This is a genomic window from Burkholderia sp. B10 (assembly GCF_004368385.1).
Taxonomy (GTDB): domain Bacteria; phylum Pseudomonadota; class Gammaproteobacteria; order Burkholderiales; family Burkholderiaceae; genus Burkholderia; species Burkholderia vietnamiensis.
On record NZ_PQMX01000049.1, the window covers coordinates 1 to 48,143 of the forward strand.

The window sequence follows — 48,143 nt, forward strand, 5'->3', positions numbered from 1 at the left end:
GGATAGCGGGTGGCGAAGTGCGTGTGCGACGATGCCAAACGATGTGCGTGGTGGGCGGGCGATGCGAGCGGCAGGAAGCGCGAAGGGCGTGCAATGGTCGCCACGGACGTGTTTTATAAGCCCGATCGTCAACACGGTCTCGCGGACGACCTGTTACCCGTCGAGTTTGAACGGCGCTACGCGCTGAGCGGCCCATCTATGAAACTCTGGCCCGTTCAGCTCGCCATCTTGCGTTCGGGCAAATTGAATCCGCCATCTGCGCGGGCTGCCCCATGCGGGCCGTGGCGTCAATCTGCGCGCGTTCCGCAATCGAGTGCCCGCTGACGAATCAGGTTGCGCGGACTGATACGGGTTACGTGACCATATTCGCACGAGCCGGTGTTTTTTCTTCAACCCTCGGCAGGTCGAATCCAGACAAACCAGCCCATGCTTTTACGCTGCATTTCGCAAGACTCGACCGGGACCCGGCATTGGGCGCGATTCGTCTCGTTGAACGGGTATATGCGACAAAAATGCGTTGTCTGCAGTACAAATGTTCGGGGCGCGCTGATCGCCGTGTCCAGCAAGGCTCCGAGGCAATCGACGTAATCGGCGGGTTTCGTTCGGTTAAGCGGTTATCATAGCGACGTCAATCGTTGGCGCGCCCGACACTGTTCAGCGCAATAGCATCAGACGGAGACATGGCGTTTTACTGTCCGGCCGGTTCATAATTTCGCGCGATGGATCATCTGCTTCCGCATTACGAACGAGAACTTTCACTACTGCGCCGATCAGTTGCAATCTTTGCAACGCGCTATCCCAAAATTGCCGTTCGCCTCGGGATTTCCGGGGACCACTCCGAGGATCCCCACGTTGAACGGATGCTGCAGTCGTTCGCTCTCCTCGCCGCGGATATAGGCAGCCGGCTCGACGACAACTATCCGGAATTCGCCGAGGCGCTCCTCGGGATGCTGTATCCCCAGTTTCTTCGAACCATTCCCGCGTGCGCAATTGCCCAGTTCGATGTCTCAGACATGTTCGACAAGCTCACTGAGCCGTCGCTTATTGCCCGCGGCACGGAACTGGCGAGCAAAACGGACGACTGCCTGTTCCGAACCGTATATGACGTAACGTTAGCTCCCGTGCGAATCTCGGCGGCGCGCTACGCGTCTGCAACCGCAGTTCCCTCCAACGTCGTGCTGCCCACCGGCACAACCGGTCTGCTCTCCATCACCTTTGAGGCTGCGCGCCCCGACTTTCGCTTCGAAGCCGTTCCAAGCCCGTTGCGCATCCATGTCAACGGCCCTCGCGAAATCGTCGGTGCGGCAATGGATACGATGACGATGCGCACGGCGGCCGCCTTCGTCGAAAACGCCGAACGTCGCTGGTCAACGCTGGCCACACCGCCGCTCGGCGCCGCCGGCGACGATCAGGCCGAGAAGCTTGTCGACGAAGACGACGGCCCGCCCGCGCTGCGGCTACTGAGCGAATATTTTGCGTTTCCGAAGAAATTCGATTTCGTTGACCTCGATCTCGCCGCGCTCGCGCATACGGCGGGCTCCAGCCAGCAGCTCACTTTGCATCTCGCCATTTGCGGCGTTCATTCAGAGTCGTGGACGGCACAGCAACTAAAAAATCTGTCGGCGGACAATCTGAAGCTCTTTTGCACGCCGATCGTCAACCTGTTTCGGCTTACGTCGCTACCACTCAAGCGGAATCCGATCACGAACACGTATCCCGTGCAATCCCAGAATACGGACGTTGCGGGTGTTGAAGTTTGGTCTGTCGACTCGGTCCGTGCCACGACGGCTAGCTCCAGAGCGAGCATCATCCATCCGTTCGTGTCGCTCATGCACGGCAGTTCCGCCAAGCCGGCCGGCCCCTATTGGATTCTCGCGCACCATAACGCGGCCTCGCCATCGGGAAAGAAGGAAACTGCGGTCAGCTTGGTCGGCCCCGACGGCCGACCGGCAACCGACACCGGAATCGAACAAATAACGGCCGACGTTACCTGTTCGAATGGCAGTTTCCCGCACACGATGCGGGCCGGCGCCGAAAATGGTGATCTGGTGAACGAGCAGGGAACGATGGTTTCACGCATCGTTATGCTGGACGCCCCGACCGAAGTCGCGCGATTGTCGAGCCAAGGCGACGCGGCTTGGCGGCTCATCACGCAGTTTGCCCCACACTCGATCGAATTGACTCGCACCGGGCTTGCCGAGCTGAAACGCCTGCTCCGCCAATTCACTGCTCATTCAGCGGGGCACGCAAAACTGCTCGATGGACTGACGAACCTGAGCCATCGGGCCAAACAACTCTGGCTTCCAGGAAAACCGATGCCGAGCTTCGTACGCGGTCTGGAAGTGACGTTGACGATCGACGAACAAGCGTTTGCGGCCATCAGCTTGAACGCGTTCATCGGCGTGATGGACCACTTCTTCGCTGTGCATGCGCCGGCGACCAGCTTTGTTCAGCTTGTCGTGATGTCGGCGAACACTGGCGGCGAAATTCGACGTTGTGCGCCACGACCAGGCACAGTCATGCTCGCCTGATTTCTCTATCACCAAACCGTGAAGATCAAGTCACTCGGTAGCGCGTGCCGCTCAGGTAAGGCTCGAAATCAGGTGACACCCGCAGGTCGCCCGGTGACCGTGCCGGGCAATCGGAACACCGTTATCCGTCATTGATTCATCGCCCTCTTCGATCAAATTCGGTTTGACGTCTGGGTGTTGGGGGCAGGTTACCTCGTCCCCCTTGCGAGCAACGAAACGGCCGTCGAAACGCATCGTCGATGAACCCGTGATCACCTTGCCGCCGTGGTCTGTATCATCACCGACGCGGATGAAATTCATCATCGTAGAATACCTTACGAACGATAGCGAAAATAGTGAATACCATATTCGAGATCCGGATTCTCCGACCTCATCTGCTTCGACGAACGCACCAGATTAATCCTACGTACGTCGCTCCAGCCGTAGCACGAGAAAATGACTTCAGCCAATTTGGCAAAGCGCTTCATCTTCAGATAAGCGCGATAAAATAAGATCCAGAATATCAATAGAGAAAAGGCACCTGCCCCGCCGAGCACTATCACGAGAGTCGTCCTGTCGATACCACCTGCATCACGTGACAGCATGAAGCACATTAGGGCGTAGATCGGCACAAAAAACCACAGCATGATCTTCATCAGCCATCGATAAAGGGCAGTCCTGCCCCTCGTCGCATGCGGGTACACCGCAACCGTATCGTCCCCGACTCTCCGGACCGAATACGCAAAGTACCGGTCACGCGGCCTCGGTTCCGCAACAATTTCAACCTCGTCACCATCTGTCATCGGCATCTTCCAGAGCCATCCCTCGATCTGCTTGCCGTCGAGTTCAAATTCCACCCAGTCAGCTTCCTCCTCGGAATTCGCCGACGATTGGACCAATCCGATCGCAAATGCCCCCATGCCGGCCAACGCAGCACCTGCGGCCGTTGCCTGCATATAAGCATGCTCGGTATCATTCAAGACAAAGTCCTGCTGACGCCGTCGGCACTTCAACCTGCTGATCGTGCCTCGCAATACCTGAACTGGGTATTCACGCTCTAAGCTCATGCCATCTCCGTCATTGCCTTATCGAAGGCTTTTTCCTGCTCTACCATATCCGCGTACTTTTCGACACTGTGATCTTTCACACGAAGAATAGCCTCTTGCCCGGTGCCAAATGCACAGCGAGAACACCACGATTCCAACTCGTTCGGGGTCAGGACATCGGCAAGCGCTTGAAGTGCAAACACCGCAATCGTCGCCTCCCACGTAATCAGCATGCTTACCACTCGGAGCGATGCAACCATTGCCACCCGCGAGGCAACAGTCTCGACCGCCATGATGACCACTCTATTCCCTGAGCGGGCCGCCAACTTCTTGAATAACGGTGCAGCAGTACTGATGGCGTCGATGACGAAGGCCGTGCCGGAGGCGACGCCCAGCAACGTTTTGGCGACCAAAACCCACATTACGTCATACTGGCCACTCTTCAGCTTTTTTTGAGTTGCCCCATAGTCCAACCACGCTGCAGCAAATGCCCCAGCTCCGGACAAAAAGCCCCCCACCATCTTCCAACTCATCGTCCGAACAGCCTTCTTCAGCGTCCCGTAGTACGGAGTCATCGTGATTGTGATGATCGACGCACTGAGCGATGCGCCCGACTTGATCAATTTGGTGGTGGTATCTTCGTCCTTGGCCTCCGACAACAGATGCCAGAAGTTCACCAGCTCACATAGCGCAGCAACCACCGCAATACGACCCAGACGAAGCTCCTTCATCGCGTTCGCATCATTGTCGGCCTTCAACTTTTCCCACACTTCATACAGCTCGGTGGTTGGGTTCGGCCCCGCCTTTGTCGACGCCACTAACACGGTTCGCGCCGTACGAAAGCGTTGCAAAATTTCGCTTCGGCTCACTTTGTCATACAGCGCCTGCTTGCGGACGAGTGCCAGCGCATCCTCGACCGGTAAGCCCGCTCGCTGGAGAAACAGCGTCTGAACAATCTTCTCCCCGACAAAATCCCCCAACTTATTGATTCGGAGTTTGTCGAAAACACGGTCACCGATAGTCATGAGCAAAACGTCACGCCCTTGCTCTTTGTACATTGCCCCCAAGTATGAGATCTTCGCCGAGTTTGTTTCGAGCGCCAACTTTGAATATTTCTTATAGTAGTCAGTCAGTTTTCCAATATACTTCACCGCCGTTACGACATATTTGACACCATCGTCCTCTAATGGCTTATCCTTGTGCTCCAGCGCGCTCGCCAGCAATTTCCCAAGTTCCTCGCGGCCTGCGGGATGATTCATGGCGACCGCTCGCCACACTATGCTTTCCTTGTCCGTCGGCTTCCAACGCCCCACCAGATCATCGAGAATCGTAAGTCCTTTGGGTGTGGACCCCAACCCGTCGATTGCCATTGCTACCGCAACCTCGAACTCGAAGCTGTCACTAAGATCGTCGCAGTAATAGTCCTCAAGCGTGTCCACAAGAAGTTTTGCCCGCAACCATTTCCCGACATCGTCGCTACGCGTTTCCTGCAATTTAAACACCGCGTCTTGCAATTTCTTGTATGGCTTGCGGAAATCCTCGATGCGCTTGCGCTGAAGTCGAGCTTCGTATCGAGACCATTCGAACTTCTGCATTCCGTCCAGATTCCGATCATGGAAGCCGGGTTGCGCTTTCGCATATTCACGCGCTTCGTTCATGATTTCGTCGCGGTACTTGCCAAGGTAAGGCGCGCTTGAACTCGCGCTGCCCGCGCGGCTAAATCGGCCAATCTGGATAAGACGCGTCTGATAGCTTCCCGGGATGTTGTTGGCAGCCATCCAGTCGAGATCGTCATAATACGCATTGACCTCCTTGGCACGCGCAGCATCGGCGCCCGCCAGTGCTCTGGTGCGTTGCGCCGCCAAACCAGCTCGGGCTGTCGCCGAGCCGAGCGGAGTCATGGCATGCGCCTCTTTCGCCATGGCCTCCTGGTTCGCGAGACTCTGTTTCGTACGCGAATCGACGATACGTTTGGCCGTGTCGATGTCATTCAGGGCCATCACTTTCATGCCGACTTCCTGCTGCGATCCGTATCGGTCGAGCCAGGACACCGGGTCGTTGCGAAAGCCGTTCAGTTCGTGAACGTTGCCGACCGCATCCCACAAAGCGAACAACATTGGGGGATAGTTCGACGGAGTAGCCCGGCCTCCACCAGAATCCGTTTGTCCAACGTGGACCATCATTTTCACAAGCGACTGGCTCGCCGACAGTGGCGATGCCTGTCGGATGTTCAAAGGATAACGCGACACCTCACGGGCAAGCAGATCTTCTCGATAGCTACCATCGTCTGCAGTAAAGCGCTCCTTGTCGTCAAACGGGCGCAACTGTTTTGCGTCTAGGCCCGGCATGTACTCGAGTACATCGTTAACTGACGACTCAGTTGCAACGACCGCGTGACCTGTCCCATCCTTTCCGGTAGCGATCCATTTTGACGGCTCGATCCATTGCATGCGTTGTTCACGCAAGTCTGCGTAAATCTCGTATTTATCGAATGTTCGTGGATGCCATGCAAGTTGCGAGAATGCGATATAGACCTTGCCCGTACAGAGTTCGGGCTGCTCGATCGCGATGACATCCATCGGTACGGCTATGGCACACAATGCACAGTTCGGATGGGTCGTCGGAACGGACGGGAGCGGTCGCGACTGCTTCCATAACCGACCGTCTTCAGTCACCTTGTACACTTCCCAGTAATTAGGACCACGTGCACCTACTTCGTAGAAAAGATAGAGCCACCCGTCGCGCAAGGTCCGCAAACCATACTGATGCTCGGAGAGGCTAACATTGGTGACACGGTCGCCGACGATGCCGGCGGGCATCTTGGCCTTGATCGTGTTGGGCAAGACTGCGTACCGCACCGGCAAGATCGGCAACCCCGTCTTCTCACAGTTGGCACATTTCTGGTTATTTGCTGCCATACGCTCTCTTCGTATCGAATTCAGGCAATTTTGCCAACACCAATCAACGGGGCGACGAAGCGCTCAATCGCTCGTACCAAGCACCGTCTCTAATTTCTACAATGTCTTGTTCCGTCAATACACTAACTGCTGCCGTATAAAACTTGTCTGGCGCTCTAGCACCCAAAAGCTGCAGCACCTTCGGATGTAGGTCGAACTGCGGGTGCCATGCTAGAGCACTCTCGACAAATGCCACGCGATCGTCCCGGTCGAACAGTCCATAGTGCTCTGCACGCTCCGCGGCAGCGACTGCTGCAGCAATTTCGGAGGGTTCCGGTTGGCGATCAACCTTCATGGCATACAACGCAAGCGCTCTATTGACCGATCCGTGACGATGAATCTGCTGCCACTGCTCGGTCGTCAACGACAGATCGGCACGTGACCCGGCCAACACACTGTACGTGCGAGGTTTAGCGCTCGCGTCAAGCGCATGCCATACCTTTACGGGCCCTAGTAGCGTCTGCTGTTGTTCTTGGGAGAGCACTGGCCAGATCAGACTAAGGGCTCGCGTGTCGTAGAAGCGCAGCACACACGGCAGCCCTTCCTCGTTGTACTGCAAAACGTGGCGGCCCCAATGCTCCGCGACCTCGTCCAACGATGCGTCACTGGCGAGCCACCCACCGACGCGCTGCCCCAGTCCTTCGGCCATTGACATAGGACGACGGTCCTCGAAGGCAATCCTCACACTCTCCGCAAATGCTCCAGCCCCTTCCGGAGTATTAAGGTCCAACTCAACGAGATATGGCCGGTGATTGTCAGGAAACGCATCGTGCATCACCTCCACGATCGCACGCTTCAATTGGCGGAACCGCTGGGCTTCCTCGTCGTCATTCGTGAAATCTCGCTGACTCGGATCGACGACAAGATAGCAGTGCATCTCCGGCCGCTTGCTGAAGTATGTGCGCAAGCTGCTGACGGCCGCGTCTATCGCGATGACCTCCGGCGAGTCGTCCATACCGAGCGCGTCTGAGTTTTCCATATTCACTACTCCAGCACAACGCTCGAAGCGCTATCTGCGGCCGCCGAAGCCGTCTTCCAGGCACACCCCTTCGGCACGCTCGCAATCGGTGAAGGCAGGCGCATTGACGACGCCCCCGGCTTATCCCAGCTCGAACACTTCTCGAGAATCTGCCCGCTCGTCCCGTTCTCGATCAGATCAGGCGTTATCTTTATGTACGATCCACCCGCACCGATCCAGATCTCCTTCTCTGCCGAAATCACGACTCTCCCGTTCGAACTCGTGATCGTCACGTCGTTGAGCGCCGCGAGCTTCATCTCGTCGCTCTGCGCCTGAATTTCCACCTTGCCCTTCGCCGCAAACAACTTGATCCCTGCATTCTGCGCGAACAGGCTGATCTTCTCCATCACGCTCGCTATCAGCGATTTGCCGGCCGCCACGTGCGTGCTCTTGCCGCTCACGATATTGACTTGCTGGTTGGCCGTCAGTTGCGCTGAATCCTGAGTCGACAGCCCCAGACCCGCAGGACTCGCCATCAGCATGATCGGCGTCGAAAAGCCGTTCGCGTTACCCGTGCCGCCGCCACCGGTCCGGCCGCCGCTGCCAGCCCCACCGCTCACGCTATAGTGCGTCGCGTCGGTGAACTTCTTGAGTGCGTCCTGCCCTTCCTGCAAACTTTCAGCCTGATTCGACGAGCTCGCCTGCGACGTCAGATCGATAACGGTCTCCGCACTGGCCAACTGCTCGGACGCTGCGGTCACGTTCAACGGCTGGTTCGTCGCGGTCGGGTGGGTCGATACGAACAAGCCCTGTCCCGCCCGAATGGCGCCGTAGGCGTCGGATTTAAGGTCGAACCCACTTCCAAGGAAAGCGCCGCGCGTATTGTCGGTCTGCTGGATCAGGTACCCCAGATGCAAGTGGGACTGATAGCTGCTCGAGTAAAGGTGCACCCGATTCTGCTGCGTCGAGTCGTCCATTACGAGCTGGTTGTAGCCAGTGCCGCCGTATTCACGCGAGCGCTGACCCGACAGCAAGCCGTTCGTGTGCCACACCGGCTGCGTAGCACCCCCGTACATTCTCGCAATGATCACGGGCCGGTCACAGTCACCTTCCATGAAACCGACCACCACTTCATCACCCTTGCGCAGCGGCTGAATTCCCCCACGATTGGAGCCTGCATCAAGGAACGTCGGGCGTACCCAACACGATGCGCGTTCATCCTGGCCATTGCGGCGATTCCAGTGGAACCACACCTTCACCCGGTTCAGTGAATCGGTGTACACCTCTTCCCCGCTCGGCCCGGCGACGATTGCATTCTGCAACTGCATGACCGGTTTCTTGTGTTCGAACGGGCTACGGAACGGGACGTTGCGCGGTTGCGCCTCCACCACCACCTGAAAGAAACCTTCGCTGCCGTCTGCGTGGCGGACCGTTGCGCCAGCCTTTGCTTGCGCAACTTCTGCAGCCAGCCCGTCGGGAAACTGATCCGCCTCGTCCAGACCAGGCAGGTTATTGCAGATCAGCCAGTCGACTCCGAGCAGAACAAATTCGCGATCCGGTTGGCTGCCCGCATCATGCACCGGATGACCGCGAAGTTCGAAGCGCCGCCCCGGCATCGCGCAGCGCAAGCCGCCTATTCCGTGAAAACGCTTCATCCGCGATTTGCGCTCTTCAAGCCGAATCTGCGCAAGACGCTCACCCTGCTCGCGGTCCGACCACATGTACGCGCCAGGGTAGTCGTAGATTTCCCCATCGGTCGGCAACTCGCCGTTCACGTCCGTCACGCCCTGTACCTGGCGAGGGAGATCGGGGCGCTTGTAGTCGAACGAGCGCGACGTCAGTTGCGCACTGTCGATCTGAAGCTGCTCTTTCCACTGCGCGAATCCATCCAGTTCCCCACTGATTTCGGTGGGACCGAACTCGACAACCGGCTGTTTCAGTTGAGGGACGAAATAAACGTCGTCCGTCACAACCATCGTGTGCGATCGGCCATTTTCGGCTTGCTCGAAGTACGGAAATACGCCGACCTCCTCCATGCTGCGATAGACGAAATTCAGGTCGTATTCCCACTGCACGCGATTCGAATAGGACGGCAGCGGCTTGTGCAGATCGATGCGGAACGCGCCCCGCGCTTGCGGGTGCTCATTGAAGACGTCCACCAGTATCTGTTCGCCGTTCTGCTCCTGCCAGTCGCGCATGTCGCGGCGCAGGCGCAAGAAGTAAAGCCAGGACGAGAACGCCAGCTTGTAAAAAGTCAACGGGCCATCCGCACCCAGCCGGCTGAAACGGTGGACGTAGCCATGGATCGGCATGTACGAGCCGTCCGTCTGCTGGATCCAGAGCGTGACGGGCTTGGCGAGTAGCGCACTCAGCTCAATCTGGCTGCCGCGTGGCGAAACGGCATCAATCTCGAATTCGTAATCGCGACCGAGTCGAGCCGTTCCTTTTACATAAAGCGGCAATAACCAGTCAACCCCAAGCGGCGTATCGAGTTTGACAAGACGATTGTATTGCGCGTCGCCGAGACGCAGCGTCTTATAAAGTGCGGTGTGGCCCATGCAGCATTCCCTTGGTTGGTATTCAGGTGGGGTTTCTGCCGAGGGCTGATTATAAATGCCTTTCTGAACAAGACGATAGCGCGCCTTGCATACCGGCCTATTTCGAATGAATTGGCAATCTGACGTTCACGCGTGAAAATTACCGGATTTTCACATTCTTTCAGGAAAAACTTTCCGATTGCTTGGTGAGCCGGATTTCTTGAATCACATATCACCTTCCTGAGCCCGGCCAGCTACGGCCGCTCCGTCGATGAATTTCCGCATCGGCGCACTTCGCTCATGCGTCTCGTTCAGACAATGGCGTATGTCGGTGCCGAACCCAGGCAAAGTCGTGGCAAAGAGAGCTCGCCCTGAAACAACCGCTGGAAGGCTGGGCTCGCGCGGCCGGCAACAGAAGGTGCTGTACCGGTCTGACAACAAGACACCATTGTCGGTCGACTGCGTGCGCTATCAGGTCATGCGACCCGAGGAGTGTTTGGAGTTTGATCGAGACCTGACGGAGATCAGCGGGTCCCAATTGGAGATGAGCCGATGTCGAAGGCAGGCCGCAACTGCTGGACGCTTGCACGCACGCGGCAATCCGGAACCCCGCAAGGGCACGGACGCGATCACTGGAGATCGGCACTCAGGCTACGTTCGGCGTCTCGCGGAGATATTTGGTGCCGGGGACCGGACTCGAACCGGCAAGCCAATTAAGGCGGCGGATTTTCGTCACACTGCTTCTTTCAAAGCCGGCGCCGCCAAGACGACGCCGTTCGTGCGCTGGACTATGCCTTCGCCATCGCGCGCGGGCGTTTTACGCTGCCCGTGCGCTTTAGGCGCCCCCCGTCTAGTCTCTACACCTTCCTCGCGGGCGCTGCGCCGCGAGGCTTGGCTCGGTGTTGCCTCGATGCGCGTCGCGCATCAGGGGTTTCGCCGAATTTGAAGGGTTCTGCACCGGCCGTTTCCGGCCGGGCACTCAATCGTTTAAGTCCGCTATGTTTACCAATTTCATCACCCCGGCAAAAGGGCGGACGCGATTCTACCATTGCTTCGCGCATCCGTTCCCCGATTCGGGTGCGGCGCATCGCACCGCGCCGCGCGCATGAGCGCCGCCGCCATCGCCACCGCTCGTTTCCCGCGTCGCAGCCTCCCGCCGCTACAATCGGATCGGCCACGCTCGTGCGCAACCGAACGCCCGCATCCCCGCCACGCGTTCTTGCGAAACCGCCTCGCCGCGCGTCATCGCGAAGTCACAAACGTTTTCGATAATTCACTCGCCGAAAACGTTTACATCGCGTCACGCCATGCCCCAGACCATCAAGGACGTCGCCGCCCTCGCCGGCTTCTCCATCGCCACCGTATCGCGTGCGATCAACGCGCCGCACACCGTCAGCCCCGCGACGCTGGCGGCGATCCGCACCGCGATCGACACGCTGCAGTTCCGCCCGAGCCCGCTCGGCCGTCAATTGCGCGGCGAGCGCACGCGCCTCGTCGGCGTCGTCGTGCCGACGGTCGCGAACCCGGTGTTCGCCGACTGCCTGCAAGGCATCGACGAACTGGCGACCGCGGCCGGCTTCAAGCTGATCCTGATGACGACCGAATACGACGCGGCCCGCGAGCGTCACGCGATCGAAACGCTGCGCGAACAACGCGTCGAAGGCCTGATCCTGACCGTCGCCGACGCCGACACGCATCCGCTGCTCGACATGCTCGATCGCGACGGCCCGCACTACGTGCTGATGCACAACGACACGCAGCGCCGCCCGTCGGTGTCGGTCGACAACCGCCGCGCCGCCTACGACGGCGTCCGTCTGCTGACCGCGCGCGGCCATCGCCGCGTGCTGATGCTGGCCGGCTCGCTCGCCGCATCCGACCGCGCGCGCCAGCGTCATCTCGGCTACGCGCAGGCACTCGCCGAAGCCGATGTCGCGACGCTGCCGCCCGTCGAAGTCGACTTCAACGCCGCCGAGCTGCCCGACGCGGTGCTCGCGCATCTCACCGCGCGCGCGACGCGCCCGACCGCGCTGTTCTGCAGCAACGACCTGCTCGCGATGGTCGTGATGCGCGGCCTGCGCCGCGCGGGCTTCTCGGTTCCCGACGACCTGTCGGTGCTCGGCTTCGACGGCATCGCAATCGGCGAGCTGCTCACGCCGCCGCTCGCGAGCGTCGCGACGCCGAACCAGGATATCGGCCGCCATGCGTGGCGCCGCCTCGTCGATTGCATCGGCGGCGCGTCGATCGAACGCACGTCGCTGATCCTGCCGCACACGGTGCGCGACGGCGCGACCGTCGCGCCGCCGGCCGCCGACCTGCAAACCCGCAACGCCTGAACCCCCGAATGCACCCGCCGCGCGCTCGCGCGCGGCACGCGAAGCTACCCACCCTGCCCGGAGATCCACCGTGTCCTTTCGCCTGACCTCGCTGCTGCGCCTCGTCGCAGCGCCCATTGCGTGCGCCTCGCTCGTCGCGCTCGCGTCCGCCGCCCACGCCGACGAAACCGCCATCTGCTACAACTGCCCGCCCGAATGGGCTGACTGGGCCGCGCAGATCGCGGCGATCAAGCAGAAGACGGGCATCCGCGTGCCGTTCGACAACAAGAACTCGGGCCAGGCGATCGCGCAACTGATCGCCGAGCAGAAAAGCCCGGTCGCCGACGTCGTCTATCTCGGCGTGTCGTCGGCGTTCCAGGCGAAGGACAAGGGCGTGATCGCGCCCTACCGGCCCGCGCACTGGAACGACATCCCCGCGAACCTGAAGGACCCGCAAGGCTACTGGTTCGCGATCCACTCGGGCACGCTCGGCTTCTTCGTGAACAAGGATGCGCTGGACGGCAAGCCGGTGCCGCGCTCGTGGGCCGATCTGCTGAAGCCGGAATACAAGGGGATGGTCGGCTACCTCGATCCGTCGAGCGCGTTCGTCGGCTACGCGGGCGCGGTCGCCGTGAATCAGGCGCTCGGCGGCAGCCTCGACGACTTCAAGCCGGGCCTCGACTGGTTCCGCAAGCTCAAGGCGAACGCGCCGATCGTGCCGAAGCAGACCGCGTATGCGCGCGTGCTGTCCGGCGAGATTCCGATCCTGCTCGACTACGACTTCGACGCGTATCGCGCGAAGTACAAGGATCACGCGAACGTGGAATTCGTGATTCCGAAGGAAGGCACGATCGCGGTGCCGTACGTGATGAGCCTCGTGAAGGGCGCGCCGCACGACGCGAACGCGAAGAAGGTGCTCGACTTCGTGCTGTCCGACGAAGGCCAGAAGCTGTGGGCGAGCGCCTACCTGCGGCCGGTGCGCGCACAGACGCTCGGCGCCGATCTCGCCGCGAAGTTCCTGCCGGCGAGCGAATACGCACGGGCCAAGCCGGTCGACTTCGGCAAGATGGCGACCGGCCAGCAGGCGTTCGGCCAGCAGTATCTGCAGATCATGCAGTGAGCGGCAGGAACGACGCGATGCTCGACCTCACTTTTCCGCTGCGCTGGCGCGTCGCGCTCGTCGCGCCGGCGCTCGCGGTCTTCGCCGCCTTCTGGCTGCTGCCGATGGCCGCGCTCGTGCGGGTGTCCGCCGACGGCGCGTTCTTCGCGCGCTACGCGGCGCTGCTCGGCAACGCGCGCTACATGACGAGCCTCGGCGAAACGGTCGCGCTGTCGGCCGGCGTCACGCTCGCAACGCTCGCGCTGTCGACGATCTCCGGCCTGCTGCTCGCGCGCCGCGACTTCGCGGGCAAGCGCGTGCTGCTCGCGCTGCTGACCTTCCCGCTCGCGTTCCCCGGCGTCGTGGTCGGCTTCATGGTGATCATGCTCGCCGGCAGACAAGGGCTGATCGGGATGCTCTCCTCGAAGCTGACCGGAGACAAGTGGGTGTTCGCGTATTCGGTCGCCGGGCTGTTCGTCGGCTACCTGTACTTCTCGATTCCGCGCGTGATCGTCACCGTGATCGCGGCCGCGTCGAAGCTCGACGCGTCGCTCGAGGAAGCGGCGCGCTCGCTGGGCGCGTCGCCGTGGCGCATCTTCGTCGACATCGTGCTGCCGGCGCTCGCGCCGGGCCTGATCGCCGCCGGCGCGATCTGCTTCGCGACCGCGATGGGCGCGTTCGGCACCGCCTTCACCCTCGCGACCGACCTGAACGTGTTGCCGATGACGATCTACACCGAGTTCACGCTGAACGCGAACATCGCGACGGCGGCCGGCCTGTCGATCGTGCTCGGCATCGTCACGTGGGCCGTGCTCGCGCTCGCCCGCCGGTTCGCCGGCCACACCGCCGCCGCCGCGGCCTGAGGACGCAGTCATGCAATCGCTTTCCGGTTCATCCGCGTCGTCGCCGGCGCCAGCCCCGTCCGACGCGCGCGGCGCCACGCTGCGCGCGCCGCGCGTGAGCGGCGCACGCGCGATCGCCGCGCTGCAATGGAGCGTCACGCTGTTGCTGTGCGCGTTCCTGATCGTGCCCGTCGTGATGTCGGTGCTCGCCGGCGTCACCGTCAACTATTTCCGCGGCCTGTCGAGCGGCCTCACGCTGCGCTGGCTCGAGCAGGTGTGGCAGCAGTATCAAGGCTCGGTCGCGCTGTCGCTCGGCGTCGCGTTCGCGACGCTCGCGATCGTGCTCGTCACCGGCGTGCCGGCCGGCTATGCGCTCGCGCGCAGCAACAGCCGCGTGGCGCGCGCCATCGAAGAAGCGCTCGTGCTGCCCGTCGCGCTGCCGGGCCTCGCCTCTGCCCTCGCGCTGCTGGTCGTGTACGGCGGCTTCACCGCGTTCCGGATGAGCCTGTGGTTCATCGTCGTCGGCCACGTCGTGTTCACGCTGCCGTTCATGGTGCGCGCGGTCGCGGCCGTGGCGGCCGGCGCCGAGCTGCGCACGCTCGAAGAAGGCGCGGCGAGCCTCGGCGCGTCGTTCGTCACGCGCTTCGTGACCATCGTGCTGCCGAACCTGCGCCCCGGCATCGTCGCGGGCGCGCTCGCGGTGCTCACGCTGTCGATCGGCGAATTCAACCTGACGTGGATGCTGCACACGCCCGACACGAAAACGCTGCCGGTCGGGCTCGCCGATACGTATGCGTCGCTGCGCCTCGAAGTCGGCAGCGCATACACGATCGTGTTCCTGCTGATGACGCTGCCGCTGCTCGTCGCGATGCAATGGCTCGGCGTCGATCCGTCCGGCACGCGCGCCGCGCGACGCCGCGCGCGCTGATGTCGCGCCACCCCTTACCCTGCCCCATGAAACTCGACTCCACTCCCATCACCCTGACCGGCTGCGCGAAGACCTTCCGCGGCACGCGCGTGCTCGAACCGCTCGACCTGTCGATCGGCGCCGGCGAGACGCTCGTGCTGCTCGGCCCGTCCGGCTGCGGCAAGACGACGACGCTGCGCCTGATCGCCGGCCTCGACACGCCGGACGCCGGCGGCCGCATCCTGTTCGGCGGCGACGACGTGACGCGCCTGCCGATCGAGCGCCGCCAGGTCGGCATGGTGTTCCAGAACTACGCGCTGTTCCCGAACCTGACGGTGCGCGGCAACGTCGGCTACGGGCTGAAGATCCGCAAGACCGCGCCGCGCGCCCTGCGCGAACGCGTCGACGAATTGCTCGCGATGATGCGGCTCGACGCGCATGCGGACAAACCGGTCGATCAGCTGTCCGGCGGCCAGCGCCAGCGCGTCGCGCTGGCGCGCGCGCTCGCGGTGCGGCCGCGCGTGCTGCTGCTCGACGAGCCGCTGACCGCGCTCGACGCGAAGCTGCGCGACGTGCTGCGCCGCGACATGAATGCGCTGCTGCGCGAGCTCGGCGTGACGACCGTCTACGTGACGCACGATCAGGCCGAGGCGATGGAGCTCGGCGACCGGATCGTCGTGATGGGCGCGGGCCGCATCGAGCAGATCGGCACGCCGCGCGACATCTACTACCGGCCGGCGAACCGCACGGTCGCGCAGTTCATCGGCACGCTGAACCGTCTCGCGGGACAATGGCGCGACGGCGCGCTCGCGACGACGGGCGGCTCGATCGTCACGCCGCATGCCGCCGACGAGTGGTTCTTCCGCCCGGAGGACGCGCAGCTGGCCGATCCCGCGAAGGCGCCGCTGCGCGGCGCGATCGGCGCGTGCGCGTTCCTCGGCGAGCGGACGCGGCTCACGATCGAGCACGCGGCGCCCGATGCGCTCGTGATCGACGTGCCGGGCCGCATCGAGCTCGCGCGCGGCACGGCGGTCGGCCTGACGATCGCAGCCGAAGGGCTGATCGCGCTCGCCGCGTGACGCCGCCCCACGATCAACCGACATTCCGGGACCCCACGATGCTGCTTGCTCAAATCAGCGACCTCCACATCAAGCGCCCGGGCCAGCTCGCGTACCGGCGCGTCGACACCGCCGCCGCGCTCGCGCGCTGCATCGCGAAGCTGAACGCGCTGACGCCGCGCCCCGACGCGGTGCTCGTCACCGGCGATCTGACCGACTTCGGCCACGACGACGAATACCGGCATCTGCGGGCGCTGCTCGCGCCGCTCGAGATACCGTACTACCTGATGGTCGGCAATCACGACGACCGCGCGGCGCTGCGTCGCGCGTTCCCCGAGCGCGCCGAGCTGCACGACGGCGCGTTCGTGCAGTACGCGCTCGACATCGGCGCGGTGCGCGTGCTCGCGCTGGATTCGCAGGTGCCGGGCGCGAGCCACGGCGACCTGTGCGATGCACGGCTCGCATGGCTCGCCGCGCAGCTCGACGCCGCACGCGAGCGGCCGGTGATCGTCGCGCTGCATCATCCGCCGTTCGCGTCCGGCATCGGCCACATGGATGCGCTGCGGCTCGCGCCGGCCGCGGCCGCGAAACTCGATGCGCTGCTGCGCGGCCATCCGAACGTCGAGCGCGTGCTGTGCGGCCACGTGCACCGGACGATGTTCACGCGCTTCGGCGGCACGCTCGCGGCGGCCGTGCCGGCGCCCGCGCACCAGGTCGCGTTCGACCTGCGCGCCGATGCGCCGTCCGCGTTCCGGCTCGAACCGCCCGCATTCGCGGTGCACGCGCATGCGCCCGACACGGGCGTCGTGTCGCATCACGTGTATGTCGACGAAGGCGACGGGCCGTATCCGTTCTATGAACCGAGCGGCGAGCTGGTCGACTGACGGGCGGCATCGGCACGGGGGATGACGAGGGGCGGCGCCGGCAAGGGACGCTGGCGTGTGCGTCCGTGTGCGAGGTAAGCGCGTGTGCGTCGGCATACGTGGGCGCACGTCGGTATGGGCGCTGCGCGGCGGTACGCGCCGGCGCGGCTCGGTGCGCAGCGCCCGCTCGATCGGAACACGAACCGGCACGACCCGAGCATGACCGGAGCGCCACCTGAGCCCGATCCGAGCCGCACCTAAGCCCTCCCCGCGCACAACGTCATCGCGGCCCTCGCGCGGCCCGTCTCCCGTCTTCCGCACGGCGCGGCCGCACGCCGGCAGGATTCGCGACGCTCCGGTATGATCGGCACCCTCGACAAGCGTGCGCCGCGCCGCGCGCGCCGCCGTTCCACTCCGTCCCGTCGCGACCATGTCCTCCGCCGCCCCCGACCGCTCGACCGACGCCGCCTCGCCGCACTATTCGCGCAGCCTGCTGTTGCTGCTCGCGACGATCGCCGGCGTGTCGGTCGCGAACATCTACTACAACCAGCCGCTGCTCGACGCGTTCCGTTCGGCGTTTCCGGACCGCGCCTCGTGGATCGGCGTCGTGCCGACCGCGACCCAGCTCGGCTATGCGGCCGGCATGTTCGTGCTCGCGCCGCTCGGCGACCGTTTCGACCGCCGCGGGCTGATCCTGATGCAGATTGCGGGCCTGTCGATCGCGCTGATCGTCGCCGCGGCCGCCCCGTCGCTGGCGGTGCTGGCAGCCGCGAGCCTCGCGATCGGCGTGCTCGCGACGATCGCACAACAGGCCGTGCCGTTCGCGGCGGAGATCGCGCCGCCGGCCGAGCGCGGCCAGGCGGTCGGCACGGTGATGAGCGGGCTGCTGCTCGGCATCCTGCTCGCGCGCACGGCGGCCGGCTTCGTCGCCGAATATTTCGGATGGCGGGCGGTGTTCGGCGCGTCGGTCGCCGCGCTCGTCGTGCTCGCCGCGGTGATCGTGCTGCGCCTGCCACGCAGCACGCCGACGTCGACGCTGTCGTACGGCAAGCTGCTCGGCTCGATGTGGCATCTGGCGGTCGAACTGCGCGGGCTGCGCGATGCGTCGCTGACGGGCGGCGCGCTGTTCGCCGCGTTCAGCGCGTTCTGGCCGGTGCTCACGCTGTTGCTCGCCGGCGCTCCGTTCCATCTCGGCCCGCAGGTCGCCGGGCTGTTCGGGATCGTCGGCGCGGCCGGCGCGCTGGCCGCGCCGTATGCGGGCCGCTTCGCCGACAAGCGCGGCCCGCGCACGATCATCTCGCTCGCGATTGCGCTGATCGCGGTGTCGTTCGCGATCTTCGCGGTGTCGGGCACGAGCCTCGTCGGGCTCGTGATCGGCGTGATCGTGCTGGATGTCGGCGTGCAGGCTGCGCAGATCTCGAACCAGTCGCGCATCTACGCGCTCAAGCCCGACGCGCGCAGCCGCGTGAACACCGTCTACATGGTGTGCTACTTCATCGGCGGCGCGCTCGGCTCGTCGATCGGCGTCGCCGCATGGCACGCGTTCGGCTGGATCGGGATGTGCACGGCCGGCTTGCTGTTTACCGCGCTCGCCGGCTGGTGCCACCACCGCGGCGCACGCCGAAGCTGAGCGTCACCGCGCGGCGGCGTCACGCGTCGGCGCGCGAGGCGGCCGGCTGGTCGGCGGGCGGCGCAGCGAACACCGACGCGGGCTCGACCACCGCGGCCGGATCGACAACGGCGCCCGGCGCCGGCACCCCCAGCGGCACGGCCGACGGCGCGAGGATCGGCGCGGGCTCGGGCATCGCCGGCTGATCCGGCGCGGCGGCAGCGCCGGCTTGCAGCTCGACGGCGGCCGGCGACGTGGCCGACGACATGGCCGGCGCAGCGTCGGCCGCGGGCCGGCGCGCCGGATCGAACACGAACGACAGCCCGACGCTGCCGAGAATCGCGACCGTCGCGACGACGGTCGCCGTGGTGACCGGTTCGCCGAGCATCAGCGCGCCGAGCGCGACCGCGACGATCGGATTCACGTACATGCAGCTGCTCGCGATGATCGGGCTCGTATGGCGGATCAGATAGCCGTAGGCGACATACGCGGCCATCGTGCAGAACACCATCAGGTAGATGAACGCGAACACCGGGCCGGCCGACAGCTGCTCGATGCGCTCGCCCATCAGCCAGGCGGCGAGCGTCGACATCAGGCCGCCGAGGCCGATCTGCAGCGACGTCGACAGGAACAGGTCGGACGGCAGCTTCAGCCGTGTCGCGAGATGCGCGCCGCCTGCCCAGAACAGCGCGCCGGCCAGCACGCAGATGGTGCCGAGCGCCGAGTTGGCGGCGCCGCCGCCGCCCGAGTTCAGCACGACGATGCCGACCATCCCGAGCGCGACGGCCGCCCACTCGCCTCGCGCGACCGGGCGCCCGGCGACCGCCGCGATCACGGTGGCGAACAGCGGCACCGTCGCGACCATCACCGCGGCCGAGCCGCTGCTGACGGTGCGCATCCCCAGCGCGATCGTGCCGGACGACAGCGCGACCAGCATCGTGCCGACGATCGCCGAGTTGCGGACTTCGACGAGCGTCGGCCGCGCGGGCTTGCGGCGCAGCGCGAACACGAACAGCCCGATGCCGCCGAGCAGGTTGCGCAGGCCCGACAGCAGCAGCGGCGGGAACGACTGCAGCGCGAAATGCAGGCCGCTGTAGGTCGAGCCCCAGACGAAGTAGATGAAAACCAGCGCCAGTGCGACGCGGCCGCCGCGGCTTTGCGGCAGGCGGATGCGCAATGGCAGTCGGGGCAGCCGGGCGAGGAAATCCAGCAGACGGTCGAGTGGCGTCATCGTTCAGCCCGCCCGCACGGCAGGTGGCGCGCTCCGCTGCAAGACGCCGGAGCAACCGGCAAGCGGCCCAGACGGGACCGGGGAAGCGGGGACGAGCGTGCGGAACGACATGACAGTGCGAACGGCGACGAATAGGAACCGGCAAGCGGCGGCAGAGGGTCGGACAAGATGTGCGCGCACGGCATCGTGCGCGCATGCCCGGCATTATGGCATCAAGGATTCGAAAGGATCGCCCGGCCCGGCCGAAAGGATGTCGACTGACGTTTCGGCGCGACATTTGCGGGCGCGGCACGGGTGAGGTGGGACGCCGCGGGTACGTCGGGCGTGTGCCGACGGCCGGCTCGGGCGGCCGCCGCGCGACGCCGCCCACCATCACGCACCATCGCCCACCATCGCGCGCGGTGCGCCGCCGTGACGCACCGCCCCGCCCCGCACCGCCCCGCCGCTCACGATCCGCCGAACCAGTTGTAGCCCTGGTCGACCCAGTAGCCGCCCGGATAGGTGTCGGTCACGAAGATCTCCATGATGTGTTTCGGATTCTTGTAGCCGAGCTTGGTCGGCATCCGCAGCTTCATCGGGAAACCGAATTCCGGCGGCAGGCGGCGGCCGTCGTAGTCGAACGCGAGCAGCGTCTGCGGGTGCAGCGCGGTCGGCATGTCGATGCTCTCGTAGTAGTCGTCCGCACATTTGAAGCCGACGTACTTCGCGTGCGTATCGGCGCCCGCGCGCGCGAGGAACGCGCCGAACGGCGTGCCGCCCCAGCGGCCGATCGCGCTCCATCCTTCGACGCAGATGTGCCGCGTGATCTGCTCCGCATGCGGCAGCGCGCGCAGCTCGTCGAGCGTCCATACGCGCTTGCCGGTCACGCGACCGGACAGCACGAGCCGGTAGGTCGACGCGTCGACGTGCGGCACCTCGTCGATGCCGTAGTACGCATTGAACGGGAACGGCCGCGTGATGTCGGCCTCGGTATAGGTCGGCGCGAGTCGCTCGCCGCTGAACAGCCACGCCTGCACGCGATCGTTGATGCGCGACACCTGCTCGAGAAACGTGTTCACCGACGCATCGTCGTGCAGCGTGCAGCCGCTCAGCATCGTCAGGCCGCCGAGCGTCAGGATGCGCCGGTTGAACAGGCGCCGGGAGGGCATTTCGAGCTCGCGCCGCACGTCGAGCGCGAGCGACTGGCGGTCGAGCGTCCACGGCCGGCGCTCGCCGGGGGATTCGGATTCGGACATGATGAGTTCCTCGATCGTGAGCAGACGAATCAGCGTCCGCGCAGCATCGCGAGCAGCGAGCGCGGCACGCGCAACGCCATCGCGACGTGCACGACGACGAACGCGACGAGCAGCGTCATCGCCCAGAAATGCACGATGCGCGCGTTGTCGTAGCCGCCGAACGATGCGCGCAGCAGCGGAAACTGCACCGACTTCCAGATCGTCAGCCCGGACAGCACGAGCAAGGTCAGATCGGCGATCGCGAACAGGTAGGCCGCACGCTGCACCGCGTTGTAGACGCTCGGGTCGTCGTGCGCGAGCCGGCCGCGCAACGCGGCGCCCAGGTCGCGCCACACCGCGCGCGGCGTGACGGGCAGCATCTTGCGCGCGACGCGTCCGGTCGAGATCGACATCGTCAGGTAGAACAGCCCGTTGCCGACGAGCAGCCACATCGCCGCGAAATGCCATTGCAGCGCGCCGCCGAGCCAGCCGCCCAGCGTGATGCCGTGCGCGAACACGAACGGCGGATAGATCGGCGACGCATCGTAGATGCGCCAGCCGGACAGCACCATCAGGATCGCCGCGAGCGCATTGAGCCAGTGGCTCACGCGCACCCACAGCGGATGAATCGGGCGCGCGGGGCGCGGGGCCGCCGCGTGGCCGATGGCGGGAAGGGTTGGCATGATGAACACTCCGGATAGCGTCCGCGTCGATGCGGACGGGCACGACGCGGCACGATGCGCCACGCCACGACACGCGCAGCGCAGCGCGACGCGCAACCGGCCGGCGTGCTGCGCACGCGGCGGCCACGCGCCCGTACGGTTGCGTCAGTTCGACGGCGCCATCTTGTCGCCCGACGCCTTGCCCATCGCATCGTGCGACATCGCATCCGGCTTCATCGCGTCGTGCTTTTTCATCGCGTCCTTCTTCATGCCGTCCTTCTTCATCGCATCGTGGCCCATCGCGTCCTTCGACATCGACGACGCGCCCTGCGACATCGCGTCGTTCTGCGCGTAAGCGCTCGTTGCAAGCGCGGCGAAAGCGGCGACACAGGCGGCGATCAGTACGTTTTTCATCAGATTTCTCCACAACATGGGTTCGAGGAGCCGAATAGACGAACGACGCCGCCGGAAATGACAGCCGCCGCGAAATTTTTTTGGGGCCGCGCAAGCGCGCGCGATGTTGCACCGCTTCGCACCCGTGCGCGACGCACGAACGCGCTGCGGCGGCGCGGCGTGCTGCCGGCCGCGCGGGCGCTCGCGGCGGCGGCCATGCTGCGGCGCACCGCGGCGGCGCCCGGCTGCCGGTTGAAACCGCCGCGAAGCCGGTGTATCTTGTGCGCTGCTAACGCGGGGGTCCTGCAATGCGCCCGGTCAAACAACCGGCATTGCGGGTGAGAAATACCCTTTGAACCTGATCTGGATAATGCCAGCGCAGGGAAGCGTACGGATTTCGCCGCCATCCTCCTGACGAAATCCGCCGCCTCACCAAGCGTCGTCTCCTGCTTAGCTCGAGCCCCACATTCGTCAAGGGCTCCGGGCCTGCGCAGAAGCGCCTGCCCGGCGCTCACACAGGAGATTGCATGAACGCCAATCCGAAGTTTCTGTCCGCCGACGCCCACGTCGACGCCGCTGCCGTCGCCCCGCTGCCGAATTCGCGCAAGGTTTACGTAACCGGCTCGCAGCCCGACATCCGCGTGCCGATGCGTGAAATCACGCAGGCCGACACCCCGACCGGCTTCGGCGGCGAAAAGAATCCACCGATCTACGTGTACGACACGTCGGGCCCGTACACCGACCCCGACGCGAAGATCGACATCCGCGCGGGCCTGCCCGCGCTGCGCCAGCGCTGGATCGAAGCGCGCGGCGACACCGAAGTGCTCGACGGCCTGTCGAGCGGCTACGGCCGCGAGCGCGCGGCCGACCCGGCCACCGCCGACCTGCGCTTCCCCGGCCTGCACCGCAATCCGCGCCGCGCGCAGGCGGGCAAGAACGTCACGCAGATGCACTACGCGCGTCAGGGCATCATCACGCCGGAAATGGAATACATCGCGATCCGCGAGAACCAGCGCCGCGCCGAGTACCTCGAGAATCTGAAGGCGAGCGGCCCGAACGGCGCGAAGCTCGCCGCGATGATGGGCCGCCAGCACCCGGGCCAGGCGTTCGGCGCCGCGGCCTTCGGCGCGAACGCGCTCGCCGAGATCACGCCCGAGTTCGTGCGCGACGAAGTCGCACGCGGCCGCGCGATCATTCCGGCGAACATCAACCACCCGGAATCGGAGCCGATGATCATCGGCCGCAACTTCCTCGTGAAGATCAACGCGAACATCGGCAACTCGGCCGTCACGTCGTCGATCGGCGAGGAAGTTGACAAGATGACGTGGGCGATCCGCTGGGGCGGCGACACGGTGATGGACCTGTCGACCGGCAAGCACATCCATGAAACGCGCGAGTGGATCATCCGCAACAGCCCGGTGCCGATCGGCACGGTGCCGATCTACCAGGCGCTGGAGAAGGTCAACGGCAAGGCCGAGGACCTCACGTGGGAAATCTTCCGCGACACGCTGATCGAGCAGGCCGAGCAAGGCGTCGACTACTTCACGATCCATGCGGGCGTGCGGCTGCAGTACGTGCCGCTCACCGCGAACCGGATGACGGGCATCGTGTCGCGCGGCGGCTCGATCATGGCGAAGTGGTGCCTCGCGCACCACAAGGAAAGCTTCCTGTACGAACACTTCGAAGAGATCTGCGAGATCATGAAGGCGTACGACGTGAGCTTCTCGCTCGGCGACGGCCTGCGCCCCGGCTCGATCTACGACGCGAACGACGAAGCGCAGCTCGGCGAGCTGAAGACGCTCGGCGAGCTCACGCAGATCGCGTGGAAGCACGACGTGCAGGTGATGATCGAAGGCCCCGGCCACGTGCCGATGCAGCTGATCAAGGAGAACATGGACCTGCAGCTCGACTGGTGCAAGGAAGCGCCGTTCTACACGCTCGGGCCGCTGACCACCGACATCGCGCCGGGCTACGACCACATCACGTCGGGCATCGGCGCCGCGATGATCGGCTGGTTCGGCACCGCGATGCTGTGCTACGTGACGCCGAAGGAGCACCTCGGGCTGCCGAACAAGGACGACGTGAAGGAAGGAATCATCACGTACAAGCTCGCCGCGCACGCCGCCGACCTCGCCAAGGGTCACCCGGGCGCGCAGGTGCGCGACAACGCGCTGTCGAAGGCGCGCTTCGAGTTCCGCTGGGAAGACCAGTTCAACATCGGCCTCGATCCGGACAAGGCGCGCGAATTCCACGACGAAACGCTGCCGAAGGATTCGGCGAAGGTCGCGCATTTCTGCTCGATGTGCGGGCCGCACTTCTGCTCGATGAAGATCACGCAGGACGTGCGCGAGTTCGCCGCCCAACAGGGCGTGTCGGAAACCGAGGCGCTGCAGAAGGGCATGGAAGTCAAGGCAGTCGAGTTCGTGAAGACCGGCGCGGAGATCTATCACCGCCAGTAAGCGGACATGCGGAGGCCGCGGCTCGCACGGGCCGCGGCCCCGCACACGTCTGCCGACGCCTGCACGAGCCCGCTTTCGAGCGGGCTTTGTTTTGCGCGTTCGTCGCATCGCGCATGCCTGCCCGCGGGCGAGAAACAATTCATTACGAAAGCGCCCGAGCCTTAACAAGTCCTTACAGCAGCATGACGGGACGGCGGGTAGATTGGCCATATGCACAGCCTCGATACGGTCGTGCGACCTCCCTCCACTACCACAAGGACAACGATCATGCGTAACTCGATTCGGCGTTTTGGGGTATGCGCGCTCCTCGTCGCGACGGTGGCGAGCCTGTCGGCCTGCGATTCGATGACGCGCCGTCAGCGCGATACGGCGATTGGCGCAGGCGTCGGCGGTGTGGCCGGCGCGGCGATCGGCGGCAACGCGCTGTCGACGCTCGGCGGCGCGGCAGCTGGCGGCCTGATCGGCAACCAGGTCGGCAAGTAAGCGTACGCTCAGGCTCATTCCAGGTCGCCGCCGCGCGCGGCGGCTTGGGCAAAACGGCGTTTCCGCGGTGCGGAAACGCCGTTTCGCATTGGCGGGCACGCATTGGCACATTGCGCGGCGATGCCCCCGGAAACGCGCCGTTACCCTTTCGCTCGCCGATGCGTCGCCGTGCGGGCTAAGCTGAAGCATCGGCTCCCGCCGGAGAAACATCATGACCAGGACCCTCGTCGCCACGGCGCTCGCATGCGCAGCCCTCGCCGGTTGCTACTACCCTTACGGCTACTATTCGTCCGGTTATTACGCGGCCGCGCCGGTGCAGCCGGCGCCCGTGTATGTCGCGCCCAACCCCGCGTACTACTATCCGGCGCCCGTCTACGGGCCGGCGTGGGGCGGTTACTGGGGGCCGGCCGTGTCGCTGAACTTCGGCTTCGGCGGCCGCGGCGGCTGGCGCCACCATTGATGCACCGGGGCGCGGCCGGGCGGGCGCGCGCGCCGAGGTCCCGTTTCTTGTCGTTTCATCCGATCGTGAAACGAACGCGCGATCCTGCGGTGTAACATCCACCGCATTCCTCCTCTCGCCGGCCGCCCGATGTCGCCCAAGAACGCCCTTCTGCTGACCGTCCTCGCTGCCCTGTGGGGTGCGTCGTTCCTCTTCATCCGGATCGGCGTCGCCGAATTCGGCGTCGCGCCGCTGATGGCGTTGCGCGTGGGCATCGGAGCGCTGTTCCTCACGGGACTCGCGCTCACGCGCTTCAAGCCCGCCGATCTCGGCGCGCGGTTGCGCCGGCATGCGTGGCCGTTGTTCGTCGTCGGCGTGCTGAACTCGGGCGCGCCGTTCTGCCTGTTCGCGTTTGCGGAACTGACGCTGTCGGCCGGCGTGACGTCGGTGATCAATGCGACGACGCCGCTGTGGGGCGCGCTCGTCGCCTACCTATGGCTGAAGGACAAACTGTCGTTGCCGCGCGCGCTCGGCCTCGTGATCGGTTTTGCCGGCGTGCTGACGCTCGTGTGGGATCAGGTCGCCAGCGCGCGCGGCGCGACCGGCGCGACCGCGACCGTGCTGGCCGCGGCAGCCGCGCTCGGCGCAACGCTGCTGTACGGCGTCGCGGCCAATTACACGAAGCGCAAGCTCAGCGGCGTCGATCCGCTCGTCAACGCGACCGGCAGCATGATCGGCTCGACGGTGCTGCTGGTGCCGTTCGCGATCGCGACGTGGCCTGCCGCGGCGATCGGCGTCCATGCGTGGGGCGCGGTGCTCGCGCTCGGCATCGCCTGCACCGGCGTCGCGTATTTCATCTTCTTTTACCTGATCGCGCACGTCGGTCCGGCCCGTGCGATCACGGTGACGTTCGTGATCCCCGTCTTCGGCCTGCTGTGGGGTGCGCTGTTCCTCGGCGAACGCGTGTCGATCGTGATGATCGAGGGCTGCGCGATCGTGCTCGTTGGCACCGCGCTCGCGACCGGCGTGATCAGACGGATTCCGGGCTTCGGCCCGCGCGGCGGCGAGGCGGCCTGAGCGGCGTGCGGCTGACGCCTGCGCCGCGCGCCGGTGTAGCGTTTGCGTCTGGAGTTTCCCTGATACGCACGGCGCGCAGTTACCGTTACACTCGCAGCACTCATCCGCACAAGGCGGTTACGATGCACCGCGTTCTTTTGCGTCCACCCGCGTGTGTGACGGTTTCGGCGCGGCGCGCACGAGACCGTCTCGCCGATCGCCGCAGGGCATCTTCGACATGAAGCCCGCCCGCGACCTCCCCCGCGAACTCTCGCTCGACTCCCTGCTCGAACGCCTGACGCCGACGCCCGGCGGCTGGGTGGCAACCTACCGCGACACGACGCTGCGCAGCGTGTTCCAGCCGGTGCTGTCGATCACGCACAAGCGCGTGGTCGGCTACGAAGCGCTGCTGCGCGTCGTCGACGAAAATGGCGCGCTGAGGTCGCCGGCGGCGCTCTTCGACCGCACGCGCGCGGCGGCCGACGTGCTGCTGCTCGACCGGCTCGCGCGCTGCCTGCATACGGCCAACTTCGTCGCGCAACGCATCGGCGACGGCTGGCTGTTTCTGAACGTGACGCCGCGCGTGCTCGATTCGGGCCTCGTGCAGCGCGGTTTCGTCGATGCGCTGTGCCGGCATTTCGGATTGCCACCGAACCGCATCGTGCTCGAAGTCGTCGAGCAGGCGGCGCGCGACGAAGATGCGCTCGCCCGCACGATCGACATGATCCAGCACCGCGACTTCCTGATCGCGATCGACGATTTCGGCACTGGGTTCTCGAATTTCGACCGCGTGTGGCGCGCGCGGCCCGATATCGTGAAGCTCGACCGCTCGCTGGTCGAGCGGGCGAATTCGTCGGCCGACGACCGGCGCATCATGTATCACCTGGTGTCGATGCTGCATCAGGCCGGCGCGATGGTGCTCGCCGAAGGCGTCGAAAGCGACGACGCGCTGCAGACGCTGATGGAAGCCGACATCGATTTCGTGCAGGGCTTCTGGTTCGGCCAGCCGGATGCGTCGATCGCGCAAGCGAGCGCGGCGGCGCCCGCGCTGCTCGACGCCGCATGGCGGCGTTTCATCGCGCAGCGGCATCGGCCCGCCAGCGACGGGCAGCCCGGCTTCGATGCGATCGAGCGGCTGGTGCTCACCGGGGCGGCGACGTTTGCGGCGACCGGCAGCCTGGAGGAAGCCGCGCAGCGCGTGTTCACGGTGCCGGCGGCGCGGCGCGTGTTCGTCACGGACGAGATCGGCGAACAGTTTCTGCCGTCGATCGGTGCGCGCGTCGACGCCGGTCAGGCTGTCGGCACGCGGCTGTCGCCGCTGTTCCCGGAAACGCACAGCAACTGGTCGCGGCGCCCGTACTTCCAGCGCGCGATCGCCGCGCCCGGCCGCGTTGCGCTGATGGGCCCGCATTTCTCGCTGACCGAAGGCCGCGACTGCTATACGGCAGCCGTCGCGATTCGCGCGGAAGGCCGTCTCGTGGTGTTCTGCGTCGATTTCGTGCTCGACCGCGCGGGCACGGTGATGCGGTAGGGGGCGCTGGGGCGCGGGTGAGGAGTGGAGTTGGCGGTGGTGTTGACGGTCGGGCGCTCGCGGTGGAGCGTGGAGGTCGTGGTGGTGTCGGTGGTTGACCGCGGCGGTTGGCGGTTGGCGGTTGGCGGTTGGCGGTTGGCGGTTGGCGGTTGGCGGTTGGCGGTTGGCGCTCGGCGCTCGGCGCTCGGCGGCCAGCGGTCGGCGACCGACAGCCAACCGCGCTGGCATTTCGTCAGTCGATCACCTTCCCTCTTCCCGATTTCACGACGCTGCGGCGCGACTTGTGCTCGAGGCGCCGCTCCTTCGATGCGCGCGTCGGCCGCGTCGCGACCCGCGCGCGCGGCGTGAACGCGACGCTGCCGATCAGCGCGTCGAGCCGCGCGAGCGCCGCCTCGCGGTTTTTTTCCTGGGTGCGGTACTCCTGCGACTTGATCACGACGATGCCGTCGCGCGTGATGCGCTGGTCGGACAGCGCGAGCAGCCGCTCCTTGAGCACCGGCGGCAGCGACGACGCGCGGATATCGAAACGCAGGTGTATCGCGCTCGACACCTTGTTCACGTTCTGGCCGCCTGCGCCCTGCGCGCGCACGGCCGTCCATTCGACGTCGGCCGGATCGAGCGTGTAGCGGATCATCATCGCGACGTCTCCGTGCGGCGGCGCGCGAGCGCCTCGTCGACGCGGGCCGCCAGCCCCGAGTCGCGCTGCGTGCGCGTCGCAACCGCCTGCGCCAGCACGCGCCGCGGGCCGATCACCTGCACGCGCGTCCGTGCGCGCGTGACGGCCGTATAGACGAGCTCGCGCGTCAGCACGCGGCCGAACGACGCCGGCAGCACCAGTGCGGCCTCGTCGAATTCCGACCCCTGCGACTTGTGGACCGTCAGCGCGAATGCCGTTTCGTGCGGCGGCAACGCGGCCGGCGACACCGCGCGCGCGGTGCCGTCCGCGCGCCGGAACCATACGCGCAGCACGCCCTGCGCGTCAGGCAACGCGATGCCGATGTCGCCGTTGAACAGCCCGAGCGCGTAATCGTTGCGCGTCACCATGATCGGCCGCCCGGTGAACCAGTGCGCGCCGACCGCGAGCGGCACGCGCGCCGCCTGCCGCACATGCGCGGCCACCAGCGCGTTGACGTGCTCGGCGCCGCGCGAGCCCGTGCGCGTCGCGCACAGGATCCGGAAACGGTTGAGCGCATCGAACAGCGGCAGCGGATCGGGTACCGTCTCGGACAACGCGGTGCGCAACGCAGCGAGGTACGCGCCGAACCGACGTGCAAGCCGCTCGACGGTGGACGGCGCGAGCGTGTCGCCGGCGTCGTCATGGAACGACGCGGCGGCCGTATCGTCGACGGGCAACGCATCGAGCGCGGCCTGAACGTCGCCGCGACGGATTGCGAGCGACAGCCGTCCGATCGGCGAATCGAGGCCGAAGCGGTAGTTGCGTTCGAGCCACACGACGCAGTCGGCCAGCGGCGCGGGGGCGAGCGCGGGCGGCACGGCGTCGGCGCCGGTCGGAAGCGATGCGGCGGCCGATGCGAGCGCCGCCGTTTCAGCGCCGCCCGGTTCGAATGGCGCAAGCTCCACCGCGTCGAGCCACGCGAGTTCGTCGGCCTCGATCCATGCGGGATCGCCGATCGGGCGTTCGGTGGCAGTTGGCCCGCCAGACGGTGCGGACGCCGCAGACGGGACGGCCGGATCAGGCACATCCGCTTCGGCCTGCGGCGCGTCGTCGAACAACGACGCCTGTCGCGGATCCGCACTTCGCCGCGTCGACGGCTTGCGTGCGGTACTCGCGGCAGCATGCGGAACGGTTCGGTCTGGAGCGGGAGCGGGAGCGGGAGCTGAAGTCGAAACCGGAGCCACAGCAGCAACCGCATTCGCCCCATCGCCATCCGGCACCGGCAACGCCGCAGCAAACGCGGCTTCGTCGATGCCGAGCGCCGTCGCGATGCGCGTGCGCGCAGCAGCACTGAAGGTCGGCCGCGCGCTGAGCTCCGCGAATACGGCGCCGGCCTCGACGGCCGCGAGCTGGTCCTTGTCGCCGAGCAGCACGAGCCGCGCGCCCGGTGCGAGCGCGTCGAGCAGATGCGCGGCGAGCGCGACGTCGATCATCGACGCCTCGTCGACCACGATCAGGTCGTACGGCAACGGATTGTCGCGATGATGCCGGAAGCCCGTCGGCCCGCCGCCGCCCAGCAGGCGATGCAGCGTATACGACGTCTCGGGCAGGCGCGCCGCCAGCTCCGGCGGGAGATCGCCCGAGCGCGCGTGCAGCGCTTCCTGCATCCGCTGCGCGGCCTTGCCGGTAGGCGCGGCCAGCGCGATGCGAAGCCCCGGCTGCGCATCGAGCAGACAAGCGAGCACGCCGACCACGGTCGTCGTCTTGCCGGTGCCCGGCCCGCCGCTGACGATCGTCACGCGTCCGGTGAGCGCGACGATCGCCGCGACGCGCTGCCAGTCGACCTCGCCGGTCGCCGGTCCGAAGTAACGCGCGAGGCTCGCACGCAAGCGCTCGGAAGACAGCGCGTCGTCCGGTGCGGCCGCGTCGGCCTGGGCCACCAGCGCCTCGGCGAGACGCCGCTCGTAATCGAAATAGCGCGACAGATACAGCCGGTCGTGCCGGTCGACGATCAGCGGCCGCTCGTCACCGCGCGCGAGCGTGCCATAGGCAACCAGCCCGCTCGCTGCCAGCGCCGCGCGCACGTCGTCGACGGGCTCATCGTAGCGATGCGCGAGCGCGCCGAGCGCGACGCACACATGGCCGCCCGCCGTCGCGCGGCTCGCCGCGAACGCGGCGCGCGCGGCCCAGCGCGCAGCCGCGGCCGGCGCGCCCGCGCGACGCGACAACTCGCCGATGCGGCGCGCGAAACCCTCGGCCAGCGCTATGCCGAAATCCGCCGGCTCGGGCAGGCGCGCAACCAGGCCACCGGTGAATTCGAGCGTGTCGTCGGACGCGTTCATGCGCGGCCCCCTTCCATCATCCGGTCGAGCGCGTCGACGAGTTCGCGGGTCGGCCGCCCCGCATGGACGCCGGCCGGCATGCCGGCGCTGCGCCAGCCGGGCCGCACGCCGCGCACGAACAGATACAGGTAGCCGGCCATATGCGTGTCGTAGTCGTAATCGGGCAAGCGCGCGCGCAGGTAACGATGCAGCGCGACCGTATAGAGCAGCGCCTGCAGGTGATATGCGTGATCGGCCATCGCAGCGTCGAGCGCGCGCGGGCCGTACGCGTCCGGCGTATTGCCGAGGTGGTTCGACTTCCAGTCGACGATCCAGAAGCGCCCGTCGTGTTCGACGATCATGTCGATGAAACCCTTGATGAAGCCCGCGAGCGCACCGGCCTCCAGCGCGACGTCCGGATAGCCGTGCGCGACCAGCAGCCGGCGCAAGGCGCCAAGCTCGAGCGACGGCGCCGGAAACAGGAAGCCCATTTCGTCGAGCCGCCTGGCCGGATCGAGATCCGCGAGCCGCATGCCCGGCACGAGTTCCGTGTGCACGACGTCGTCGACGAGCCGCACCATCATCGCCGGCAGCCGCACCGCGAGGTCGGGCTCGGCCTCGACCGGCCGGTCGTGCAACGCGCCGAGCGCGGCCTGGCGCCACGAATCGGGCTCGGTGAAGCGACTCAGTTCGAACAAGCGGTGCAGGCACTCGCCCGCCGCAGCGCCGCGCGGAAACGTCAGGATGTCGTCGTCGGGCGGCGCCGACACGGCCGTGTCGGCGCCGACGAGCGCGAGGTCCGAGCTCACCGCGGCAAGTGCATCGTGATCGGGCCGCAACTCGTCGTCCGGCACGCTCGCGACGCCCGCTTCCTCGCGCGCCATCGACGCGGTCAGCGAACTGAAACTCGCGATGCGCCACGCGTCGCGCAACATGCGCGTCGCGCGGCGCGCCGCCAGCGCTTGCGAGTCGTCATGGCCGGCCGCCACGCGTTCGCGGCGCGCGGGCACCGGCAACGGCGCCACGCTGAGCGGCCCACCCGCGAGCGCCTGCCATGCTGCGCCGAGTTCCGCCTCGTAGGGCGGCTCGTCGAGCCACGCGTCGAACGAGCGGCCCGCGCCGGCCACGAGCCAGTTGAGCACGCTGCGGCGCGCCTCGCGCGTCGAGCGCGACGACAGATACGGCCCGGCGACCAGATAGCAGCGATAGACGGCGCGCGTGAGCGCCACGTAGACGAGCCGCGCGCGCTCCGCCGCCTGCTCGCGCAAAACCTGCCGCGCCGCGTGCGCGGCGGCTTCGTCGTCGCATCCGTAATGCAGCACCGCATCGCCTGCGTCGTCGTGATACTCGCGTGCGTCGGGCAGCGCCGACGTCGGCGGCTCGCGTAGCCCGCCGTCGTTCAGGAACGGACAGAACACGACCGCGTATTCGAGGCCCTTCGATTTGTGGACGGTGACGATCTGCACGAGGTTGCGGTCGGATTCGAGACGCAGCTGCGCCTCCTCGCCGCCGCCGTCGAGCCGCTGCGCGGCGAGCCAGCGCAGCGTCGGCGCGATGCCCGGCTGCGCGGACGCGCGCGCCTGCGTCAGTTCGGCAAGATGGTTGATGTCGGTCACGCGGCGCTCGCCGTCCGCGCCAGCCATCAGCCGCTCGGCGATCCGCAGCTCGCGCGTGAACGTGCGCCACATCACCGCGAAGCCGCGCTCGCGCCACAGCAGCCGGTAACGCGAGAAGCGCTCGACCCAGCTCATCGCATCCGCGCCGTCCGCCGCATCGCGCGATGCGTCGCCATCGCCCTGCTCCATGCGCCACAGCGCATCGGCATCGAGGCCGAACCAGTCGGCGGCGAGCGCGGCACGCAAGCGCCGCAGGTCGCCCGGCGCGTCGATCGCCGCGAGCACGCGCTCGAGCTGCTCCGCGTCACCCGTCGAGAATACCGATGCCTGCGCAAGCTCGACGCTGCCGATGCCCCAGGTGGCGAGCACGCGCTTCACGAGGCTGCCCTGTCGGTGCGTCTGCACCAGCACCGCGATGTCGCCCGGCGACAGCGGCGTATCGCCGAGCCGCGCGTGCCCGTCGCGCGCGCCGCGCATCAGCCGCGCAATCTCGGCCGCGCACGCCTGCGCGGCCTGTGCCTGCGCCTCGCGCTTGTGCAGTGTGCCGTCGCCGCCCGGCAACGCCCAGATCCGGAAATCGCCGGCCGGACCCGGATCTGTCTCGTCGATGAACGGCGCCCGCACGCGCGTGCCGGCACGCACCGCGTAATAGTCGAGCCCGTCGAGCACGAACGCGCGCGGATTCGACATGAAGAAGCGGTTGCACGCGTCGACGATCGCCGGCGTCGAACGCTGGTTGACCGCGAGCGTGTAGCACGCGCTCGCGCGTGCGCGCGCGGCGAGATAGGTATGCAGATCGGCCGCGCGGAAGCTGTAGATCGCCTGCTTCGGATCGCCGACGAGAAACAGCGGACCGCGCGGCGCGAAGATCCGGTCGAAGATCGCGAACTGCAGCGGGTCGGTATCCTGGAATTCGTCGATCAGCGCGGCCGGATAGCGCGCACGCAGCGTCTCGCCGAGCCACGGGTGCGCCTGCAGCGCCTGATACAGGTTCGCGAGCAGATCGTCGAACGACACGACTCGGCGCGTGCGCTTGCGTTCGGCCAGCTCGGCCGGTGCGCTGTCGAGCCAGTCGGCGACCAGCGCGAGCCAGCGCGCGCGCTGCGCGGCGTCAGCTGCCGCGACCGCTGCTTCGAGCGCATCGGCCACGTCGAAGAACGCGTGTTCGGGCGTCGCGCCGCCTTTTTTGGTCGCCTTCACGAGCGCGGTGCGCGTGAGCCTGAGCGCGGCCTTCGGCAGCGCGGCCGCGGCATTGCGCTGCGCAAAGTGCGCGGACCACGCACCGAACGCATCGGCGATCGCCTCGGGCTTGTGCGAGCGCTGGTTGAGCGCCGGCTGCGCGGCGCGCAGCAGCGCATCGATCGCATCGCGCTCGTCGGCCCACATTTGTGCGGCCTGCTCGAAGCAGGCGGCGGCCGCGGCCTCCGCCGACTCGTCGGGCTCGGCGACGCCGTCCCAGCGCAGCGCGGCCAGCGGCTTCTTCAGCCGACGCGCCAGTTGCGCGTCGAGCGCGGCCGGGCCCGCGCCCGAATCGACGAGCCACGTCGCGAAGCGCGGCCAGCGGGCGGCCATCGGTTCGACGCGCGTGCGCCAGAAGTCGGCGGCCAGTTCGAAGCGCAGCGCCGCATCGTCGGCCTGCATGTCGAATGCGAACGGCATCGCGGCGGCGAACGGCGCCTCCTGGAGCGCGCGCTGGCAGAACGCGTGGATCGTGTGGATGGCCGCCTGATCGAACGCGCGAAGCGCGCGCCGGATCCGCTTCGCCGCCGTGTCGGGATCGAGCGCGCCGCCTTCGCCGAGCGTCGTCTCCAGCAGTCGTGCGACGAACGGGTCGCCGCCGTCGTCGCCCGTATCGAGCGCATGCGCGAGTTGCGCCAGCCGGCCGCGAATGCGCTCGTGGAGTTCGGCGGTCGCGGCCTTCGTGAACGTCACCACGAGGATTTCGTCCGCGCCGAGATCCTTTTCGAGCAGCAGCCGCACGTAGAGCGCGCAGATGTTCCACGTCTTGCCGGTACCGGCCGAGGCCTCGATCTGGTTGACGCCGTCGAGCGGGCATGCGAACACGTCGAGTTCGAGCGCCGCCGGCGATCTGGATGCGGCGTTCATTCGAGCTCCTTCAGATGTTCGAGCATCGGCTCGAATACGAGCCGCGCGAGCGTGCCGAACGGCTCGTCGAGAGACGGGTGCGCACCGCGCCACGCGATCGCGATGGCCGGATCGTCCGCCTCGCTCGCCACACGTTCGTTGATCCACACGCTCGCGGCCTTCGCGTCGCCGTCGGACACGCACGCCCATGCGCTGCGCGGAAAGAACCGCAGCGGCATGCGGCGGCCCGCGCGAAACAGCGCGGCGAGCGGCGCGAGCCGCTCGAGCGGCGCCGCGACCGGCGTGAGCTCGAATGCCCCGCCGCTGCCGAACCACAGCGAGCGGCGCGGCCCGTCGGGCTCCACCGCGCAGTAGACGAGGTGCGCCAGCCACGCCGACAAGTAATCCCGCGCGCTCGGGCGTGCGTAGCGATAGATCACCTGACCGGCCGGCGTGAGCCTGTTCAGCGTGCCGTGCAACTCGAGCGGCGCGCTCACCGCATCGGCCGACAGCATCGCGTCGTGCACGCCGAACAGTTCATCGGCGGTTTCGGGCCATGCAGGCGCGATCGTGAGCGTGAACGGCCGCCGCGCGACGCCTTCGGCGAGCGCACGACGCACGTTCGACGCGAGCTGCGTCATCGAGCCGAGCGCCTGGTCGCGCCACACGGCGCCCGTCGCGCCGCCCGGCAGTTCGGGGCTCGCGTCGGCGATGCGCAGCGCGTGATCGTGCACGTCGCGCTCGTCGGATTCGATCAGCAGCGGCAGCAGGCGCTCGGCGAGCGCGTCGCTGCCGGCGAAGTCGAGCGCGAACGGCTCGGTGTCGAGCAATTCCGCCTGCGCATCGGACAACACGATGCCGAGCCGCGCGCGCAACAACGCGCGAGCCGGATGACGCCAGAACCGTTCGAATTCGCCGAATGCGACCGGCTCGACCGGCTCGGCCGCCAGCGGCTGCGCGAAGAACGGCTGCTCCCGCGACGCATCGCGTGTGGCTTCGGCCGCGAGCAGCGACGCCAGCGTCGCGCGCTCGGCGTCGTAAGATGCGAGTTCGCTGCCGGGCCGGAAATACTCGGCCGCGAACGGCTGCAGCGGATGTTCGACGACGAACGCACGGCGCGCGGCGTCGACCGCATCCGGCGCGGCGTCCGCGCCGGCCGTGACGAGCGCGAGGTGATCGAGCAGTTCGTCGACGAGCGCCGCGGGCGGCAACGGCGCGTTGTCGCGGATGCTGCGGCCGGTGTACGCGATCAGCAGCCGGTCGCGCGCGGCGAGCAGCAGGTCGAGGAACAGATTGCGCTCGTCGTCGCGGCGCTGCCGGTCGCCCAGCTTCGGCAGCACGGCCATCAGGTCGAACTCGTCGGCGCGCGCGAGGCTCGGCAGCACGCCGTCGTCCATCCCGAGCAGACATATCACGCGGTACGGCAGCCCACGCAAGCTCGTCAGCGACGAGAACGTCACACCGCCCCACGGCACCCCGCCACGCGCCGGATCGTCGAGCGCGGCGGCCAGCCCGGCCCGCACGACCGCAGCGGGCAGCGCCTCGTCCGGCGCACCTTCGGTCATCGCGGCCAGCATCGCGTCGAGCGCGTCGCGCACGCCGGCAAGCGCATCGGCATAGGCGGCGCCCGAATCGAAGAAGCGCGCCAGCGTATCGGCGAACAGTTCACTCCATGCGCGCGGCGTGAGCGCACCGGCAAGCCGCTGCGCGAACCCGTCGAGATCGTCGGTGAAGCGGGCCAGCCGGCCGAGCAGCTCGGCCTCGCTGCCCGTGGCCGCCTCGATCGGCAACCATGCGCCGATCGGCGCGGCGCCTTCTGGCATCGCATAGCCGAGGAACAGGCGCGCGAGCGCATCGGCGAACGTATGGCGCGGTGCGGGCACCGCCGCATCGTCGCTGGCCGCCGGCGACAGCCCGCGTCGCGCGCCCGCGGCCGCGAGCCAGGTCTGCACCGTCTCCAGCGCGGCCGCGTCGATGCCGTAACGGGCTGCGACTGCGTCGACGCGCAACCATTCGACCAGCTCGGGCGCGCCGACCTGCCGGTCCGGCAACGCGAGCCATTCGAGCAGCACGCGCGCGACCGGGTTCGCCTGCGACGGCGGCAGCCCGGTGATCCGGTACGGCACGCGTGCCGCCCCGGCGCCCGCCGTGCCGAACACGGCGTCGATCAGCGGCCCGGCCGCCGCGAGATCGGCAACCGCCACCAGCACGTCGGACGGCTGCAGTGTCGCGTCGGCGTCGAACCATGCCAGCAGGCGATCGTGCAACACCTCGAGCTGGCGCGCGAGGCTGTGGCACACGTGCACCTCGATCCCGCGCTCGGCCGGCGCGTCGCCGAGCTCGGCCTCGGGCTGCAGCCCGAGAATCGCGTTCTGCACGCGCGCGAGCCAGCTGGGCGCCGCGTTCTCGACGAAGCGCGACGCATCGCCCGACGCGGCGCTTTCGGTCAGCTCGTGCAGCATGTGCAGCTGCGCCTGCGTCTGACGGCCCCACTCCGCAAGCAGCGGATGGCCGACCTCCTGATAGTCGAGCCGCCCGGCCGCATCGAGCGCCTCCGCATGCGCGGCCGTGACGATGTCGAACCAGAATTCTCGACAAGGATTGAGCGCGTAAATGTGCACGTCGATCCAGCGCGACAGCTCGCGCAGCAGCGCGACGTGCAGCGGCGGCATCGTGGGCAGCGCGAACACGCAGACCGATTCCGGCCACTCGGCGCGTTCGACCGTCTCGGCATCGAGATTGCGCGCCTCCACGAGAAAGCGATGCGCCGGCGGCGTGCCGCTGTCGCTCAACTCGGCGAGCAGCGCGCGCCACAGCGCCGCCTGCCAGCGCTCGTCGTCGCGCGCCGCGTCGCTGATGCCGCGCGGTGCGGCATCGCCCGCGAGCACCGATTCGCCGGCCTGCCACGCCGCCAGCCATTCCGGCCGATAGGTCAGGTAGTGGTCGAGCACGGTCGCGACACGCTGCGCCAGCTCATGGCGCATCGCGTCGTCCGACGCGCTCAGGTACGCCGCGAGCCGCGGCGACGCGAACCACGGCGCACCGTCCGCAGCCTGCGCAAACAGCCGGTAGCAGCGCCACACGAGCCGATCCGGTGCGAACGGCGAGCGCGCGGGCACGGTCAACACGCGACCGATCTGCGCCCACAGCCATTGCGCGAGATACGTGAACTCGACGTTCGCGCAGACGCCGTGGCGCGCGGCGATGTCGAGCTCGAGACGGCGGCGCAACGCCGCGCTCGGCACGATCACTTGTTGCGACGCCCACGGGCCGTTGTGGGCCGGGAACGCGGCCAGATCCTCGAGCAGCGCATCGGCCAGCGTTTCGTGACGGTTCGAGTAGAAAAGATGGAGCATGAAGCGGGTGTCGGAGCGTCGCGTCGGCCACGCCGTGCGAACAGGAGCGACAAGGATAGCAAAAGGGGCGGCGCGGCGAAGTTCGGCCGAACGGCCAGGTTTTGCGGGCCGCGAAATACGATAGACTCGTCGCCAGTCAATACGCTGTCCCGGGCGTCTTCGTCTGCCATTACGTTCATCGATGCGCTATTCGGTCGAAATCAGAAAGTTTCTCTACAGCCAGTACTTCTTCGGTGGGCTGAGAATCGCGTTCGGCGTGTCGCTGCCCGCGGTGCTGTGCCTGATCGTGTTTCACAACCGGGAGCTCGGCTTCACGATCTCGACCGGTGCGCTCGGCGCGTGCGTCGTCGACATGCCGGGCCCGCTGAAGTACAAGCACAACGAAATGCTTGCGTGCAGCGTGATCGGCTTTCTGGCCGCGCTCGCGACGGGCCTCGCCACGCCGCACATCTTCGCGCTGTGGCTGACGATCGTCCCGCTCACGTTCGTGCTGTCGCTGATCGTCGTGTACGGCAACCGCTGGCCGCAAATCAGCTTCGCGACGCTGTTCATGATGGTGATGACGCTGGAGGAGAACTTCACGCCGCTGCAGGCGTTCGTCAATGCCGGCTGGATTCTGGCGGGCGGCCTCTGGTACACGTACTGGGCGACCATCGTGTCGCAATGGCAGGCGCGCCGGATCGAGCAGCAGGCGCTCGCGGAGAGCCTGTTCGCGTGCGCGGACTACCTGCAGGCGCGCGCGCAGTTCTACGACCTCGACGCGGATCTCGACGAGTGCTACCGCAATCTCGTCGCCAAGCAGATCACGGCGGTCGAAACGCAGGAAACCGCCCGCGACATCGTGCTGCGCAACCTGCCGAAGCTGCGCCGCGGCAAGCTCGATCCCGGCCGCACGACGATGTACAACCTGTTCATCAACAGCGTCGACCTGCACGAGCTATTCGTCGGCGCGCATACCGACTATCCGCTCGTGCGCAACACGTTCGGCGGCTCGGACCTGATCATTTTCTATCGCGACCTGATCGGCAAGGCGGCGGCCGATCTCGAGGAAATCGGCCTCGCGGTGCTCGAGAACCGCGCGCCGCATTCGCGCATCAGCGTGAAGGCCGAACTGCGCGCGATCGAGTACGAGATCGAGCTGATGCGCAAGAAGAACTTCGCGGCGGCCAATGCCGAGGCGTACGCGGCCGTGCTCGCGACGTTCCGGCGGATCTGGAGCGCGACGCGGCTGATCGACCGGATGCGCCGCAACCTGTCGGGCCGCGCCGATCCGCAGCAGACCGAACTGAAGATCGACAAGGCGCTCGTGCGGTTCCTGCAGCGGCGCCGGATGTCGCCGCTGCTGATCTTCTCGAACCTGAACATGCGCTCGCCGAGCTTTCGCCACGCGCTGCGCGTGACGATCGCCGTCGCGGTCGGCTTCTGGCTCGGCAGGCTGCTGCCGCTCACGAATGCCTACTGGATCGTGATGACGACCATCATTATCCTGAAGCCGGGCTACTCGCTGACCAAGCAGCGCAACGCGCAACGTATCGTCGGAACGCTGATCGGCTGCGCGGCGAGCATCGCGCTGATCTATTCGGTGAAGGAGCCGCACGTGCTCATCGCGATCATGTTCGGATCGATGGTGATGAGCTACAGCCTGCTGTTGTTCAACTATGCGGCGAGCGTCGTGTTCACTTCGTCGTACGTGCTGCTGATGTTCCACCTGCTCGCGCCGGGCAGCATGCGCATCATCGGCGAGCGCGCGATCGACACCGTGGTCGGCTGCATGATCGCGATCGCCGCGAGCCGGCTCTTCCCGTACTGGGAATACCGACTGATGGGCAAGCTCGTGACCGACATGCTGAGCTCGACCCGCAAGTATTTCGAGGCGGCGTGGCGCGCCGGGCGCGGCGCCTCGGCGCCTGCCGTGCCGGTCGCGGACGGCGCGGCTGCCGTGCCGGTCGTTGCCGCGGCGATCGAAGCGCCGTCCACCGCGCTCGACGACGACTATCGCTACCGCCTCGCGCGCAAGGACGTGCACATCGCATTCGCGAACCTCGGGCAGGCGTTCCAGCGGATGATGATCGAGCCGAAGGCGCACCAGCGCTTCGTCGCCGAACTCAACGACCTGCTGGTACAGGCCCACGTGCTCGGCGCGCAGATCACCGCCGCCGCGCCGCTGATTCGCAGCGCATGCTCAGCCGACGGGCAGCGCGTTCACGACGACGCGCTGCATCGCGGCCTGTCCGCCGTGCTCGACAACCTCGAAAAGGCGGAAGCCGGCGAGCCGCCGCCGGCCGACCATCTCGATACGACCAGACAGATCACGCGCGCGCTCGACGAAATGGTCGTGTCGGCGGAAAAATCGGACGCCGTGGGCGCCGACCTCACGCACGACCTGAAGGTTCTCGCGCACCAGTGCAAGCAGATGCTGGCGTCATCGCTGCTGATCCGCAAGGACGCGAGCGTCATCCGGCTGCCGGCGTGACTAAGCGGGTGCGCAATGGTTCGACCGGCCGATCTTCCCGGCCGCGCGTGCCTCGTGACGCGTGATTCCGCGCGCGATCAACACGGTGCGTGAGCGCATTCTGCTGTTCCACGTGTTGCCGATGCCGTGCTGATGTCGATCGGCCGGTGGACCGGCGTGGGCAGCGACGGCAGCCTTCGGAGGCGAGCGCAGGCTTCGGCGGCCGCGTCGGTCCCGACGCAACAGAGCGCGTCGTCACGCCTCACGCCTCTTAGGCGCACATCGCTCCCGCCCCGTAGAGCACGCGCCTGCGGCTGCGCGCCCGCGCCGACGTCAGTGCGACGCGGCGCTCGCGGCCTCGGCCGGGTGGGCTTCGTCGTACGCGTGCTTCTGCGAGATCGCGTTGTACATGATCGTCCCGATCACCAGGAGTACGGCCACGACGATCAGGATGCTCACGTTGCGGACTGGGTTCTTCTTGCGCTGATCGTTCATGGCCGGTGCGGCTCCGTCGAATTCGTCGAAGCGGGCATTCTACGCGCTTGCGCCCGTTACGACGCGCCGGGTTGCGCCGTCGCACTGCGCCCCTGGTTTTCCGTCGAACATCGTTTCCGTGCGCGGGCGCGCGCCGCTGACGGGCAGGCAACACGCCGCACAGCGCCGACCGATGTGCGCGCGCACCGCGTTACGCCGGTTCGGACACGTCGCGCACCGGCAACGCGGTCGAATACTTGATCTGCTCCATGGCGAACGACGAGCTCACGTCGAACAGCGGCACCATGCGGATCAGCTGCTTGTACACGCGGTCGTAATCGTCGATGCCCGCCACCACGACACGCAGCAGATAGTCGGTTTCGCCGCTCATCCGATAGACCTCGACGACTTCCGGCATGTCGCGCACGACTTGCGTAAAGCGCTGGGCCCACTCCTCGGTGTGCTGGTTCGTGCGGATCGCGACGAACACGGTGGTGCCGACGCCGAGCTTGCGCGGGTCGCACAGCGCGACCTGCGCACGGATCGCGCCGGTTTCCTTCAGTCGCTGCACGCGCTTCCAGCACGGCGTCTGCGACAGGTTCACGCGCTGCGCGAGTTCGGCGATCGGCAATGTGGCGTCCGCCTGCAACAGCTCCAGCAGCTTGCGATCGATGGCATCCATTTATCTGGTCCCTCGTAGATAGAAATTTTTTCTATGCATCCAGCATAACGGGGAACAATATGGAAAGCACTCGCTGCCGTCGACCGGGATAAATACCAATCCGCGCGCATCCGACACCGCCTCACCCCCGGTTCGGGCGCGGGCGGCGCCGAGTTACGCCGCCCGTCAAACGAAACAGGCGACTTCACCCGTTCGGGTGAAATCGCCTGAAGTCACGACAACGGCGGCCGCCGCGCATGGACGGCGCGGCGGCGCGGCAGCGGTCAATACGCGACGGTCGCGATCTCGCGCACGAAGCTGTGCTGCTCGAGCGCATCGACGAACGCGACGGCGTAATCCTCCGCCGAGATCCGGCTGTCGCCGTGCGCGTCGGCGATCAGCGTGCCCGCGCCGGTGCGGAACGCGCCGGTGCGCTCGCCGGGCGCGATCAGTGCGGCGGGCGCGAAGAACGTCCAGTCGAGATCGCCGACCGTTTTCAGATAGTCGAGCGCTTCGCGATGCGCCAGCGCGACCGCCTTGTACGCCTGCGGGAAGCCGTCGGTGTCGACCAGTTGCCGGCCGGGCGCGACTTCGAGCGAACCCGCGCCGCCGACCACGACGAGCCGCTTCAGCCCGGCCTGCCGTGCGCCCGCCACGAGCGCCCGCGCGGCCGCGACGACCTTCGCGGCATCGTCCTGCTGCGGGCCGTATGCGCTCGCGACCACGTCGTGACCCGGCAGCACGGCCGCAATGCTGGCCGGCTCGAACAGGTCGGCCGCCTGCGCGACGATGCCGTCGCCGGCCGCGCCCGGTCGGCGCGACAACGCGGTCACGCGATGGCCGCGGCGGGCCGCTTCAGCGGCGATGCGCGAGCCGATCATCCCGGTGGCGCCGAACAGCGCGATGTTCAATGGATGGTGCGTCATGTCGATTCTCCAGAAATAAAAGTAACTACAGCGATTACATATAAGGCCGAAAAAAAACGGAGCGAACTCCGTTGCGCAAACCACCGCGCGGTCCACTAGGCGCCGCCCCAGCGCCTTCACCAGCCGGCGCCCTACCCCGCGCCGCTGCGTTGCTCCGATGCGAGCACGTCCGCCGTGACGTCGGCGAGCGTGCGCGTGGCGAGCGATGCTTCCATCGCGCGCTGCGCATCGCCGATATAGTCGATCAGCACGCCCTGGATGTGCCGCCCGACCATGCACGCCGGATTCGGTGCCTCGCGATGGAGCGCGAACAATTGCGCATCGTCGACCGCGCGATACACGTCGAGCAGCGAGATGTCGCCCGGCTCGCGCGCGAGCAGCGCCCCGCCGCCCGCGCCGAGCTGCGACGTGGTCAGCCCGGCCGCCGCCAGCATCGACAGCAGCCGCCGGATCAGCGCCGGGTTCGTGTTCACGCTGCCCGCGATGATCTCGGACGACAACGGCACGCCGTCCTGCATCGACAGCAAGGCAAGCACGTGCACGGCAAACGCGAACCGGCTGCTGGTATTCATTCGTCACTCGCTCAACGACGCCGGCCCGAACCGCGACCGGCGACAATGTGTAACCACTATAATTACATTTGACGACTTGTGCAAGCGCACCGTCACTGGCCGCTGGCAGGCTTTGCGCCGGCCGCGTTCTGCTGGCTCCACTGCTGGAGCTTCTTGCCGGCCTCGGCCATCTTCGCGCCGGCTTCGGACGCCGCATGCGCGACGACCGCCGACGCGGCCGCATCGAACTGCGCCTGCGCGGCCGATGCCAGCCCGCTCGCGGAAAGCGGCGGCACCGCAGACGCAGCCGACGCGATGCCGGCCTTCGCGGCATTGAGCTGCTGGCTCACGGTGCTCGCTACCTGGTCGAGCGCCTGGGCCGCGTGGTTCGCGGCATCGGCGGCCGCGCTCGCAGCCGTATCGGGTTGGTTCGCCGGCGCACCGGACTTCTCGCAGCCCGCGAGCAACAGCACCGTAGCAGCGGCCGCAGCCGCCAGCATCGCGCCGGGCGCGCGTCGCGCCGGCCATGTCTTCATCTTCATCAGCAATCTCCGGCCATGCAGGTACGGCCTGGTTGGTTGGACCGGTGTCGATGATACCGCCTGTGTCACCGCGGCCATGAAGCGTCGCGATCGAACACGCGGTGCAATTTCGAATTCGTCTGATTCAAGCGCCCGCGCAACGCTACTAAAGTCGGCAGGCCTACAACCGTTTCGCTCGCTTCCCGCTCCCCATGGCTTTTCTCATCGACTGGTTCATCGCGCTGGCCGCGGCACTCGCCACCAGCCTGTTCGTGTGTCTTCGCGCGCCAGCCGCGCGGCGCTTTCGCGACGACGGCCGCCCGCGCCGCGTCGCATCCGCGCGCCTGCTCGCCCAGGCAGTGATCGGCTTCTGGACGGCGGCGCTGATCGTCGTGCAGGGCATTCTCGGCCCCGACGGCCACGGACAATCGGTCACCGGCTTCGCCTCGCTGGCAATCGCCGCGCTCGGGCTCGCCGCCGTCGCCACCTATTGGACCGCCCGCGCGCTGCGGCTGCGCCGCCCGCGCCACATGTTCACGCGCCACTGACGCACCAGACCGGCGCATCGCACCGCACCACCACGCGCCACACGCGCCAGCACGCGCACCAGTTGCGCACACTCCGCACCGCACGCGTGCGTTTTCTGCCGAAATGACGCCGTCGGCAGCTCGCCCCGTTTTCGTGCAACCCTCACCCGAAAGCCGCGCCGCACGGCACTTCGCACCAACTACACGCACTCACTCACCAACTTGGCTCGAAATTTGCATTCCTTGCCCATTTTTTGCGCAAGGATGTAACGGCATGGATGGTCTGAAATCCGGCGTCGACACACTGTTCCTGTTGATCGGCGCCGTCATGGTGCTCGCGATGCACGCGGGCTTCGCTTTCCTCGAACTCGGCACGGTCCGCAAGAAGAACCAGGTCAACGCGCTGGTGAAGATCCTGGTCGACTTCTCGGTGTCGACGCTCTCGTACTTCTTCATCGGCTACACGATCGCGTACGGCGTCGAATTCTTCGACGACATCGGCTCGCTGTCGCAGCACAACGGCTACGCGCTGGTGCGCTTCTTCTTCCTGCTGACGTTCGCCGCGGCCATCCCGGCAATCGTGTCCGGCGGCATCGCGGAACGCGCGAAATTCAATCCGCAGCTCGTCGCCACGATGATCATCGTCGGCTTCATCTATCCGTTCTTCGAAGGGATCGCATGGAACGAGCGCTTCGGCGTGCAGGCGTGGCTCACGCACGCCTTCGGCGCGCCGTTCCACGATTTCGCGGGCTCGGTGGTCGTCCATGCCTTCGGCGGCTGGGTCGCGCTGCCGGCCGTGCTGCTGCTCGGCGCACGCCACGGCCGCTATGCGAAGGACGGCCGCATCGCCGCGCATCCGCCGTCGAACATTCCGTTCCTCGCGCTCGGCGCGTGGGTGCTGGCGGTCGGCTGGTTCGGCTTCAACGTGATGAGCGCGCAGACGCTCGACAAGATCAGCGGCCTCGTCGCCGTGAACTCGCTGATGGCGATGGTCGGCGGCACGCTCGCCGCGTGGATGGCCGGCCGCAACGACCCGGGCTTCACCTACAACGGCCCGCTCGCCGGCCTCGTCGCGGTGTGCGCGGGCTCCGACGTGATGCACCCGATCGGGGCGCTCATCACCGGCGCCGCGGCCGGCGCGCTGTTCGTCGCGATGTTCACCTGCGTGCAGAACAAGTGGCGCATCGACGACGTGCTCGGCGTGTGGCCGCTGCACGGCATGTGCGGCGCGCTCGGCGGCCTCGCGGCCGGCGTGTTCGGGATGCCCGCGCTCGGCGGCCTCGGCGGCGTGTCGTTCATGTCGCAGCTGATCGGCACGCTGGGCGGCATCGCGATCGCCACCGCGGGCGGCACGCTGGTGTACGGCGCGCTGAAGGCGACCGTCGGCCTGCGGCTCGATCGCGAAGCCGAGTTCGACGGCGCGGATCTGTCGATCCACCGCATCTCGGCGACGCCGGAGCGCGACTGAGCGACGCCCGAGCGCGACTGAGCGTCGTCAGCGCGTGAGGCGGGCGTCGGGCCGCCCGCCTCACGCCGGCCCGCCCCATCATTACGTTTTCAATTCAAAAAACTTTCATCTAGCGTCCCTACACTTCCGTCCAGTTTTCAACTTGCCTTCGTCTTGCTTGCCACTCGCCTGCACGACGAAAGCCATTCTTCCAACATCTGAAACTGGACTCCACATGCCCGCGTTGCCCAATGCTTCCCGTCGTCAGGCCCTGAAGATCCTCGCCGGGGCGCCGATGCTGCCCCTTTCCGGCCTCGCGCTGCCGGCCCTGTTGACCGGCTGCGGCGGCGACGACAATCCGACGGCCACGCCGGCCGCCGCCTATGCGTCGGCCGCGTTCGCCGCGATGGCCGCGCCGACGCTCGACAATCCGGGCGCGATGGCCGCCACGACGGTGGGCTCGACGCTGGCGGTGTCGTTCTCGGACGGCTCGTCGCGCAACTTCAAGCTCGCGTACCGGCCGTTCTTCGTGACGGGCGACATGGTGCCGGACGGCAAAGGCGGCACGATCCTCGCGGGCGGCTACTACGACATCAACAACCAGCCGATCATCGACCGCTCGGTGGCCGGCAAGGAGCGCCAGTTCTATTCGGACTGTCCGGACGGCAGCTCGCTGCTCACGCTGAAGAACGCGAACGTGGCGGGCGTGAAAGGCAACACGGTGTTCGCCGTCGTGCAGTTCGAATACACGACGCGCGACCAGGCGAGCGCGTCGCAGTACGGCCAGCTGCCGTCGCCGATCGCGGTCATCACGCTCGACCAGGATCCGGCCACCGGCGCGCTGAAGGTCGTCAAATATCACAACGTCGACACGTCGAAGGCGCACGGGCTGTGGATCACCTGCGGCGCGAGCCTGTCGCCGTGGGGCACGCACCTGTCGAGCGAGGAATACGAGCCGGACGCGACGAAGGCCGCGACCGACGCGCAGTTCAAGGCGTTCAGCCGCAACACGTTCGGCGACGAGACGAAGGCGAACCCCTACCACTACGGCCATCTGCCCGAGATCACGGTGAATCCGGACGGCACAGGCACGGTGAAGAAGCACTACTGTCTCGGCCGCATCTCGCACGAGCTGATCCAGGTGATGCCGGACCAGCGCACCGTGATGATGGGCGACGACGCGACCAACGGCGGCCTGTTCATGTTCGTCGCCGACAAGGCGGCCGACCTGTCGGCCGGCACGCTGTACGTCGCAAAATGGACGCAGACGACCTCGGCCGGCGCCGGCAGCGCGACGCTCACGTGGATCAGGATCGGCCATGCGACGAGCAGCGAGATCGAGACGCTCGCGAACACGCTGAAGGCGTCGGACATCATGGACGTCGCGACGGTCGATCCGGCCGACGCGAGCTATACGAAGATCCACTTCGGCGGCAAGTTCAACTGGATTCGCGTGAAGCCGGGGATGGAAAAGGCCGCCGCGTTCCTGGAGACGCATCGCTACGCGGCGCTGATCGGCGGCAGCATGGCGTTCACGAAGCTCGAGGGCACGACGGTCAACGCGCGCGACAAGATCGTCTACTCGGCGATGTCGCGGATCGAGACGTCGATGATCAAGGGCAACGCGGTGTCGCGCGACGTCGCGCTCGACAAGAAGATCGCCGCGGGCGCCGTCTACGCGCTGAACCTGAAGGGCAGCCAGCGCGACACGACGGGCGCCGCGATCGACAGCGACTGGGTGCCGGTCGACATGAGCGCGCCGGCCGCGCTGGTCGGTGAGGACCTGGCCGCCGCCGACGCGCTCGGCAACCTTGCGAACCCGGACAAGATCGCGAACCCCGACAACCTGAAGTTCTCGGAGAAGCTGCGCACGCTCTTCATCGGCGAAGATTCAGGCATGCACGTGAACAACTTCCTGTGGGCGTACAACGTCGACACGAAAGCCCTCACGCGCGTGCTGTCGTGCCCGGCGGGCGCCGAATCGACGGGCCTGCACGCGGTGGACGAGATCAACGGCTGGACCTACATCATGAGCAACTTCCAGCACGCGGGCGACTGGGAAACGCCGCTGCACGACAAGGTCAAGCCGACGCTCGATCCGCTCGTGCGCGCGAACTTCAAGGACCGCTTCGGCGCAAGCGTCGGCTATCTGACGGCCGAGCCGACCAGCATCAAGCTCGCGAAGGCCTAAGCGTCAACCGGGGCGCGCGGCGCCCCGCTTCATCGTCACGTTTCATTCGTCGGCGCTCCACGCCGTCTTCTGCGCGATGCCCATTGCGGGCGTCGCGCTTTTTTTTGGTTCATCGAGGATTACCGGGGAAGGCGGCGCGGATCTTGAGGAAGAAGTATTCATCGTCACGGTACCCGTAAGCCCGACGCTTGATGACCTTGATGGTGTTGTTGATGCCTTCGACGACGCTGGTA

Annotated in this window: 36 protein-coding genes and 1 riboswitch; of the genes, 17 read left to right on the top strand and 19 right to left on the bottom strand. The window is 66.7% G+C overall.

The window, feature by feature from the left end; translation table 11 throughout:
• The first annotated feature begins 719 nt into the window (after window positions 1-719).
• Window positions 720-2,531: a type VI secretion system baseplate subunit TssF gene (gene tssF, locus C3Y15_RS22035; RefSeq protein ID WP_045579288.1), complete on the top strand. Its 1,812-nt coding sequence runs from the start codon at window positions 720-722 to the stop codon at window positions 2,529-2,531.
• Window positions 2,532-2,582: 51 nt separating this feature from the next.
• Here tssF and C3Y15_RS22040 read toward each other — a convergent pair whose 3' ends face one another.
• The 5 genes from C3Y15_RS22040 to C3Y15_RS22060 are packed head-to-tail and all read right to left on the bottom strand — an operon-like array spanning window position 2,583 to window position 10,029.
• Window positions 2,583-2,834, bottom strand: a complete 252-nt coding sequence (locus tag C3Y15_RS22040) for a PAAR domain-containing protein (protein WP_011884205.1) — start codon at window positions 2,832-2,834, stop codon at window positions 2,583-2,585.
• Window positions 2,835-2,845: 11 nt separating this feature from the next.
• Complete coding sequence (locus tag C3Y15_RS22045; RefSeq protein WP_011884203.1) at window positions 2,846-3,577, bottom strand: putative type VI secretion system effector; 732 nt, start codon at window positions 3,575-3,577, stop codon at window positions 2,846-2,848.
• Window positions 3,574-6,474: a T6SS effector BTH_I2691 family protein gene (locus tag C3Y15_RS22050; RefSeq protein WP_014722783.1), complete on the bottom strand. Its 2,901-nt coding sequence runs from the start codon at window positions 6,472-6,474 to the stop codon at window positions 3,574-3,576. Before C3Y15_RS22050 ends, C3Y15_RS22045 begins: the two co-directional genes overlap by 4 nt.
• A 43-nt stretch (window positions 6,475-6,517) precedes the next feature.
• Window positions 6,518-7,492 (bottom strand): DUF4123 domain-containing protein, encoded by a 975-nt coding sequence (locus C3Y15_RS22055; protein ID WP_041493804.1) that lies wholly within the window; start codon window positions 7,490-7,492, stop codon window positions 6,518-6,520.
• Window positions 7,493-7,497: 5 nt separating this feature from the next.
• A complete protein-coding gene (locus tag C3Y15_RS22060; protein ID WP_014722782.1) occupies window positions 7,498-10,029 on the bottom strand; it encodes a type VI secretion system Vgr family protein in 2,532 nt (843 codons plus the stop codon).
• A gap of 1,286 nt (window positions 10,030-11,315) precedes the next feature.
• Here C3Y15_RS22060 and C3Y15_RS22065 point away from each other — a divergent pair.
• The 7 genes from C3Y15_RS22065 (at window position 11,316) to C3Y15_RS22095 (ending at window position 18,719) form a co-directional block, all read left to right on the top strand.
• A complete protein-coding gene (locus C3Y15_RS22065; RefSeq protein ID WP_059568527.1) occupies window positions 11,316-12,341 on the top strand; it encodes a substrate-binding domain-containing protein in 1,026 nt (341 codons plus the stop codon).
• Between the two features lie 70 nt (window positions 12,342-12,411).
• Complete coding sequence (locus C3Y15_RS22070) at window positions 12,412-13,440, top strand: ABC transporter substrate-binding protein (RefSeq protein WP_069246196.1); 1,029 nt, start codon at window positions 12,412-12,414, stop codon at window positions 13,438-13,440.
• 17 nt (window positions 13,441-13,457) lie between these two features.
• On the top strand, window positions 13,458-14,282 hold the full coding sequence (locus C3Y15_RS22075) for an ABC transporter permease (RefSeq protein ID WP_014722781.1): 825 nt from the start codon (window positions 13,458-13,460) through the stop codon (window positions 14,280-14,282).
• A gap of 10 nt (window positions 14,283-14,292) precedes the next feature.
• On the top strand, window positions 14,293-15,189 hold the full coding sequence (locus C3Y15_RS22080) for an ABC transporter permease subunit (RefSeq protein WP_059475894.1): 897 nt from the start codon (window positions 14,293-14,295) through the stop codon (window positions 15,187-15,189).
• Between the two features lie 26 nt (window positions 15,190-15,215).
• A complete protein-coding gene (locus C3Y15_RS22085; protein ID WP_034193221.1) occupies window positions 15,216-16,247 on the top strand; it encodes an ABC transporter ATP-binding protein in 1,032 nt (343 codons plus the stop codon).
• 38 nt (window positions 16,248-16,285) lie between these two features.
• Window positions 16,286-17,110, top strand: coding sequence for a phosphodiesterase (locus tag C3Y15_RS22090; RefSeq protein ID WP_014722779.1), 825 nt, complete (start codon window positions 16,286-16,288; stop codon window positions 17,108-17,110).
• Between the two features lie 409 nt (window positions 17,111-17,519).
• Window positions 17,520-18,719, top strand: a complete 1,200-nt coding sequence (locus tag C3Y15_RS22095; protein WP_011884099.1) for an MFS transporter — start codon at window positions 17,520-17,522, stop codon at window positions 18,717-18,719.
• 19 nt (window positions 18,720-18,738) lie between these two features.
• Here C3Y15_RS22095 and C3Y15_RS22100 read toward each other — a convergent pair whose 3' ends face one another.
• The 4 genes from C3Y15_RS22100 to C3Y15_RS22120 form a co-directional block, all read right to left on the bottom strand.
• A complete protein-coding gene (locus tag C3Y15_RS22100) occupies window positions 18,739-19,929 on the bottom strand; it encodes an EamA family transporter (protein WP_060081586.1) in 1,191 nt (396 codons plus the stop codon).
• A gap of 446 nt (window positions 19,930-20,375) precedes the next feature.
• Complete coding sequence (locus C3Y15_RS22110) at window positions 20,376-21,164, bottom strand: molybdopterin-dependent oxidoreductase (RefSeq protein ID WP_011884095.1); 789 nt, start codon at window positions 21,162-21,164, stop codon at window positions 20,376-20,378.
• 29 nt (window positions 21,165-21,193) lie between these two features.
• Window positions 21,194-21,826: a cytochrome b/b6 domain-containing protein gene (locus C3Y15_RS22115; protein WP_045579497.1), complete on the bottom strand. Its 633-nt coding sequence runs from the start codon at window positions 21,824-21,826 to the stop codon at window positions 21,194-21,196.
• Between the two features lie 144 nt (window positions 21,827-21,970).
• The gene (locus tag C3Y15_RS22120) at window positions 21,971-22,219 is read right to left on the bottom strand and encodes a pentapeptide MXKDX repeat protein (RefSeq protein ID WP_034193219.1); all 249 of its coding nucleotides are present in this window, start codon (window positions 22,217-22,219) and stop codon (window positions 21,971-21,973) included.
• 265 nt (window positions 22,220-22,484) lie between these two features.
• Window positions 22,485-22,601, top strand: a riboswitch (TPP riboswitch).
• A gap of 124 nt (window positions 22,602-22,725) precedes the next feature.
• Here C3Y15_RS22120 and thiC point away from each other — a divergent pair.
• The 5 genes from thiC (at window position 22,726) to C3Y15_RS22150 (ending at window position 28,166) form a co-directional block, all read left to right on the top strand.
• On the top strand, window positions 22,726-24,657 hold the full coding sequence (thiC, locus tag C3Y15_RS22125; RefSeq protein ID WP_011884090.1) for a phosphomethylpyrimidine synthase ThiC: 1,932 nt from the start codon (window positions 22,726-22,728) through the stop codon (window positions 24,655-24,657).
• A gap of 267 nt (window positions 24,658-24,924) precedes the next feature.
• Complete coding sequence (locus tag C3Y15_RS22130) at window positions 24,925-25,140, top strand: glycine zipper 2TM domain-containing protein (RefSeq protein ID WP_034193216.1); 216 nt, start codon at window positions 24,925-24,927, stop codon at window positions 25,138-25,140.
• Between the two features lie 211 nt (window positions 25,141-25,351).
• Window positions 25,352-25,600 carry a hypothetical protein gene (locus tag C3Y15_RS22135; RefSeq protein ID WP_011884086.1) on the top strand — a complete coding sequence of 83 codons (249 nt, stop codon included), beginning with the start codon at window positions 25,352-25,354 and terminating at the stop codon, window positions 25,598-25,600.
• Window positions 25,601-25,729: 129 nt separating this feature from the next.
• Window positions 25,730-26,656 carry a DMT family transporter gene (locus C3Y15_RS22140; protein ID WP_059462922.1) on the top strand — a complete coding sequence of 309 codons (927 nt, stop codon included), beginning with the start codon at window positions 25,730-25,732 and terminating at the stop codon, window positions 26,654-26,656.
• Window positions 26,657-26,873: 217 nt separating this feature from the next.
• Window positions 26,874-28,166 carry an EAL domain-containing protein gene (locus tag C3Y15_RS22150; protein ID WP_069246195.1) on the top strand — a complete coding sequence of 431 codons (1,293 nt, stop codon included), beginning with the start codon at window positions 26,874-26,876 and terminating at the stop codon, window positions 28,164-28,166.
• A gap of 232 nt (window positions 28,167-28,398) precedes the next feature.
• On the opposite strand, the gene arfB is transcribed toward C3Y15_RS22150, so the two are convergent.
• The 4 genes from arfB to recC are packed head-to-tail and all read right to left on the bottom strand — an operon-like array spanning window position 28,399 to window position 38,160.
• On the bottom strand, window positions 28,399-28,803 hold the full coding sequence (gene arfB / locus C3Y15_RS22155; protein WP_011884080.1) for an alternative ribosome rescue aminoacyl-tRNA hydrolase ArfB: 405 nt from the start codon (window positions 28,801-28,803) through the stop codon (window positions 28,399-28,401).
• The gene (locus C3Y15_RS22160) at window positions 28,800-31,124 is read right to left on the bottom strand and encodes an AAA family ATPase (protein WP_069246194.1); all 2,325 of its coding nucleotides are present in this window, start codon (window positions 31,122-31,124) and stop codon (window positions 28,800-28,802) included. The genes arfB and C3Y15_RS22160 overlap by 4 nt, the downstream gene beginning before the upstream one ends.
• A complete protein-coding gene (gene recB / locus C3Y15_RS22165) occupies window positions 31,121-34,825 on the bottom strand; it encodes an exodeoxyribonuclease V subunit beta (RefSeq protein ID WP_069246193.1) in 3,705 nt (1,234 codons plus the stop codon). The genes C3Y15_RS22160 and recB overlap by 4 nt, the downstream gene beginning before the upstream one ends.
• Entirely contained in the window at window positions 34,822-38,160 is a 3,339-nt protein-coding gene (gene recC, locus C3Y15_RS22170; protein WP_069246192.1) for an exodeoxyribonuclease V subunit gamma, read from the bottom strand. The genes recB and recC overlap by 4 nt, the downstream gene beginning before the upstream one ends.
• Before the next feature lie 181 nt (window positions 38,161-38,341).
• Here recC and C3Y15_RS22175 point away from each other — a divergent pair, with 181 nt between their 5' ends.
• Complete coding sequence (locus tag C3Y15_RS22175) at window positions 38,342-40,633, top strand: FUSC family membrane protein (protein WP_059894770.1); 2,292 nt, start codon at window positions 38,342-38,344, stop codon at window positions 40,631-40,633.
• A 312-nt stretch (window positions 40,634-40,945) separates the two neighbouring features.
• Here C3Y15_RS22175 and C3Y15_RS22180 read toward each other — a convergent pair whose 3' ends face one another.
• From C3Y15_RS22180 to C3Y15_RS22200, 5 genes are all read right to left on the bottom strand, one after another.
• Entirely contained in the window at window positions 40,946-41,107 is a 162-nt protein-coding gene (locus C3Y15_RS22180; protein ID WP_011884072.1) for a hypothetical protein, read from the bottom strand.
• A gap of 190 nt (window positions 41,108-41,297) precedes the next feature.
• On the bottom strand, window positions 41,298-41,768 hold the full coding sequence (locus tag C3Y15_RS22185) for an Lrp/AsnC family transcriptional regulator (RefSeq protein WP_011884069.1): 471 nt from the start codon (window positions 41,766-41,768) through the stop codon (window positions 41,298-41,300).
• A gap of 263 nt (window positions 41,769-42,031) precedes the next feature.
• Window positions 42,032-42,673 (bottom strand): NAD(P)H-binding protein, encoded by a 642-nt coding sequence (locus C3Y15_RS22190; protein ID WP_059462926.1) that lies wholly within the window; start codon window positions 42,671-42,673, stop codon window positions 42,032-42,034.
• A 131-nt stretch (window positions 42,674-42,804) separates the two neighbouring features.
• A complete protein-coding gene (locus C3Y15_RS22195; protein ID WP_011884064.1) occupies window positions 42,805-43,245 on the bottom strand; it encodes an Rrf2 family transcriptional regulator in 441 nt (146 codons plus the stop codon).
• 92 nt (window positions 43,246-43,337) lie between these two features.
• Window positions 43,338-43,766, bottom strand: coding sequence for a hypothetical protein (locus tag C3Y15_RS22200; RefSeq protein ID WP_011884063.1), 429 nt, complete (start codon window positions 43,764-43,766; stop codon window positions 43,338-43,340).
• Between the two features lie 191 nt (window positions 43,767-43,957).
• On the opposite strand from C3Y15_RS22200, the gene C3Y15_RS22205 reads away from it, so the two are divergent.
• The 3 genes from C3Y15_RS22205 to C3Y15_RS22215 all read left to right on the top strand — a co-directional run bounded on the left by C3Y15_RS22205 (window position 43,958) and on the right by C3Y15_RS22215 (window position 47,910).
• The gene (locus C3Y15_RS22205) at window positions 43,958-44,293 is read left to right on the top strand and encodes a hypothetical protein (RefSeq protein WP_011884061.1); all 336 of its coding nucleotides are present in this window, start codon (window positions 43,958-43,960) and stop codon (window positions 44,291-44,293) included.
• A gap of 253 nt (window positions 44,294-44,546) precedes the next feature.
• Window positions 44,547-45,740 carry an ammonium transporter gene (locus tag C3Y15_RS22210; protein ID WP_069246191.1) on the top strand — a complete coding sequence of 398 codons (1,194 nt, stop codon included), beginning with the start codon at window positions 44,547-44,549 and terminating at the stop codon, window positions 45,738-45,740.
• 214 nt (window positions 45,741-45,954) lie between these two features.
• Complete coding sequence (locus tag C3Y15_RS22215) at window positions 45,955-47,910, top strand: alkaline phosphatase PhoX (protein WP_059460884.1); 1,956 nt, start codon at window positions 45,955-45,957, stop codon at window positions 47,908-47,910.
• A gap of 109 nt (window positions 47,911-48,019) precedes the next feature.
• Here C3Y15_RS22215 and C3Y15_RS22220 read toward each other — a convergent pair.
• The coding region (locus C3Y15_RS22220) for a transposase (protein WP_148091201.1) at window positions 48,020-48,143 on the bottom strand (124 nt) is incomplete at its 5' end.

What these genes read in the sequence shown, in the direction of transcription:
- tssF (WP_045579288.1), top strand. Translation starts at nt 720, where the DNA reads ATGGATCATCTGCTTCCGCATTACGAACGAGAACTTTCACTACTGCGC.
- C3Y15_RS22040 (WP_011884205.1), bottom strand. Translation starts at nt 2,834, where the DNA reads ATGATGAATTTCATCCGCGTCGGTGATGATACAGACCACGGCGGCAAG.
- C3Y15_RS22045 (WP_011884203.1), bottom strand. Translation starts at nt 3,577, where the DNA reads ATGAGCTTAGAGCGTGAATACCCAGTTCAGGTATTGCGAGGCACGATC.
- C3Y15_RS22050 (WP_014722783.1), bottom strand. Translation starts at nt 6,474, where the DNA reads ATGGCAGCAAATAACCAGAAATGTGCCAACTGTGAGAAGACGGGGTTG.
- C3Y15_RS22055 (WP_041493804.1), bottom strand. Translation starts at nt 7,492, where the DNA reads ATGGAAAACTCAGACGCGCTCGGTATGGACGACTCGCCGGAGGTCATC.
- C3Y15_RS22060 (WP_014722782.1), bottom strand. Translation starts at nt 10,029, where the DNA reads ATGGGCCACACCGCACTTTATAAGACGCTGCGTCTCGGCGACGCGCAA.
- C3Y15_RS22065 (WP_059568527.1), top strand. Translation starts at nt 11,316, where the DNA reads ATGCCCCAGACCATCAAGGACGTCGCCGCCCTCGCCGGCTTCTCCATC.
- C3Y15_RS22075 (WP_014722781.1), top strand. Translation starts at nt 13,458, where the DNA reads ATGCTCGACCTCACTTTTCCGCTGCGCTGGCGCGTCGCGCTCGTCGCG.
- C3Y15_RS22080 (WP_059475894.1), top strand. Translation starts at nt 14,293, where the DNA reads ATGCAATCGCTTTCCGGTTCATCCGCGTCGTCGCCGGCGCCAGCCCCG.
- C3Y15_RS22085 (WP_034193221.1), top strand. Translation starts at nt 15,216, where the DNA reads ATGAAACTCGACTCCACTCCCATCACCCTGACCGGCTGCGCGAAGACC.
- C3Y15_RS22090 (WP_014722779.1), top strand. Translation starts at nt 16,286, where the DNA reads ATGCTGCTTGCTCAAATCAGCGACCTCCACATCAAGCGCCCGGGCCAG.
- C3Y15_RS22095 (WP_011884099.1), top strand. Translation starts at nt 17,520, where the DNA reads ATGTCCTCCGCCGCCCCCGACCGCTCGACCGACGCCGCCTCGCCGCAC.
- C3Y15_RS22100 (WP_060081586.1), bottom strand. Translation starts at nt 19,929, where the DNA reads ATGACGCCACTCGACCGTCTGCTGGATTTCCTCGCCCGGCTGCCCCGA.
- C3Y15_RS22110 (WP_011884095.1), bottom strand. Translation starts at nt 21,164, where the DNA reads ATGTCCGAATCCGAATCCCCCGGCGAGCGCCGGCCGTGGACGCTCGAC.
- C3Y15_RS22115 (WP_045579497.1), bottom strand. Translation starts at nt 21,826, where the DNA reads ATGCCAACCCTTCCCGCCATCGGCCACGCGGCGGCCCCGCGCCCCGCG.
- C3Y15_RS22120 (WP_034193219.1), bottom strand. Translation starts at nt 22,219, where the DNA reads ATGAAAAACGTACTGATCGCCGCCTGTGTCGCCGCTTTCGCCGCGCTT.
- thiC (WP_011884090.1), top strand. Translation starts at nt 22,726, where the DNA reads ATGAACGCCAATCCGAAGTTTCTGTCCGCCGACGCCCACGTCGACGCC.
- C3Y15_RS22130 (WP_034193216.1), top strand. Translation starts at nt 24,925, where the DNA reads ATGCGTAACTCGATTCGGCGTTTTGGGGTATGCGCGCTCCTCGTCGCG.
- C3Y15_RS22135 (WP_011884086.1), top strand. Translation starts at nt 25,352, where the DNA reads ATGACCAGGACCCTCGTCGCCACGGCGCTCGCATGCGCAGCCCTCGCC.
- C3Y15_RS22140 (WP_059462922.1), top strand. Translation starts at nt 25,730, where the DNA reads ATGTCGCCCAAGAACGCCCTTCTGCTGACCGTCCTCGCTGCCCTGTGG.
- C3Y15_RS22150 (WP_069246195.1), top strand. Translation starts at nt 26,874, where the DNA reads ATGAAGCCCGCCCGCGACCTCCCCCGCGAACTCTCGCTCGACTCCCTG.
- arfB (WP_011884080.1), bottom strand. Translation starts at nt 28,803, where the DNA reads ATGATGATCCGCTACACGCTCGATCCGGCCGACGTCGAATGGACGGCC.
- C3Y15_RS22160 (WP_069246194.1), bottom strand. Translation starts at nt 31,124, where the DNA reads ATGAACGCGTCCGACGACACGCTCGAATTCACCGGTGGCCTGGTTGCG.
- recB (WP_069246193.1), bottom strand. Translation starts at nt 34,825, where the DNA reads ATGAACGCCGCATCCAGATCGCCGGCGGCGCTCGAACTCGACGTGTTC.
- recC (WP_069246192.1), bottom strand. Translation starts at nt 38,160, where the DNA reads ATGCTCCATCTTTTCTACTCGAACCGTCACGAAACGCTGGCCGATGCG.
- C3Y15_RS22175 (WP_059894770.1), top strand. Translation starts at nt 38,342, where the DNA reads ATGCGCTATTCGGTCGAAATCAGAAAGTTTCTCTACAGCCAGTACTTC.
- C3Y15_RS22180 (WP_011884072.1), bottom strand. Translation starts at nt 41,107, where the DNA reads ATGAACGATCAGCGCAAGAAGAACCCAGTCCGCAACGTGAGCATCCTG.
- C3Y15_RS22185 (WP_011884069.1), bottom strand. Translation starts at nt 41,768, where the DNA reads ATGGATGCCATCGATCGCAAGCTGCTGGAGCTGTTGCAGGCGGACGCC.
- C3Y15_RS22190 (WP_059462926.1), bottom strand. Translation starts at nt 42,673, where the DNA reads ATGACGCACCATCCATTGAACATCGCGCTGTTCGGCGCCACCGGGATG.
- C3Y15_RS22195 (WP_011884064.1), bottom strand. Translation starts at nt 43,245, where the DNA reads ATGAATACCAGCAGCCGGTTCGCGTTTGCCGTGCACGTGCTTGCCTTG.
- C3Y15_RS22200 (WP_011884063.1), bottom strand. Translation starts at nt 43,766, where the DNA reads ATGAAGATGAAGACATGGCCGGCGCGACGCGCGCCCGGCGCGATGCTG.
- C3Y15_RS22205 (WP_011884061.1), top strand. Translation starts at nt 43,958, where the DNA reads ATGGCTTTTCTCATCGACTGGTTCATCGCGCTGGCCGCGGCACTCGCC.
- C3Y15_RS22210 (WP_069246191.1), top strand. Translation starts at nt 44,547, where the DNA reads ATGGATGGTCTGAAATCCGGCGTCGACACACTGTTCCTGTTGATCGGC.
- C3Y15_RS22215 (WP_059460884.1), top strand. Translation starts at nt 45,955, where the DNA reads ATGCCCGCGTTGCCCAATGCTTCCCGTCGTCAGGCCCTGAAGATCCTC.